Annotated in this window: 34 protein-coding genes and 1 pseudogene (1 of these 35 only partly in view); 3 read left to right on the forward strand and 32 right to left on the reverse strand. The window is 40.2% G+C overall.

From position 1 onward, the window contains the following. Nucleotides 1-2,001: the 3' portion of a coiled-coil domain-containing protein gene (locus H6G14_RS16335; RefSeq protein ID WP_190568403.1), read on the forward strand. Its footprint begins 54 nt before the window's first position; only the last 2,001 of its 2,055 coding nucleotides appear in the window; its start codon lies off the left edge, out of view; it ends in the stop codon at nucleotides 1,999-2,001. Nucleotides 2,002-2,263: 262 nt separating this feature from the next. Here H6G14_RS16335 and H6G14_RS16340 read toward each other — a convergent pair whose 3' ends face one another. The 17 genes from H6G14_RS16340 to H6G14_RS16420 all read right to left on the reverse strand — a co-directional run bounded on the left by H6G14_RS16340 (nucleotide 2,264) and on the right by H6G14_RS16420 (nucleotide 30,062). Further along, nucleotides 2,264-4,750: a glucan 1,4-alpha-glucosidase gene (locus H6G14_RS16340; RefSeq protein ID WP_190568404.1), complete on the reverse strand. Its 2,487-nt coding sequence runs from the start codon at nucleotides 4,748-4,750 to the stop codon at nucleotides 2,264-2,266. Nucleotides 4,751-4,892: 142 nt separating this feature from the next. Continuing rightward, entirely contained in the window at nucleotides 4,893-5,921 is a 1,029-nt protein-coding gene (locus H6G14_RS16345) for an L-dopachrome tautomerase-related protein (protein WP_190568405.1), read from the reverse strand. A gap of 219 nt (nucleotides 5,922-6,140) precedes the next feature. Then, the gene (locus H6G14_RS16350; RefSeq protein ID WP_190568406.1) at nucleotides 6,141-7,550 is read right to left on the reverse strand and encodes a Dyp-type peroxidase; all 1,410 of its coding nucleotides are present in this window, start codon (nucleotides 7,548-7,550) and stop codon (nucleotides 6,141-6,143) included. A 60-nt stretch (nucleotides 7,551-7,610) separates the two neighbouring features. Then, nucleotides 7,611-9,566 (reverse strand): galactose oxidase early set domain-containing protein, encoded by a 1,956-nt coding sequence (locus tag H6G14_RS16355; RefSeq protein ID WP_190568407.1) that lies wholly within the window; start codon nucleotides 9,564-9,566, stop codon nucleotides 7,611-7,613. Between the two features lie 6 nt (nucleotides 9,567-9,572). Beyond that, nucleotides 9,573-10,577, reverse strand: coding sequence for a sugar phosphate isomerase/epimerase family protein (locus H6G14_RS16360; RefSeq protein ID WP_190568408.1), 1,005 nt, complete (start codon nucleotides 10,575-10,577; stop codon nucleotides 9,573-9,575). Nucleotides 10,578-10,605: 28 nt separating this feature from the next. Continuing rightward, nucleotides 10,606-10,995: a DUF4904 domain-containing protein gene (locus H6G14_RS16365; RefSeq protein WP_190568409.1), complete on the reverse strand. Its 390-nt coding sequence runs from the start codon at nucleotides 10,993-10,995 to the stop codon at nucleotides 10,606-10,608. Nucleotides 10,996-11,032: 37 nt separating this feature from the next. Continuing rightward, nucleotides 11,033-11,422, reverse strand: a complete 390-nt coding sequence (locus tag H6G14_RS16370) for a YybH family protein (RefSeq protein ID WP_190568410.1) — start codon at nucleotides 11,420-11,422, stop codon at nucleotides 11,033-11,035. A 451-nt stretch (nucleotides 11,423-11,873) separates the two neighbouring features. After that, nucleotides 11,874-12,989: a myo-inosose-2 dehydratase gene (gene iolE / locus H6G14_RS16375; RefSeq protein ID WP_190568411.1), complete on the reverse strand. Its 1,116-nt coding sequence runs from the start codon at nucleotides 12,987-12,989 to the stop codon at nucleotides 11,874-11,876. Nucleotides 12,990-13,243: 254 nt separating this feature from the next. Then, a complete protein-coding gene (locus tag H6G14_RS16380) occupies nucleotides 13,244-13,912 on the reverse strand; it encodes a pentapeptide repeat-containing protein (RefSeq protein WP_190568412.1) in 669 nt (222 codons plus the stop codon). 95 nt (nucleotides 13,913-14,007) lie between these two features. Beyond that, nucleotides 14,008-14,484 carry a hypothetical protein gene (locus tag H6G14_RS16385; RefSeq protein WP_190568413.1) on the reverse strand — a complete coding sequence of 159 codons (477 nt, stop codon included), beginning with the start codon at nucleotides 14,482-14,484 and terminating at the stop codon, nucleotides 14,008-14,010. Between the two features lie 46 nt (nucleotides 14,485-14,530). Continuing rightward, complete coding sequence (locus H6G14_RS16390) at nucleotides 14,531-15,631, reverse strand: ferritin-like domain-containing protein (protein WP_190568414.1); 1,101 nt, start codon at nucleotides 15,629-15,631, stop codon at nucleotides 14,531-14,533. A gap of 164 nt (nucleotides 15,632-15,795) precedes the next feature. Next, nucleotides 15,796-17,640, reverse strand: coding sequence for a GMC family oxidoreductase (locus tag H6G14_RS16395; RefSeq protein ID WP_190568415.1), 1,845 nt, complete (start codon nucleotides 17,638-17,640; stop codon nucleotides 15,796-15,798). Nucleotides 17,641-18,551: 911 nt separating this feature from the next. Then, nucleotides 18,552-19,328 (reverse strand): DUF928 domain-containing protein, encoded by a 777-nt coding sequence (locus H6G14_RS16400; protein WP_190568416.1) that lies wholly within the window; start codon nucleotides 19,326-19,328, stop codon nucleotides 18,552-18,554. Nucleotides 19,329-19,351: 23 nt separating this feature from the next. Then, nucleotides 19,352-22,495, reverse strand: coding sequence for a TIR domain-containing protein (locus H6G14_RS16405; protein ID WP_190568417.1), 3,144 nt, complete (start codon nucleotides 22,493-22,495; stop codon nucleotides 19,352-19,354). A gap of 292 nt (nucleotides 22,496-22,787) precedes the next feature. Beyond that, nucleotides 22,788-25,595, reverse strand: a complete 2,808-nt coding sequence (locus tag H6G14_RS16410) for a CHAT domain-containing protein (RefSeq protein ID WP_242053458.1) — start codon at nucleotides 25,593-25,595, stop codon at nucleotides 22,788-22,790. 211 nt (nucleotides 25,596-25,806) lie between these two features. After that, nucleotides 25,807-27,636 carry a ShlB/FhaC/HecB family hemolysin secretion/activation protein gene (locus H6G14_RS16415; protein WP_190568418.1) on the reverse strand — a complete coding sequence of 610 codons (1,830 nt, stop codon included), beginning with the start codon at nucleotides 27,634-27,636 and terminating at the stop codon, nucleotides 25,807-25,809. Next, nucleotides 27,633-30,062 (reverse strand): two-partner secretion domain-containing protein, encoded by a 2,430-nt coding sequence (locus H6G14_RS16420; RefSeq protein WP_190568419.1) that lies wholly within the window; start codon nucleotides 30,060-30,062, stop codon nucleotides 27,633-27,635. Before H6G14_RS16420 ends, H6G14_RS16415 begins: the two co-directional genes overlap by 4 nt. A 383-nt stretch (nucleotides 30,063-30,445) precedes the next feature. On the opposite strand from H6G14_RS16420, the gene H6G14_RS16425 reads away from it, so the two are divergent. Continuing rightward, entirely contained in the window at nucleotides 30,446-31,186 is a 741-nt protein-coding gene (locus tag H6G14_RS16425) for a hypothetical protein (RefSeq protein WP_190568420.1), read from the forward strand. Nucleotides 31,187-31,195: 9 nt separating this feature from the next. After that, entirely contained in the window at nucleotides 31,196-31,780 is a 585-nt protein-coding gene (locus H6G14_RS16430; RefSeq protein WP_190568421.1) for a DUF4231 domain-containing protein, read from the forward strand. Between the two features lie 579 nt (nucleotides 31,781-32,359). On the opposite strand, the gene cas2 is transcribed toward H6G14_RS16430, so the two are convergent. From cas2 to cas3, 15 genes and pseudogenes are all read right to left on the reverse strand, one after another. Further along, nucleotides 32,360-32,632 carry a CRISPR-associated endonuclease Cas2 gene (gene cas2, locus H6G14_RS16435; protein ID WP_190568422.1) on the reverse strand — a complete coding sequence of 91 codons (273 nt, stop codon included), beginning with the start codon at nucleotides 32,630-32,632 and terminating at the stop codon, nucleotides 32,360-32,362. 64 nt (nucleotides 32,633-32,696) lie between these two features. Beyond that, nucleotides 32,697-33,698, reverse strand: a complete 1,002-nt coding sequence (cas1d, locus tag H6G14_RS16440; protein WP_190568423.1) for a type I-D CRISPR-associated endonuclease Cas1d — start codon at nucleotides 33,696-33,698, stop codon at nucleotides 32,697-32,699. Between the two features lie 153 nt (nucleotides 33,699-33,851). Beyond that, nucleotides 33,852-34,442, reverse strand: coding sequence for a CRISPR-associated protein Cas4 (cas4, locus tag H6G14_RS16445; protein ID WP_190568424.1), 591 nt, complete (start codon nucleotides 34,440-34,442; stop codon nucleotides 33,852-33,854). Nucleotides 34,443-34,504: 62 nt separating this feature from the next. Further along, entirely contained in the window at nucleotides 34,505-35,350 is an 846-nt protein-coding gene (cas6, locus tag H6G14_RS16450; protein ID WP_190568425.1) for a CRISPR-associated endoribonuclease Cas6, read from the reverse strand. Nucleotides 35,351-35,382: 32 nt separating this feature from the next. Further along, a complete protein-coding gene (locus H6G14_RS16455; protein ID WP_011320854.1) occupies nucleotides 35,383-35,994 on the reverse strand; it encodes a 2OG-Fe(II) oxygenase in 612 nt (203 codons plus the stop codon). 95 nt (nucleotides 35,995-36,089) lie between these two features. After that, nucleotides 36,090-36,797, reverse strand: a complete 708-nt coding sequence (cas5d, locus tag H6G14_RS16460) for a type I-D CRISPR-associated protein Cas5/Csc1 (protein WP_190568426.1) — start codon at nucleotides 36,795-36,797, stop codon at nucleotides 36,090-36,092. Then, nucleotides 36,797-37,813: a type I-D CRISPR-associated protein Cas7/Csc2 gene (gene cas7d / locus H6G14_RS16465; protein ID WP_190568427.1), complete on the reverse strand. Its 1,017-nt coding sequence runs from the start codon at nucleotides 37,811-37,813 to the stop codon at nucleotides 36,797-36,799. Before cas7d ends, cas5d begins: the two co-directional genes overlap by 1 nt. A gap of 46 nt (nucleotides 37,814-37,859) precedes the next feature. Continuing rightward, nucleotides 37,860-41,213, reverse strand: a complete 3,354-nt coding sequence (cas10d, locus tag H6G14_RS16470; protein WP_190568435.1) for a type I-D CRISPR-associated protein Cas10d/Csc3 — start codon at nucleotides 41,211-41,213, stop codon at nucleotides 37,860-37,862. A gap of 43 nt (nucleotides 41,214-41,256) precedes the next feature. Continuing rightward, on the reverse strand, nucleotides 41,257-41,484 hold the full coding sequence (gene hepT / locus H6G14_RS33630) for a type VII toxin-antitoxin system HepT family RNase toxin (RefSeq protein ID WP_338421198.1): 228 nt from the start codon (nucleotides 41,482-41,484) through the stop codon (nucleotides 41,257-41,259). 6 nt (nucleotides 41,485-41,490) lie between these two features. Then, the gene (locus H6G14_RS33635; protein WP_242053459.1) at nucleotides 41,491-41,649 is read right to left on the reverse strand and encodes a hypothetical protein; all 159 of its coding nucleotides are present in this window, start codon (nucleotides 41,647-41,649) and stop codon (nucleotides 41,491-41,493) included. Further along, entirely contained in the window at nucleotides 41,646-42,098 is a 453-nt protein-coding gene (gene mntA, locus H6G14_RS16480; RefSeq protein ID WP_190568428.1) for a type VII toxin-antitoxin system MntA family adenylyltransferase antitoxin, read from the reverse strand. The genes H6G14_RS33635 and mntA overlap by 4 nt, the downstream gene beginning before the upstream one ends. 58 nt (nucleotides 42,099-42,156) lie before the next feature. Next, a complete protein-coding gene (locus H6G14_RS16485) occupies nucleotides 42,157-43,176 on the reverse strand; it encodes a PDDEXK nuclease domain-containing protein (RefSeq protein WP_190568429.1) in 1,020 nt (339 codons plus the stop codon). Between the two features lie 24 nt (nucleotides 43,177-43,200). Further along, nucleotides 43,201-43,413, reverse strand: coding sequence for a DUF433 domain-containing protein (locus tag H6G14_RS16490; protein ID WP_190568430.1), 213 nt, complete (start codon nucleotides 43,411-43,413; stop codon nucleotides 43,201-43,203). Between the two features lie 33 nt (nucleotides 43,414-43,446). After that, complete coding sequence (locus H6G14_RS16495; protein ID WP_190568431.1) at nucleotides 43,447-43,698, reverse strand: hypothetical protein; 252 nt, start codon at nucleotides 43,696-43,698, stop codon at nucleotides 43,447-43,449. Between the two features lie 226 nt (nucleotides 43,699-43,924). Continuing rightward, nucleotides 43,925-45,859, reverse strand: a pseudogene (gene cas3, locus H6G14_RS16500) (type I-D CRISPR-associated helicase Cas3'); the annotation flags it as partial. Nucleotides 45,860-45,965: the final 106 nt, after the last annotated feature.

A 45,965-nucleotide genomic window follows, 5' to 3' on the forward strand; every position in this document is an offset into this window, starting at 1 on the left:
GATGAAATGGACGGTGTATCCCGATCGCCACAAGTCGGTGACACCCAAGCATTCGGTGTCCCGGCTCCTGGTTCTGCTAATACGGTGAGGCAACGACTAGATTATAATACCGAAGAATTACCTATAAATCAGCAATCAAAAGTAACTAATTTTACGAAGAAAAATTTTGTTAAGTTGCCTCGCTGGATGCAGGGTTGGGTGGGTTGGGCTTTATTGTTAACGCTCCTTCCTGGTGGTATCGGGTTTCTGGCAATGGCGATGCTCCTGAAGTTGCCATCCGCGCCTAACTGTCCGGCGATTTTTTGGCCTTTGGCAAGTGCTTCTGTACGGATACATTGCGCTCAGTTGGCAGCTTCTAAACAAACAGTTGATGATTTGCTGCAAGCGATCGCTTTAGTCAAGCAACTACCACAGGATCACCCATTGCGGGGCGAAGCTGACAGGTTTTTAGAAGAGTGGTCGCGGGATGTTTTAGAATTGGCAGACGAGAGTTTTCAGGCAGGGAATTTAGAACAGGCGATCGCTACAGCCAAAAAAATACCCGAAGACCTGACTGCTTATAAGTTGGTAGATGAACAAATCACCAAGTGGCAAACGATTTGGAGTAAAGCCCAGGGCATATACGCAGATGCAGAAGAAGAACTGCGGCAACAGCGCTGGCAATCGGCGTTTATGGTGGCTTCTCAATTACTGCGTGTAGATAATAAATACTGGGCCAGTGCCAAATACGACGAACTCAACGACATTATCACCTCATCCAAGGAGGATGTGGACAAGTTAGACAAAGCCCAAAGATTGGCTAATAGTAAAGAGGTAGATAATTTACTAGAAGCAATTAAACTGGCGGAGTCGATTGAGCAGAAAAGTTACTTGTATCGCAAAGCCCAAGAATCAATTCCGGCCTTTGGACGCAAGATGCTAGAGTTGGCACAGGCAAAGATGGACGCACGGGATGCAGATACAGCTTTAGAAATTGCGAGGCAAATTCCTGAAAGTACTGGATTGCAAACGGAAGTTGAAGATTTTATTGCTTTGGGTGATGCTCGAAGGAATGCTTGGTTGGGTAATATTGCAGGTTTGGAAACGGCAATTAGTCAGGCGCAACAAATTAATGCGTCTCGACCAAACTATGATCAAGCTCAACAGTTAATTAGCCGTTGGCAGTTGGAAATTGAAGATGTTGCCCGTCTAGAAAAGGCACAGGGATTAGCTAATCAAGGTACAATCAATGACTTAGTAGCGGCGATCGCTGAAGCACAGATGATTCCTGGTAGTAATCCTCGTGGTTCCGAAGCGAGACAAAATATCAACCGTTGGCAGTCGCAAGTTGAAACTATTGAAGATAGACCATATTTGGATCGGGCTGAACAAATTGCCTTGTTAGACGATGTTAACTCTTTGCAGGCGGCGATCGCGGAAGCTGGTCAAATTCGTCAAGGTCGGGCTTTGTATCCAGAAGCACGTAGAAGAATTAGAACTTGGGTAAGCAAGGTACAGCGCATTCAAGACCAACCTTATTTAGATCAAGCGCGGGAGTTTGCGGCGCGGGGTGATTTGTCGGCGGCGATTAATGCAGCTCAAACCATAGCATCCTCCGGACGGGCGCTTTCTGGGGAAGCACAAACCGCGATTGATGATTGGCGATCGCAAATTCGCGCCAGAGATAACTGGAACCGCGCCAGGGAAGTGGCGGCTGCTGGTACTTCACCAGCTCTAGCGGAAGCAATACGCATAGCTAATCAGGTATCCAATAATAGTATTTTGCGGATGGATGCAAATATAGCTATTGATCAATGGGGTCAGCAAATACTAGATATTGCTCGTTCTGATGGTAGTTCTGATATGTCTAAGGCGATCGAAACTGCTCGGTTGATTCCACGCAGTAGTTCTGCTTATAGTGCGGCGCAGGAACAAATTAAAATTTGGCAGCAATTTCTCAATCCTGCACCTCAGCCTCAGCCTGAGCAATTTGAGCCTTCAACTATTATTAATGGGCAGTAGTTTGGATTTGAGCTATTCTGCTTTTAAGTTGCACAATTCATCGTCAGGGCTGTTAACTGTTGATCGTTGACAGTTGACAGTTATGAGAATTTTGCTTTTATCCCTGATAGGGATTGATGTTAACTTACGCTGAATGTCACGTGTGTAAACAAAGTGAAACTCTTAGTGTAAAGGGGTGTAGGGGCTTTCAAGGGTAGGTTTTTTGTATTGAACTCCTACACCCTTACACCCTTACACCCCTACACCCTTACATCCCTACATCTTAAGGATTTGCGCTGATCTTAGTGCCATTCGGATGAGAGCTTGATGCACTAAGAGATTCCGAAGATTGGTATCTCGCCTGAACAATGGGGTAGGAATCCCAAACATTCTTATCAGTCAATGATTTGACTAACTTGATATATTCGGCGTGCGCCCAAGCTAAAGGTGTGGCGCTATTCGTTCCTTCTCCAGTGATGTAGTTATGAGCCTTATTCTCGCCCACACCATCCCAAACTTGTTCAGGAAGCATTAGACTTTCGTTAGCAAAATATTCCATTGCTCGTACATAAGTATCACGTAGTTTAGCAACCTCTTGATCGCTAATAGTGCCTCCATTTTTGGCTTTAGCTAACTCAAGTTCATAATGACCACGTTCACCAGTGAAGAATGGCCAAATCCTGCCTCTGCGGAGTTTTTTCTGGCCATCGTCAATATCCCGAAAGTTACTACCATCGTTGATTTGTTCACCATAGCCATCATTGCCATAGCGTCGGAATCCTGGATACTTTTTACTGTCAAAAGGTATGTCGTACCTCACCCTTAAATCTTCTGAGAGGCTGATATTATCCAAGGCGCAAACACTGGCAGCAATGTGAGCATCATCTCCTTTTCTGACTCCATAACGCACCAATTCCAAGAAACCACCATCTAAAATATGGCGTTCATCCGCTTCCAGCAAACTATTGTTGTCATGGATGCGACTTCCATCGTTAGGATCTGCATTAGGGGTAACTCTCAGGAGATATTCACTGGAGCTACTACAGTTCTTAATATCTCCAGTCGTGGTAAACATAAATTTATCCACATTCTTTTGATATTCATCTGCTTTACTGAAATAAAATTTTGCTGCAAGAGGATCATTAGCTGCATTTTCAGCAATATCACCTGCCGCAACTAACCCAGTAATAATCGCAGCCGTTGTAGAGGGGGAATATCCTGATTGTTCTTCCCATCGTTCTTGATGAGTGCTAGGTGGGTTGATCTTGCGGTTGTTTGCTTGATCAGAGGTATGTATATTGACATTACCGCCATTAGCCAGAAATTCTGCGGCAGGTTTCAACATCGTGCGATATTGCTCTGTGATTTCACCATCCGACAACACTCCAGCTTTCCACAATTTCCAACCCAACATAATGGGCATAGCAGTTTGATCTAACTGCACTCCCAGCCATTCCAAGGTTCCATCAACGTGAGTTTTTTGTAAAAACCAGCCTGTAGCCCCAGCATTACCTGGTGTATCTGATTTTACTTGTACTTTAGGGAGGTATTTAAAGGCCGTTAGGGGAGTTTCTTTATCTCCTAAAGCTAACAAAGCCATAGCTGCTTGATAAAAGTCTCTCGGCCAAACTGCTCGATAGCCTGTGGCAAAGGTATCTGCATTCACAGTATCTCCCCAAGGAACGGATAAAGAAGCAATTAAAGCCCCAGGATTTTCTTTATCTTCCATACTTTTGAGGGTGAAAGCACTGGCATAAAGCTGTTTACCCTTGTCACCAGTGTTGGCAATCATAGCAGGCAGATTTTTAAGACTCGCTATATAGTCTTCCCAACCTACGGCGCTGCCTTTGCCGTTGTATTTTGCTAACAGACTTTCGTACCCTTCTTTTAAAGAAGCATCAGCTTGTTCGGTTGCTTCTTGATAGGTGCTGCCAAAGCCTACAGCAATGTTAAAGGTGGAAGTTTGTCCTTTACTGAGGGTAGGCAGTTGGCCTATCATAGCTACACTTCCCGGCTTGCTCTGATCAGTGTAGTCATAAGTCCAGTCCATCACCCCATTGTCTTTTAAATCTTGATAGCCATCACTACGAGCTACGTATCCGGCTGAGGTTTTCACAAAAGGCAATGAACTCTTCAAACTTAGATAAACAATTTCCCCTTCCCTAGCATTGAGACTATCGCTTTTAACAAAAGCTACATCTTCTTTACCTGTATTATTCATGTGAGGATTGATGAGAACGTAGGGGGTAACGTTATCCTCTTTGGCAGTAAAGATCACTTTTGTAAACAAAGTTTGGTGATCAGGATCGGTAAAGATGTGCTTTTCAATAGTGTATTTGCCTTCTTTATCGGTATTGATCACACGATAGGCTGGAGAAAGAGGCCTTCCATCTTTATCTTTATCTAGATAGTCCACCTTACTGGTGGTAGAAACCTTCTCTTCATCAAAAAAACCGTTTCCTGTGACTAAGAATTGTAAGTCATTGATCTGGGCGCGATCTATTTCCCCATAGGCGGTTTCTGTCACAATACCTTGAGCAATTGAAAACCAAACCTTGGAGATGGCATTTGTAGGAGCGCGATCGCTATACTTACCATCCACATACTGTTCATAGGATGTTCCAATGCCTTGCTTTCCAGCATAAGACCAAACAGAGGAAACACCCGGTGCGCCTGGTGCAATACCACCACCGACTGCCCAAGCAGCGTTTGTTCCTAAGAACAAAAGCGAGCAAAGAGCAACTAAGTTAGCTAATAACCAACGTTTCATATGGATGAATTGTTTTTCTAAGTGAGTAAAATTGAGCTTGGTATTAATGGACTTCCAGAAAGTAAGTGATGCAATTTTGAGAGTGAAGATCATTATGAGATTCTTTCTCTCTTGGTTCTTTTACTCATCAAGTAGAAGTCGCTTAACGCCCCACAATACCGGCAGCCAGAGGCTTCAGACGGAAAATATAGTAGGGGGGAGCAGAAATATTCTCCCCAGCATTGAGAGGCGCGGAATGGTGCAGTTGATTACAGTCGAAATACAAATAACCATCTGAACCGAAGTTGAAGGAGTCTGTCCAAGACAACTTCTCGTCAGTAACCAGCAATTTATAAGAGCGATCTGCTGATGTAATCACCCCGACCGCACTATGAGCTAAGTCACCTACATAGATGTTGTGATCTTTGTCAATGGAAATGCCATCACAAATTGGCTTTTCACTGTATCGTTCAATTTTGCTACCCAGTTCAGCATCAGTTAATTGAAGATTGCTCAAGTCTGCACTCTTGATCCGATACATACTAGTACTGTGCATCGGACTTAAGTATAGCCATTCGTTTTCTGCATCTAGAACAATACCATTGACACCCAAATGAGGACGAATTACAGTCCCATCAGGCTGACCAATTTGCACTGGTACTCCATCAATGACTAAATCAATATCTTCTGGTGCTATACCTGGGTAGCCTTGCAAAACACGAGCAGCTAAACCTGTCTGCAAATCTACTCTAATCAGAGCCGCTTTGTCATCTGGTGCTGGATCGGAAATATAAACAAAATTATGAATCAAATCCACCGCCAAATCATTCACAAAGGAATCACTAAGGGTTATGGGTGGTGGTAAGTAAATCACCCGTGATAATTGATTATTTCGAGTATCCCATGCTACTAGCTTAGGGACTGACTTACTTTGATTGCCATTATCTAACATCCAAACGATTCCATTGCCATCAGACTTGATACCCAGTACGGTATCGAAAGTAATGATTGGGTTCCCAGACTGAGGAGGAAAGGGGATTAAACCATCCTCAGTTAATTCTGCTACCTGCATTTCAGGTTGATAAAATTGATGCAAACTGAGAAAAAGCCTACCATCTGGTGTCAGAGTGATATTACCAGGGGCTAAGGACAATTTTGCTACTACCTCTAGGCGATCGCCTAAATTTTCCATGACAAAAATGTTTGATTGACACAGCAAGAAAATAGCAACTTGAGCAGATGCGATCGCAGAAGTAGGGTTTTACCTGTAATCCCGTAGATCACATAGGACGAAATGCACATTTCGGGATATCTGCATTCAAATCATCCAGGTGCATTTCGCATAAAAATGCCCCCTATTTGCTTGTGAACAGCCATAACAGATAGAATTTCTTCCATAGAATAGCCTCATCTATGCCAAGGTTTTCAAAAAACTGATACTAGGGGCGAAAAAATACTCGCCACCTTTCATATTTATCCAAAGTTGAAAATTGTATTCTTCTGTTTCTGGTTCACCCCATTTTTTAGGCCATTTCTGAGTTCCCTGTGGTTGACCAATTAATGGATCTGGGCCAGTATTCACCTGGACGAAATTCTGAGGATTAGCCCATCTTGATTGCATAAAATTAAACTGATTTTCAATGTTGGATTGAAAGCAAAGGAATAGTAATCCTGAACCTGAAACTGGTTCTTTATTAGGATTATTTTCGCCATAACTCACGGCTCGACGAGTAATTCTATGACCTCTTTCTTCCTTAAATGCTTCATCAAAGTGACCATCAGTAGTTATTAATCTAGCTGTATCCCCACGAGGATTAGTCTTGCGTGTATGAGCATGAAACGGACACTTAGTTGCGGCTAAATCATGATCATAATTGAAGTTATTAGTAGGTGTAACTGCATAAGTCGGTATATCTGAAAGAGTTACTGGAGTACCATCAGAGAAACGACCTACAATTAAAGCTCCAGCTAAATCTTCCTGAATTTTTAATTCTTTAGCTAAGTTGCGCTGATCTTCGCGGAATGCTTTCACATTCTGTTCGAGTTTTCGGTAGACCAAATAACTGCCATAGCTATCTTTTGTATTCCCGTTAGGATCTTCGACTAAAATGCTATCCAGAGGAGCTTTTGGGTCCCATTTATCAAAATCACAGTTGTTTACCCTCTCCTTCACAACGTCCCGTTTCATAAACAACGGTTGACTTACACCATCCACAAAGCCAAAGTGTTCGATAATTTGTCCGGCCTTATTTCTGAGGATAAATCCATCTTCTCGGTGAACAATTTCCGCTATTTGACGCAGTTCTTGCGTCATTTGATTGACAATTTGTAATAAGTCTATAATGTCATCATCTGCAAGCAAAATTAAGGCATGAATTTCACTTTGAAATCCTAAATCCCAAGTTTCAATTTTAGGATCACCCAAAGAGCTTCTAATTTCTTCGTTTTTCATACCCATTCTAAATGGTTTATCTCCGGGTATTTGAAACGGCTCAATTTCTAAATATTCATATCCATGACGAGACAAGAAAAAGTTACCAAATACTTCTCCTGGTATGCCTTTTTGTCTATATTTAAAGGCTTCATCTGACTGTTTTTTTGCAGAAGTTATATAAGTTTGAGCAAAATTCTGAATCCACTGCTTAACGACTTCCACTCGCTCAGGCTTGAATTGTAAAAATAGATGAACACTATGATCTCGTCCATGTCCTTTGAGAATGTTGCCTTGTAAATCATTCAGCAAATTTCGGTATTTACCTGGATTTTCTGAATCAATGCCATCTTCTGGTAAGTGTTGCAAATCTTTTTCAGTTAGTGCCATGAATTAATTCCTCGGTTTGCAAGTTGCCAATTATGCTCATGTCAAAGTAACAACATAGGATTAAGCTGCAAGCTTGACTATCTTTGCCAGAGAAGGCTTGCCTACGTTGTTGAGGTAAAACATCATGTAATATCCAGGAGGATAAAGGTTTTTATTTTCTGGAGTTTTAAAGCTGATGGAAGACTCATCTCCTAAAACAACATTTTCTATGGGCAATTGTGCTAAACGTTGTCCATAATCAAAAGAGTGAGTTACTGCCCCCAGTTTTACCAGGACTAGAGAGCCATCTTGAGTCGCATTCTTGACAGATATCGTATTAGATTGACTGTATCCCAGATTACTAGGAGCTTTAACAATTTTAGGGCGAGAACCAGGCTTGAAAAGATAGGGAGGACTGAATACTTCCCCTTGCCAAATTTCCGCAGGCACAAAGGGTTCTTCGTCGCCTTTGGCAAGATAGCTCTGAGGGTTTTGATAATATTCTTCTAGATTAAATTCCTTCTTCTGCCCAGATTTATCTCTCAGATCGGCTAATTTATAATAGGTTTTGGCATCTTGCAATACATCAACATGAACAGTGCCATCTTCATCTCTTAAGGCTCGGTTAGCATTACCACCGATCGCTAAAACACGAGCATCGGGTAATAATAATGCACCGTTATGATACAGCCTGGGGAGTTTTGCTGGATTCATCCGTTTGGTTTGATAACCCCCAGGAGCATCCTGAGCAGCAGTCATCAACAAAGGCTCATAGACAGGTTTGTATTCTGGATATTCGCCACCATTAACAACTAATATTTCCTGAGTTGGTAAAATTACAGATTGGAGATTAGCTCTGGGCTTATCCAAAAAGTTTGGCACGATTTCCCACTTGCCGTTCTTTTCACCACTTTTTGCCGGAGATAGCCAACGCTGTAAACTAGTAGCAACTCTTGATCCTGGTGGGAAACCTTTGGTAGTATTATTTAATCGCCCAAAGTTAATGCTGTTAGTGCCGATAATTCCACCAAGGAGTAAGACATCTTCTGAGTTAGGAACTTGTAGGGCTGTTCCATAAGCTTTAGAGCTTTCCCCCCTATCTGGGCCTACTTCAAAGCTGACAGATAATGCCCCCTCTGCATTCTCTTTGACAGACATTAAATAGCTTTTTTTACTACTATGTGGGACTAAAACCCCAGCAATACCCGCCTCATCTCCGGTGATCAAAAGTCTACCATCCGCAGTAGGAAAAACACGAGGATAGAGGTCTATACTATCGTAGCTATCTACATCTTTGAGTTTGGTGTTGAAAGGACTATTTTTGACAGTTGTGAGGTCGATGTACTGGAGCTTTTCTGTTTTCGGATCGTAGATTTCTAAAGTGGGATTAATCTGATTTGGAGCATCAACTTTTAGTCCTGAAAATATCACAACTTTACCATCAGCAAGGGAAATCAAACTGGGATACCACCGTCCTTGTTTGAGTGGTTTTAGAGCCGACCACGTTCCGGTTTTCCAGTTATACAGGTTGATTTGTCTATTACCTGTAAATGCGCCTCCTGGGTAATAGCGTCCAGTTCCACTGACAAAAAGAATGTTACCGTTGGATAGTTGCAGATGTCCGGTGCAGAATAAGTCATTGGTTTCCCCAGCCTGGATAGATGGTGGGGAGGGAATGCGCTCAAATTTTCCAGTTACAGGGTCAAGAAGACCTGTATTATTGATGACATCATAATTTCTGACATCAACTCCCTCAACCAGATCGACGTTCTCTTGTTCTTTTACTTGAGTGGTGCGAAAACTACTACCATTAACGACTAAAACTTTTCCATTGGGTAGCAGTATCGTATGCACAGACTGCATTCTGTCTTCTGGAGGGGGCATAGGTAGAGTTTCCCAAGCCCCCATTTCTTCTTTTGTCCCAATTATGGGGCTGGCGATCGCCTGTTCCCAACCGCAGAGACTAATAACGAAAGCCAGGATAAAGATGATAAAAATTGAGACTATTGTCAGACGTTTTGATTTGGAGACTATCATAGTCAACTATTTAGAGCCAATTTTCTTTAATTCTTTCCGAGTTACCTTGATGGCCTCATCAGCAATATCGTAAGCATTGGGGTATTGATTTGGAGGATCTTCATCAGGTATCCAAAACTTACGTCGAGTCAAACGCAGTGAGTTAGCAAAAGCAGGGATAGCATTGAAAATCTCTACGGCGATCGGGCCGTCATAAACTTTGACAATGGGTGTTAAAAAAGATTTCCAAGGAAGCCAACTGGTATGAAGAGCGCCCCGGTCTGGAGGAGAGACTTGGACGTAATGTAGTCTTCCTTGTTGAGCAAGATACTCCACTTGTGTTTTAAATATCTCTGGCCCCTCGCCATCCAAAATTTCGTGGGCGCTATCAATGACTACTCCCACTTGTTTACTGGTAACGCCTTTGAGAAACTCGATTAATTGAGATAATTTGTTGGGGCCTGGTGTTTCCCAATGGGTGATCGGTTCAATGGCTAATTTAACTTTTTTTGTCTCTGCGTATTCGCCTAACTTATTCAGCACAGGTTGGGCGTTAGCATAACGAACTTTGAGATGTTCCTGAAGTGCATCACTCCAGATAGGCTCGTTGAAGTCTGTTGTCGGAAAAACACCATAAGGGATGACAATTGGCCCCATCATAATTTCACCCCCTAAGGCGGCAGTGATATCAACCCGTGACTTCAGATACTCTAGAGCTTCTTGTCGCTGTTCTGGATAGTTAGAAGAAGGATCGAAGGTGCGGGTAGCTCCCACGTTAGTGGAAATTTTTACATTTTCTAACCCTTCAGTGTCTAAAAAATGGCGCAGATTCGTGTAATTTTCTAAATCTTGGGCGTAATTTCCAGGAAGTCCGGGAGCAATAGGAAACTCAAACCCACTATAACCAAATTTCTGTAGCTTTTTGATATGAGCTACCACAATTCTCCGATAATCTAAGTCATCGGGTCGCAAATTAGTGGTAAACATGAAAAAGCTGATGTAAATATCAGATGTTGCAGGCAATTTACTCATTTCGTTATTTTTTTTAAATTGGTATTACTTAGTAGTCCTTACCCGTCAGCCATTGAATCAAAGCATCGGGATTTTCCATCACGGCTTTTGGATCGAACATCGGCCAAACATAGACAATACCTTCTTCGTCAAGACGAAAGAAGTTGTGTAGAGTGTATAGAGTTCCTTTTGTTGTCCTCATCTGCCATACACCACTTGCTCTTGGGTATTCAACAGTGGTTGACATGATGTTCACTTCTGCCACACGAGTCGTCACACCTTTTAAAAAAGGAATAACTTCTTCAGTTCCTTTGAAAGTATTACCACTAATAGGACTCAGAAACTCAAGGTTGCAAGAGAATTGTACTTGTGAAAAATCACCAGTTTCAAAAGACAGAAAGTATTTTTTGAGTATGTCATGATATTTTTCTGTATCCATGTTGTTAGGTTCCAAAAAGTGGAATTATACAAAATTATCAAGGTTTTACATTCCAAATTTGACGAGCAATTTTCCAGCGATCGCCATCTTTTTGCATCAACCATAAAGCTCGATATTTGATTTGTGTTGATGGACTACCATCTTTTGGACGAATGGTAGCTAAAGAAATCCCGATGACATAACCAGAATCGCCTTTGACTTCGATTTCCTCAGCCGTGAAGATCGGATCAATATCTTTATCAGCAATGCTTCCAGCAAAGCCTTCTAAAATATCCGGTATACCGCAGCGATCAATTCCATTAGGTGGCATCCACAAAGCATCTTCTGTATACATATCGGCATAGGCAGATAAATCTCCTGATCGGACATTATCGGGATAGACTTCTTCAAATATGCGTCTGATTTGATCTTGATCATGCAGTTTCATTTGTTTTCTCCTGTTAATAAAGCTGTAACTTTTTCACTTTTATCTAATAACTGAACTAGTTCCATCATTCCTTGATCTTCATGATCTCAAATATAACGGTGTAGAATAAATGGGCGAGTAAAATCCGTATACGTCATAATCAAATTAACTGTAGGGTGCGTCAGCCCTAATAATTTTGTACACATTAAAAGATTTTCTACATCTGATTCAACCTATCTAGTGTTCCAGTTGCGTAAGTCCTGATTTGAATCAACTATGAATAATTAACAAATGTGCAAGTTTAAAAATTGGTAAAGCTGTCCCATATTTAACATCCTGAATAGGAATACTATTACACAATGATTTGATGTAATTTAAGTATGCAAATTAGATATAGAACAGCTTCCCAAATATGGTTAGCATACCGAGGTTGCTATGGATTGTTACAAATTTACGTAGCAGTTGAAATCGGTTATAAATCGGTCACTTGGCGTAAATAATTACGAGCCATTAAAGCATATGTTAAAGGATTGGCTTTGTTTGGATCTTGTTCTGCCTCCACCATCAGCCATCCTTCATATTTAGCTTTAGCAAGTTCTTGTAAAATGGGCTGAAAATCAATTGCACCATCTGCATCTCCTGGAACCGTAAATATCCCTGCTCTGATGGAATCTAGAAAGCTACGACCAGTTTTTTTCGATTCATCTAAAATTTGTTGACGGATATTTTTTAGATGAACGTGTTTGATCCGATTAGCATACTTTTTAGTGACGGCTAGAGGATCAACATCTGCATAGTACAAATGACCAGTATCGAGAAGCAGCTTAACATTTTCGGCATCAGTGCCTTGCATCAAACGGTCAATATCCGCAAAGTCTTCTACTCCCGTACCAATGTGGGGGTGATAAACCAACTGCATACCGTTTTCTTTTGCCAATGAACCCAGTTTATTTAGCCCCTTAAATAAATCTGCCCATTGCGCGTCGGTAAAACGAGGTCTGTTAACTAGAGGGTCTACACATTTCTTTTGATGAACAGCACCGCCAAGTTCAGCAACAACAATATTTTTGCCTTTCATTTCCTTCATGAAAGCCACTTGTTTGTCGAATTCTTTAAGGGTTTCATCTTCCTTTCCCTCGGTGAATAAAGTGCCTACCCAAGGTTCAGAAATTTTCAAATCACGAAGTTTTAACTCTTTTTTTAAATCCTTTATTTTTTTCGGAAATTTAGGTGACATTTGCGAACCTTTGAAGCCAGATAGTGCCATTTCACTTAAAATCTGCTCGTAAGGGATAGGAGGATTAAGATCAATAGTCAGGTCATCACTATTACTCCAACCAGTAGGAGTAATGCCCAAATCGACTTTTTTGGGGTCAAATGTTGGGTTTAAGAGTGTAGGTTTAGATGAAGGAGAAACCAGAGATACTAGAACTGAATTGTTTCCACTGGGAGCAGCCGTAGCGGGAAGTGTTAAGCTATTTATCCCCACAAAGATAAAGACAAATGATAGGGCAAATAAACGGCTAATTTTTTTAATTTTGAACAAAATAGATGATTTATTTGTCTTCCGTTCATTCTTTGTCAACATGACTTAGTGATTCCTAATCTTTAGTTAGATGATGAAATTAGAACTCTCAAATAATTAACAATGAGTCAAATATATATAAAACTCATCGCTAAACATGGGAGTAGACTTAAAGCGGTGTGAACATTTTCTCGAAATTTAAAGTGTCAGCACCGCTTCAAGTGAAGAACTGAAGAATGAATTGATATATCTTTGCGAAGATGAGTATTCAAATATTCTCAGGACTCATCATCAAGATTATCGTTCAGATTCAGTTTTTACTGAATAGCTCCAAACTTAGAGACACTTCCGTTATAAGTAGTCCCGTCAGGCATCAGAGAATTGGACAGATCGGCTCCAGAGAATTTAGCTCCTTTAAGAATTGCAGATGATAATCTCGTATTTCTCATGTAACTACTAGAAAAATCTGCATTCGATAAATTTGCTCTAGAAAGAACTGCTCCTTTGAGCTTGGTATTTTTCCCCAAAGCATTAGACAAATCTGCATCAATGATAACTGCCTCTGTTAAATCTGCATCACCTAAATTAGCGTTTAATAATGTTGTCTTATCCAGCAGGGCGTTATACAAATCTGCCTGAGAAAGATTAGCCCCCGTTAGGTTGGCACTAGAGAAAGTGGTTCCCATCAAGATAGCTCCTGATAGATTAGCTCCTGATAGATTAGCTCCGTTTAGCTTTGCATCATTGAGTAGGGTATTGGAGAGATTTGCATTGGAAAGATTTGCCCCGCTAAGTGCGCTGCCATATAAATCTTTATTCGATAGATCGGCTCCCGATAGATCGCAATTAACACAGGCATTTGTTGCCAGTAACTTAGTCTGATCTGAAGCAACAAAGGCGTTAGCGGGTGAGATAAAGATCGTTAAGCTAAAGAAAATTGAGAGGGCAATAGTAGAGATTCTAGAAAACCAGGATGAAATACTCATGTTTGTTCTTGAGAATAGAAAATGTTGCAATTTTTTCAGAACCAAAGACGGTTTTTTTGGCAGTTGTGTGAGTTAAACTCTACGCAAAAGAGATGTTAGCTTTTAGTAAGGCTAACTAAAGGAGGTTCACTCCAAGTTGCGTATCCCTGGCCTTTCGCGCCTGGTGGGTTAACACCGATCGCCTGCCATAAAAGTCCTTCTGGATAGGCCTGGGCGCTGATAACAAAGGTTCCATCTTTTTCTTTGGTACCAAATGTGTCCCGCCAGGATTGTGGTAGTGCATACCACGTAGCTATGTACCAAACTTTAATGATATTGCGGGCGATGGGTCCAAATTTTTCCGATGCCAATATCTGTGTAATAGATTCGTGGTTTTTCTCTTTCTTTTCCAGCTTCAATTTATGAAAAGTCGTTAACAGTTCTGCAAATATATCTCCACCAATGATGTCCCGAATGGTTTCAAAATAGAGAGTAGCCATGCCTGTTCCCTGCAATTGAAACTTGGAAAAACCTGTCAGAACCACTGAAATATTAAGGAAATACTCCTTAAATTCAGGTGCATTAATATCCATCAATTATTTACCTCCGCAAAAATTTTAAATCCCGACTCAAAGTTAGTTAACGCTTATCTAACTTAAAAATAGGAGCCGCATTCACCCCTGGATTTCCAGGAATAGGATTACGCATTAAACTGTTAGCTTGTTCTTTGAGGCGGAACATTCCCCCAACTGCTGGAATTAACTGCTCAGGATGCCCATCAAAAGCGTATTCAATTTTGGTTAAGAAATCTCTATAGGCAGAGTGAAACTCTAAGGCTGCTGTACGTACTTCTGATCCCTCTGGATAATCACTCAGTTTGGCATTATCCTTAATGGGATAAACTTCATTCCAATCTACGTTAAAGGATTTGCCTGTAGGCTCATTGGGCTGATCGGATTTTGTCGGATCATCTTTGTCGATCACATAATATTTTTCTAATAGGATTTGCTGAAAACGATAGTCATGGGCTAGTTCTCGTTCTGCATCATAGATTGTTCCACTTCTTGACCCTTCACCCTGCTCTTGAATTACTTTTAAAGCTCGCATGGCCGAACGCAGGTCGGTCACTGGGATGATATCTCCACCACCGTTATAGTAATATTCAGGGGTGATTTGTCGCCGAGGATCGCCGCAAAATAGATCGGGACCTTTTTCTTTATAGAGTGCGTTGAGACCACGAATGATCTCTGCATAAAATAAGCCAATGCTATAGAAAGTTTTGGTCGGATCACAGCCTACAACTTCTAGCAAATATTCTTGTAAGCTTCGAGACTCAACTAATGGATCACCTTCTTCAACATCCTTAGAACGTTCAATCTTCCGAAAGGTTTCTATGGTCTTTTTGGAGAACTTGGTTAAACCTACTTTAAAGTCTGTAGATCCTGTAGGTAAATAACTCGGATATGTGGGAATAAAGTTAGGTGCTGTCAAGACTGGTGATGCAAACGAGCCTCCCACCGCATTATAAACATTAGCGACGAGAGTTAGGTGCAACATTTCTTCTACAGCAACCTCCCGGATAATATGAAAAGCCTCTAAATTTTTTCCGGGTTTAATAGAGTAAAGCGCTGTCATGTAAGGGGGGATGGTTGCGTGTTCTATCTTCATTGCTTGGATGAGATAGTACTTCAATTGTTCAACCGTTGTAATCAACTTTAAGCTATCGGCGGCTATAGTCATAGTTTTATTTGCGAGGTTTTTGCGACTTCGTAAAGGGTACTAGGGAGTGTCATCAAGTAGCTAGAGAACTCTATTTATATTTAAGTTTCAATTCTGATGAATTTTTGGATTCAAAGTGTTGAAGCTTTTATCTGATAGAGCGTTATTTTTATTGATGACAAGTTTTAGCGAGCTTGCAAATTAGCAGCTGGCAAATTATAAGAATTAAATTCTTGCAGTATATGCTCGGCAGTTCTAAAACTTAATGCAGCAATGGTTAAGGTTGTATTAGAACTACCAATGGTTGGCATACTTCCTGCGCCGACCAGGAAAAGATTCTTATGATCCCAGGAACGCAGATAACTATCAACAACTGAATTCGACGGCGTTGTTCCCATGATATGAGTTCCCGAAAAGTGGTTTCCACCTTTGTATACGTAACCTTCACCCTCGAACTCAAAATAGGCGGGGTCTTGAGGATCGTAGTGAGTATAATCTTCCGCACCTAAACGCTCGAAGATGACACGGGAGACTTTTCTGGTGTAAGCAAGGGTTCGACGACTGTAGTCGGGTAGGTTGAAATTAATGATGGGACGATAGTTACCTAGTTTATCTTTGTGTCTGGGATCGATAGTGACTCGGTTACCGTACTCAGGGAGTAATTCACACATGAAAGCCAACAGCAGTTGTCGGGAAATCCGACTAATCAATGTCTGACGCAGTTCTTGTCCATATTTGTTTTTGTTATCGATCGCGTCTTCTACTTCACTCTTAGGTGATCCGGTAGCCCATCCCCAACCATCATTGTGAATGTCTACGGCGAAGGCGGACTGTTTTCTGCGAAAATCGCCTTTACGGAATGTTCCAATTCCTGATGTTACAAGAGGCCCTCGCATAGTGCCGGTGACTTCAGGCATCAAAGCCCAAGCTAAGGTGAAGGGGTGATCCATTAAGTATCGCCCTATCAATCCACTGGTGTTAGGCAATTCAGAGCCGAGCAATAGCCGAGCGTTTTCAACTGCATTAGTCGCTAAGACAAATACGGTTCCTTTAGCGGTTCCTGTGGTGTAATCGCTAGAGTTGGGTTTTTTATAGTTTTTGTAGTGAACGGCAGTGATGCGACCATTTTGGCGATCGTATTCCAGCTTATAAGCTACTGCTTGGTAGAGTACATGAACTCTGCCTGTTTCAAAGGCTTTACCTAAAGTTCTGCGAGCATCATATTTTGCTTGAACAGGACAGATAGGAACACAGTTGGCATTCCCTTGACAACGTTCTCCATATTGAACAGGATGGACAGTAGTAACTCCGTCTGGGACAAAGAGGTTACCTTGATCGTATTTAGGGTTGGGTACTCCATTACGAGCTTGAGGAAACGTAGCAAAGCTGATTGTGTGAGTTTTGCCATAAAGTTCAACCTTGGTGCCATTGACTTTCTCAATAACTTTTTGATCCAAGTAAGAGGGGGGGAGCTTTTCCATCGGGAAAACATAGTCTTGGGGAAATTCAAGGCCTAGTTCTCTTTGCTCATCTACATCTCCACAAACACCCATTTCATGCTCGGCTTTGCGGTAGTAAGGCTCAAGGTCTTGATAGCTAATCGGCCAATCAAGACCTTGACCGTAGGTACTAGATAGCTTGAAATCTTCCGGTAACATCCGTGGAGTTTTTGCTTCCCAGTGCATGGTTGTTCCGCCCAGAACTCTGGTATAGGAACCCGCCAGAGGCATGGGGCCCTTCTCTATAAAATAGTCGTTGTAATCAGTGGGGCTGGGAACGTTAGAGTTAGCGGGATAGGGGGAGTTAGGATTTTTATCTACCGCTTTGTAGAAGGTATCAACATAACTTTGAAAGCCTGCAAGAGTTAAATCCTTGTGTACTGTAGCTTCAATGATTAAAACCCTCTTGCCTTGTTGACTCAATTCTTTGGCAACAATGGCTCCAGCTACTCCTGTTCCAACTATGACAGCATCATAAACAGTTTTAGATACTGTCTCAGAATCAACATTGACCAATTGACTGAGGCTCATAGATTATTCCTTAAAAGTTGGTCTTTGACATGATTATCTTTGGCAACATCTCCAGATATGAAATGAGAGGAGTTTTGCTTCAGCCACGTCTTTATTGAAGGTTCCACTACTGATTTAAGGGAGTCAACACTAACGGAATTTTTTCTAGTTTGCTAGCAATTTCTTCCAGAAAAGTCCGCAATGTTTACCTGTTATCGAGTCTAGTAACACACTAATGAGCTAATTCCGATTCCAGTAAATTAGGAGACAATCACCTTTAGTCAGAATGAAAACCTTTTGAGCAATCGATTTCTGAGTTTACAGATGAATATTGCTTCTGATTTACAGAATTTTTAAGTTATACCAATTCTCCAAAATCAAGTAACACATCCAAACCTTAAAACCCAGACCAAATCTGAATTTCTTAATTTTGAATTTTGAATTTTGAATTTTGAATTGGTATTATGTCGTTGAGAAACAACACCATATTATCATCACCATAAAAACTTGTCCGTCAATCAGTAATTTTACGTAAAATGTGTGGAATACACGGATTATTAAGGTTTTTTTGGACTGCTTTACCTATGGTGTGGCGTAGCCCATCGCTCACAGGCAATACTTCCTGTCATCGTGTTTCTGGGTTTTTCGGGACTAGATGACTTAATAAATTTCTGCTATGCACCGTAAAAGTGATACAGGGTTACCGAAATATTTCTTTACAGTTTTCGCAACTTATTTGGCAAATTGATCTTGCGTGAATTTGATTTTTAGAAAGAATATCAATGGATGATACTGATGAGTTTATATGTTAAATAATATTTAATTATAAAGCTGTATTTATAAGTAGTAACTTAATTTGAGGATTGGCGAATAAGACAGTGCGATCGCCTGTAGGTCATCGCTAGGAAATTTGTGTTATATCAACAATAAAATTATATTCTTGAAGGCTGTTGCAATTTAAGTTCATAAATAGGAGAAGTGGCAAATTCTTCAAGTTCAAATAATGCTAATAAACGATACCATTCTTGCTGATGAGTAGCGTGATTTTTAGCGATTTTACTAACAGTTTCATACCAAATGTTGTTTTCCGCATAAAGAACGTACTGTGGTTGATGTCCTGTTTTCTTGATTGGCCGTACAATCTGAGGAATTGCTGCAACTCGTTTAATCCAACCATCTACACTAATATTTGTGTTAAGTCCCTGCTCATTCACACAAGTAATGTTGAGGTACCAACGATATCTTTGTCCAATCAATAGTGGTTTTTCGGTAGAAGGAAGAGTAATACTGACGATACCTTTTGTTTCTGGTAAAGAGAATGGTAGAGGCTTGGTCAAAACAGACTTTTTCTGTTCATTTAATAACCTAAACTTGGCTGGAAGTGACTGGGAAGATCCACCAAAAGGTAAATAGAATAAGAACTGAGGATGAGCCTGAGTAGTCAAGCCTTCATTGCTCTGGGGAACTAATGCAATTAGGGTATTTTTATCTATTTGAGAGCATTGCGATCGCGTCGCCCCTCCTCGTGAACGTCCAGAAGCATTCCCCTCTGGTCGGGAATTGCTAAACAGCCGACCAATACGCTCCACAAAATTCTGTGCTTGGGCTGGCTCAACAAAAATGGGTGACAGAGAACTAAAACAAAAAACTGTTGTCAAGGTGCTGACGAAAACCGTTTGCCGCCTGGGCGATAATTGTTTACGGATCATTTTTTTATCTCCTGTTTGTTAGGTTAATTTTTACGGAGATTGTTGGTTAGATATAATACGCCTGCCCCAGTACCCAGTAATGCTAAAAACGGTGGCTTAAAAGGTATCCAACCACTCTGGTAAACTAAAATTACTGAACAGATGATGTACAGACAGGCGATAGAGCCAACTACCGCTATACCTATATAGAGAGTGCGGTTAAATCGCCAACAGACAATACCCCCAACTAAAGCCCAGCCAAACATCCAGAGTGTTTCATAACCAAGAGGCCACCACCAGATGAGTTGGCGATTGTCTAAAGTAGCGCTAATGATCTGACTGATCATTTGCCCATGCAATGTTACGCCGGCAACATCACCATAGACTGTACTCCAGTAATCAGCTTGTCTGGTTTGCCTATCAGTAAAGCCAATGAGTACAATCTTGTTTCTAATTTTTTCAGCAGGAACCTGATTGTTTAAAACTTCTAAAACATTCTTTCTAGGGGCAAAATTATAGGGAACACCTCCAGAAAGACGATATTTGAGCATTGTTTGATAACCTTGAAGCTGGTTGTTCATATCTTGATAGCCACCTCCTTTTCCCAGCAATTGGGGAATCAGGGTTTTACCAAATTGCATATTCTGCACATATTCTTTGCTCTTGACATCGAAAGGAGAAATGTACTTTTGACCTTGGGCTTCTAGATAGCGGCGAGCAATTACTAGACTAAAGGCTTCCCTTGTATTGCAATATTTAGGGTCTGGACTTTGCATCAAGTATTGTCTACGCACAAAACGACCACCTTTAGCGTCATCATCAATTAAGTCACTAAACCCTACTCGCGCTAAAGGCACTTCTGGCGGATTTTTAAAGCCACGAATCTTTTCACCACGATCGCTTACATAACTGTTTTTACAGACCGCAATAAAGTTTGTAGCTTGCTGCAACTGCTCTTTTAGACTACCTTCGGCGGGAAAATCACGCACAAAATCCAATCCAATGACACTGGGTTGGGACTGGGAAAGAATTTTGAGTACATCGTCTACAGCCTGATCAGGAATTGAACCTCTACCACCTGCATACTTTTCGTTTAAAGTTTCAATACTTTGAGGATCAACATCGACCATTAAAAATCGTTCATCTTGTGGTTCATCACGACGTAACGACATCATCCGGTCATAAACTGCTAGTTCTAATGGCTGAGTGAATCCGAGTAACCTAGCAGTGAAAACTATTGTTGTCACGGCCAAACTAGTCAACAAGACACTACGCAGCTTAATTTTGCGATAGGGGAGAGCTTGACTGGCGGCAAGATAATTTATTTGTAAAGTAGTGGGGGCTGGTTGTTTATTATCAGCTTGCTTCAGCCATTCCTCAGAGGCTAGCAAATCTTTGCCCCGGAGTAAGAAGCTATCGTCACGGTTGTGATCTTCCCACTCCTTTGCTCTTAGAAAAATCCGAGTGTGCGATCGCACATATTCTGGATCTGAATCTAATGTTCTCGTTAGTTCGCCGAATTTAGTCAGAAAGTCGGTGTCATGTTGGCTAAAATCAATCCACTGCACCTTTGCTAAACTAGGATGAAGGGTTGCTTCCCTTATGTCCCGATACAAAACAGTAACAATTCGCTTATTTAAACTCATCGCGTATTCTACTTCAGTCGCGCAGTAGGGAGAACTGATAGATTTAGGCGAAATAATAAATAAGAAATTGTTGGCGCTTTCTATTCCTCGGTAAATCTCTTGCTCAAAATTCGTACCAGAGGCGATACTTTCCTGATCAAACCATGTAGTCTTGTTTTGAATTTGCAGGGTATCGTTAAGCTTACGGGCAAAGTCAGAGTCAGCACGAGAGTAAGAAATAAATACATCCAGCGCCGCTTCTGGGGGTTGCTTGAGGCTTTCAGTGATGAATTCTGTTTGTAAAGGTATGGGTGGATGTTGTGTGTTTTGTTGAGCTATCTTTAACCAGGCTTCAGCATTACGCAGATTGTGATTCCGCAACAAAATACTAGGATTACGTTTCTGTCGTTCCCACTTGAGAGCTTTGGCTAGTAAGATTTTATGCTGCTCGTAGTAAGCCGCATCTCGACGCAGCACATTAATGAGCCTATCAGTATCGGCAGATTCTTTCCCCTCTTCTTCTTGATCTGTAAAGTCGATGAACTGCAAGATACGTAATTCCACAGGAATCTGCTCTAGATCCACAGGTTCAATTAACAGGGGAATAATCCGCTTTTTGAGAGAAAAAGCATAAGTTAGTTCCATCTGACAGTATTCTGATTCCAAGGCGGCTGGCGATAAGAGAAAAACTACATTATCTGCTTCCTCAATACCTCGATTAATCGACTCAATAAAATCTGCCCCAGATTGAATATCTGTTTTGTTAGTCCAAACTGTAAAGCTTTCTCGCATCAAGATTTTGGCAATTTTTTCCATAAACATCCTCTCTTTCTCTGAGTAGGAGAGGAACACCTGAGTCATCAGGTTGTTAGCATTCTTGATACTCTGACAAATAAAAGCGCAGTGTAAATCCGTTGGTTCACAGGGCGGTTGCTCATCTCTAAATCTAATTTTTAGCCAATTTTCAGCTTGTTCTCGTTCTTCACCAATTAACAGGTACTGTAATTGTTGTTGTTTTTGCTCCCATTCCAGGGCTTTGGCTAAAAAATAGGTGTGTTGATGTACATAATCCTGATGGCGGCGAAATAACTCCAGCAGTCCCGCCAATGATTTCTCAAAATCATCTATACCTTCGCGGAAGTATACCCAGTTAATCTTGCTAATAGCTGGGTGCATATTGATAAAACTGGAATGTAACCCCTTGGCTTTATATTGTTCCCACTCACTAGCGTCACGTCCAGGGTTACGTTGCTGCCAAGTTTCTTGAGTAATTTGCTCTACGTGGAGCAAGGGAATAATGCGTTTATTCCGACGGAGTGCTAAATCTATCTCTTTACCACAATAGGGAGAGTTGATTGAGTGAGGCGCAATGATAAAAAGAAAATTGTCTGATTTCTCAATTCCGTCGTCTATTTGATTTTGGAAATCCACACCTAAAGGAATATCATTTTGGTCAAACCAAATTTCTAGTCCTGCTTCTACAAATCGCTGATGCAGCTTAGTTGCAAAAGCTTTGCTATCTGCTCTTCCATAAGAAATAAATGCACTTTTAAATTTATTCATATTAAGTATTAATGCTAATTTTCAGAAAATGAATCACTTCAAAATTCAAAATAAATTATGGGAAATTAATGGTGTGCTAGGGTGCGTCAGTGGGATATGACCTAGCTATACTCATAAATTATTCATACTGACGCACCCTACATTTTGGATAATTTTTTATCTGGAAGTCCCTAATAGCGATCGCTCGTGTCACCAACCCTCAAGTAATATATGTTGAAGAGATAAAGTATACTTAAACAATAGTAATCATACTTAAAGAAAACGGCAAGAATATAAATTTTAGAGATTAGCATCAAAGCCAACTACCAATTAAGACATAGGGGGCCCAATAACGAGGATGATCGTATTTCGGGTTTTTAAGTAGAGATTCCTGTGCTAAACGCAGTGCTTCGGCTCTGCTGATGTTGGGTTTCCCTAAATGTTGGTAAAATTCTTTAATGAATGGAACGCTGGCTTCATCGTCTAGATCCCACAAACTAGCGATCGCACTACTAGCACCAGCTTGGACTGTAGTTCCTGCAATCCCCATGACTGCTTGGTCGTTTCCCGTAGCGGTCTGACAAGCACTAAGAATCAGTAGCTCAATTTTGTGATTACTGTTTTGCTGTTGGTTAATAAACAATTGATCAAAATCATCTATCTTCAACTTTCCATCTGCTGTTACCACAAAAGTATTTTCTCTATCAGCACTAAATAGACCGTGGGTTGCTAAGTGGATGACATCAAAATTAGAGGTGTTCAGTTTTTGGTTAAAGTTTTTGGTGGTAAATTCTTTGTCAGCAATCCAATTCACCGCTATTCCTGTATTCTTGATTTCCTTCACTTCCTGGTTAACATTTGCTAATTCAGAAAAGCCGGAAAATTCTGGTTTATTTGGTGGTTCAGTTAAACTGGCGGCTAAAACTTTCATTTTTGACCTATCTAAGGGCTTTGGTTCACGGACTTGTAACCCCAACGCTAAGGAGACAGAATATTTTTCTACTAAATATTGCTGGCCATCGTAAAGGCTAGCCATCGGAATTTTACGTAAAAAGCCATCCAAGACAAAAACCAAGTTCTTAATTTTGCTGTCCTTTAGCTCTTTTTCTATTGGTTGAATCAGCCAGCTATAAACTTGTTGACCATCCTCTTGCACTTCTTCATAACTACCCACTTCTTGCAAATTTTGATACAGTCGCTTGACAACCTCTTCAATTTTCTCTTTGGGCTTGCTAGCATAATGATCAAGTTTTTCATTAGGTCGCTTGAGGATAACCTCTACACGATCATCCAAAATAATTGCATAGATGACTGCGGATGTTTGGTCTTTGGAGTTAATCACCTGATCAAGTTCCAATTGAGTATCTTGACAAGCTTGCTGCAAATAGTTTTGCAATTTTGCCACTTGTAATGCTTCAATCACTTTGCGCGCTTGTATTAGGTTATCCTGACTCGGTGCTGAGGATTGGAGTAACAAATCTACTAAACGGCGATATACAGGCTCTACAGTTTCCCGGAAAGAAAACTGCACATTTTTGTTTATGGCAATTAAATCAGTGCGGATGTTCTGTAGAGTATTAAATGCTTCTGTATAGGCGGCGATGGCTTCCTGTATATCACATTGGCGTTTACCTTGACAGAGAACCCGCCCCAGTTGCCATTGCCAACGATAAGCAATATCTGATGCCTGAATCGACTGGGACAAATTCAGCGCCTTTCTGGTCAAATCTTGGGCTATAGACCATTGGTGAGATAGTTCATACAAGTGTCCCAGATTACCTAAAACAAAAGACTCGGCTCGCACATCTTGTAATTGTTCCGCCTGCTGACGTGCCATAGCCAAGATTTTACCAATTGTTTCGGGACTGGGGTTAGGGAATTTTTTTGTTAATTCCAGAAGGCTTTGAGCTAAATTTACCTGAGCGTAAATAGCAGAACGCCCCACAGGTAAGTTAGCAATTTGACTTTGAATTTCGGGATATAATGCTTGAGCTTTTGACCATTGTTCCAAATCAATCAACAGCCGTAACTGATTCAATTGAGACGAGATTTTTGTAGTTGCAGTAGTTGATAAAACCGATGCTTGCTGGTAATAATCGAGAGCGGTCTTTTTTTGCTGTATGTTGTTACCGGGAAGATCAGTGAGATTACCTAAACTCAGGTAAGCTGATGCAATGGCTTCTGGTGATTGCAGTTTTTGAGCAATCTTCAGGCTAGTTTGTAAATTTGTTTCTGCTTGTTTAAGATCACCTGCAAGTATAAGAGCCTCACCCAAGTTACGGAAACTAGCAGCCTTAGCTAGAGAGTCTGGTTGTTTGGCTACAGATGTTGTCAAATTCTGGAGAAGAGTAATTTCTCGGCGATAGAGTCCCAAAGTCTGCAAAGCCTGGGCTTGATTAACTTGGGCGAGGGTAGCTTTATTGGTGTCTTTTAATTGTTGATAGAGGGATGCCGATTTTTCCCAAGCAGACAAAGCAACTTCCGCCTTACCCTGGGCTAGTTCCAAATTACCTTTGACATCCCAAACTTGCGCCCAAATTGACAGGCGTTGTGGTGAATTGGGACTTGTCTGTAAAATAGCGATCGCCTTTTCAATTGTCTGAGTTGCTTCACCAATGCGGCCTAGTTGGTGCAAATTCAGCGCCAAATTACTCAGAATTACCGCCTGTGACACCGTATCACCACTTGTTTGGTAAGTCGGCAAAACTTTTTGTAATAGCTCCACTGCTTCTGCAAATCGCCCTGCTGTATAAAGACTTTTGGCTTCTGCTTCTTGAGGGACAGAAGCAACTACCTGACTTTTCACGTTATGTGGAAAAGCTAACGCGAAACCTAACCCCCTAACCCCCTTCCCTAGTAGGGAAGGGGGAAAATTTAAAGCCTCTCTCCTTGCAGGGGAGAGGTTTGGAGAGGGGTTTTCCAGATCCCGTGAAAAGTCAGAAGCCACCACAGATGCAGTCAACCCTAGACTTCCCCTATCACGATCCACCACAGGCGAAACAAATATACAAAGTAAAGCCATTACAAAAGCCAAAATTCCATACCTGAATTTCCGGCGTTGTTTCCCAAAAAATTTTTTAAATCCTAACATCACTCCCCAATCCTCATCTCTCATGTTCATTTTTAGGCACAATTCAAAAGAAAAATCTTGGTTATCTCACAAGGTAGGTAGAAACCCCAACGCCACTTGCTTTATGCCGGGGAACCCGTCCACCGCAGTGGCTCCCCCTTGTGGGTGGCTGTCTTTAATTTTGAATTTTGAATTTTGAATTTTGAATTGATTCATGCAACGCCTCTTTTACCTTTTTACTTTTTACTTTCTTGTCCTCACACTAAAAAGGCCTATAGATAATAGAGAAATACAAACCGTTTTCTTGCCATGTTTCTTTCCTCTGAGAATCAATAGATGTCAGAGGAATACCCCAATCTAAACGCGCAGTGAAATTATTACCCTGTCGCCACAGCAAACCCATACCCGTACTGACTAGAGTATTAATATCAGCATTTGCGTCGTTATAATTCCAGCCTGTACCAACATCCACAAAAGGCGTAATTTGCAAGACTCCTTGAGGAACGCGGAGAATCGGTAGGCGAATTTCGGCGGTTGCTTGCACACCATTATCTGTTAACAACTGATCCTGACGGTATCCGCGCACACTTGTTTGTCCACCGATACCAAACTGTTCCAACCCCAACAAGTTTCTATCTGCTAACTGCATATCAGCTTGTAGCAGTAGTAAAGTATCAGGTGCTAACTGGCGCAACCATTGAGCTTGTCCACGCCAACTAAAAAAACGGCTATCTGGTTCATCGTTATTGATTGTGGCATCTAAAATACCCAACCCGAAACTAAATTGCGATCGCGCTGCTATGACTTGCTGGCTACTGCGTTGAGTCCATTCCTGAAAAAATCGAATAGCTGAAACCTTTGTGTTTCCTTCGTCATCAGCACCAACCGCTAGAGGAAATGGCCCGATATTTTGCAAACCTAAAAATGTTTGACTTCTTTGGTGGCTGGCGGTAATTCCTAGAATAAATTCTTGGCTGGGAGTTTGCAGCAGGGGTTGACGGAAGGTTAATTCGTAGTAACTGGACTGGGATGTAATATCTAAGGAGTTAAAAGGACTTTCTATAACGTTACTGTGAGTATTGCCATAGCTAAAAATCAGCTTACCGTTGCGCGGGTTAACTGGTAGACTATAGCTCACATCAAAGCCATTGCTACCATCAGTGTTGGTATAGCCGATATTTAAACCATCTCCCAGCCCTAACAAATTGGCTTCGTTAACATGAATGCGCCGCCGAAAACTTCCCACACTGGGGCTACGTTGGTTATCCAGCGCTAGTTGAGTGCTAAAAGAATCGGCTTCAGTAACTTTAACTTCTAAAATATTTGTACCCGGACGGATGCCGGCTTGTAAATCTGTAGATATGCTTTTAATTAGAGGATCGAGTTGTAATAGTTGCAGTCCGGTGAGTAGGCGATCGCGTGATAGTGGTTTACCCGCAGCAATCGCCAGGCGATCGCTTATATAGCTGGGGTTGAGGCGGCGCGTACCTGTGACATTGATTTTTTCTAAACTTCCTTCTACCACCTGCATCACTACTACCCCTGCTTTCACAGTTTGCGGGGGAAGAATCACCCCAGAGGTGACATAGCCTTTATCTATATATAATTTCGTCAACTCTGAACGAATCTTGAGTAAATCATTAAAGGTAATGGGGCGTTTGAGATAACCAGCCGTGAGATTTGCCAGTTCTTGGGTGCTAAAAACCGTGTTACCTACAAACTCAAACTGCTCTACTATCAATGTTTCCGCTAATGTCTGCGGACTAACATCTGGCTGATTTGGTGACTGTGGTGTAGTGGGTAAGAGTTGTTCTGGAGGCGGTAAAGCTGGTAGCGGTTCTGGTTCCGGTAGTGGTTGTGCTGAAGGCGGCTTCACCTCATTGGGAATTACTTGAGCCACCAACCGTTGTGGATAAAAGCTGAGAATTAACCCCGTGAGCAAGAGTAATATATGAGAGCAATTTGTCAACAGAATCCGATGAAGAGATTTTGTCAGATTGTCACACCTGACAAGGTTTTGAGCTTGCTTTGTGAGTGGATCTGAATAGTATGGAAATGCGTTAGGCGATCGCCTATCCAGTAAGCGGTTCATTCTCTGACATTCCCTTGAATAAGACCACAGACTTTACTAGATAATCCCGAAGAATGTATTGGAGTTGCGACTACTGGTTGAGTAGTCAAAACAACATCTCCATTGGCATTGTGAACCATCCCCACTGCTTCTACCAGGGAGTTGGAAGTATTTGAAGATAATTGTTTTAAATCCACCTCTTTGATAGTTATATTTTCAGAATTGTTACTAGAATTTATAGTATTATTTACTACCCATTCCGGCAACCTAATTCCAGGCTTGAGGATATCATCAGGACTGGGCGGTAGTCCCCCGCGTCCAGTAATCACAAATTCACTCTGCTCCTTAGCAACCCTATTATTAGCCGAGCCACAGCTTTGAGCAATTAATCTAGAAGGGTCTACTAGCTCTATCGGCAATTCAACTAGCCCCTGACTAGGGTCAATGCTCAGGGTTTCAATCGCTACCTCCCCATCTTCACCCACATCAGAACTGGCGCTGATATCACTGCTACCATTGTTTTCAATTCTCTTCAGTTGTTCTGGCTTCAACTTTCCCCGATTTTCAAATCCTAGAGTACGGTTAGCCCTAATGTTAATATTGCCACCATCACCACCAAAAGCATTGGCAACGATATCATTATCTTCTGATGGTACTGCGACGATAAATCCACCCTTAGCATTAATCCTGATGCTACCTCCATTACCACCCAATCCTTCTGCACCTGCTGTAGTGGAAATTTTACTCTGGCGGCGAAGCCACAAATTTAGTGTTGTGATGTTGATATTGCCACCATCTCCCTTACCTGGACTCTGAGCTTCTATTGTTCCTTTGTCAGCAGTCAAAAAATCAGTTGTAATTGTAATATTTCCACCCTTACCTGTTGCTGCGTTCCTAAGACTACTGGAAATTTGACTATTTTCTAATAAAATAGAATCAGAAGCTGTAATAGTCACATCACCAGCATTCCCTGTACCAGATGTGGAAGTATCTAATTTAGACTCATTCTTGAGAACTAGTGAGCCTGCGGAAATATTAATGTCACCTCCATTACCATCTTGGTCTGAAGAAAAAATATCAGCTAATATTGATGATTTATCTAAACTTACTAAGCCTTGTGATTTAATATTGACAGTGCCACCATTTGCCGTACTGTTATTATCATTCCGGCTAATATTTATACTGCCTTTGCCACTTAAGATGTAACTATCTTTAATCACAACTTCTTCAACGCTGTAAATATTTATATTACCTGTATTACCTCCGGCTGATACATTATCTACGCTCAGACGAGAATTATCAATATTAACCCTTTCAGGCGTAATTTTATTACTATCACTAATGCCAATAAATATCCGTCCCATATTTCCATTACTAGATAGCGTACTACCATCGAGAATGGATATTTGGTCACTAGCGTTAATTATGATATCTCCTGCAAGCCCCGAACCAGAGTTATTAGTATTTATTTCAGAACGACCATTAATATTAACTCTTTTAGGCGTATTTTTATGATTACCAGCACCAATAAATATTCGTCCAAAGTTGCCCTGACTAGATATCTTGCTGCCGTTGAGAATGAATATTTGGTCACTAGCGTTAATTCTGATATCTCCTGCATCCCCTGAACCAGAATTATTGGTATTTAAATTAGATCTATTTAAATAAACAGAACCTCCAGTAGAATCAATAGTAATATCTCCGGAAATTCTACTAGGACTTGTAGATATAATTGACCCATTTATATCAATAGTTCCTTGTTGACTATTCAGGAAAACATCATCACCCGCTTCAAGTCTTCCCCGTAAATCCAAACTTCCCGCACTCAGTGTCAAATCTTCTCCTGTGACCAAATTCCCTTGATTAATAATGCTTGCCGGTTGCTGTAAACCATACTGCACACCCACCGATACACTCATTGTTAACAGTGGTGGTGCTTGGGGATTAGTGGCACTAAATTCATTACCGCCAGGAAACTGAAAACTATTGGCTGTGGTAGCAAACAAAGAACCTTGAATATCTAACTGGGCATTTGTCCCAAAAATAATGCCATTGGGATTGAGCAGAAATAGATTAGCTGTACCATTTACGCCCAAAGTACCCAAAATATGGGAAGCGTTACTCCCTGTTACTCGACTAAAAATATCTGCAATGCCTGTAGGGCTGGCAAAATATACTCTTTGTCCGTTGTTGACATTAAATTCTGTAAAACTGTGAAACAGGCTGCTTCCTCGTTGAACACCACCTTCAATTAAGTCAGCCCCAGCTTCTTTAATGTTGACACCAGTCGTAACACGTGAGCTTTGATTACCCAAAGTCGTATCCGGTGTAATTTGTGCCGAGCTAATATCACTAGTCAATATTGATGCTACAGATATTGAGATGATGGTTCCTTTTGCTAGGAGCAATTCAGCCTGAGACTGAGCAAAGTTCCTGCTGTTATTCACTATGGAATTGAAGTTATGTTACTTAAAGACTGGGCATAAGTTGTTACCAATTAAAAGCGATACACTACACTTTGTCAAGAATTTACATAGTGATTTTTTTAGATTAATGTATAGTTTTTTGTAATCGATTTTTTATATATGCTTCTGGAATAGCACTAGCTAATGATTGGTTAATAAATATAAATCCATTATCAGCAGTAGTTACAAGAATTTTTACTATAGCTCTACTCATTCTCTGAAAAATTGGTTATTTTTGCTATGTAACTGAATTTAAGGTCAATTTAAATACATTAAGTTATAAAGGTTATGAATTACAGATTGAACGTTAAATAGAGAATTACTACGTAAAATACTTAAATTGTTGCAACTTCTACTGCGAATAAATGGTTAATTTTTTCAGGCTAACTTTAAGCTCCAAGCAAGCAGCAGCAGCAGTTACGGTATCTGAAGCCGCAGAGTTACCGGAGGCGCTAGAGCAATTAGGGCTAAGTAATTCCCGTCCCGTTTTAGTCATTGTAGGTGGTGCTAGTCAGATTAGCGAAGCCGACTTTTTACGTATCCAAAGCCTATTTGTGAAAGTTCTAGCGCCAATTGCCCAAAGCTTGGGGGCTTATGTAGTAGATGGTGGAACGGATGCGGGAGTGATGCGATTGATGGGTAATGCTCGTAACCAAATCAATGGCCAGTTCCCGTTAATTGGTGTAGCACCCACAGCAAAAGTCATTCTACCCAATCAAACCATTGTTTTAAGTGATGATGCCACACCTCTGGAGCAGCATCATACTCATTTTGTGCTAATTCCCGGCAGTAAATGGGGTGATGAATCTCCCTGGATAGTAAAGGTAGCGACTCTCTTAGCTAACGGCTTACCTTCAATTACCGTCTTAATTAATGGTGGTGAAATTAGCTTTATTGATGCCTTAAATAGTGTGATTGCTGGACGGTTAGTGATAGTGATTGCTGGTAGTGGGAGAACGGCAGATAAAATTGCTTCTGCTTTGCATGGAGATGCTACTGATGAACGAGCTAAAGCATTAGCCGCATCTGGTCATATACAAACAATTGACTTAGAAGCAGCACCAGAAGAATTAATCAATATGATGACAAACTTACTTTTAAATTAGGAGTGAATTATGGCTAATAAAGATGACTATCAAGAATTTCTTAAGGAAAAGTTTACTAGTTTAATTGAATCATTAAATCTCTCAGAATTACAAACACAATTTTTGTTTTCGCGCTGGTTAGACCAAATGTTGTGGATGGAAGCACAAGCAGGTAAATCACGGAATCGATATTACAGATTACGATTGATTACAATTATTGGTGGTGTGGTTCTCCCCGCTTTGGTAAGTCTCAATATTAACAGTTCTGAGGTGCGGGAAATTTTTGTTTGGGCTACTTTTTCTCTTAGCCAAGTTGTAGCAATTAGCGCAGCAGTTGAGGAATTTTTCCACTATGGAGAACGCTGGCGACACTATCGCCGCACGGCTGAATCTTTGAAAACTCAAGGTTGGCAATTCTTTCAATTAACTGGGCCTTATGTGAATTATGAAACTCACGATAAAGCATTTAGTAACTTCGCCAACCAAGTGGAAGAAATTATTCAGCGAGATGTAGAAGTTTATGCTACTCAGGTTGTGCAAGAGAAGAAACAGCAAGAAAATGGTAATGATGACAAACAAGATAATATGAAAGAGAACAAAGAGAGCAAGGTATAGCTGTTGATTTTTGACAGGCTTGAAAGCTTTGGTAGGGATTTGTATTAATAGAAATTAGCGTAACCTAAGGAGCAAATCCCCACTCTATTATTTCAATCCCTGATATAGATTTTCTTATCATGGTGAAGTACAAATGGCAATAATTAAACGCAGATAGACACAGATATTGACGAAGGCTTCCCGCAGGGTACGCGGATAAATTTTGACCTCAGCAGACTAAGAAACGCTATAGGAATTTGTATTAATAGAAACTACAATCGTAAATAGTTAGTCTTGCTTGCTCGAAGTTTCAATCCCTAATAGGGATTTGTGTTAATAGAAACCGCCCAGGTATGGAAAGCTTGCTGTATTTGGTTTTCAAGGTGCTGTTTCGTCAATCTCAGTTTAAGGTAGCTTTTCGGAAGCTGAGTTGTCAAGAGTGAAATGGAGAAAATTAATGGAAAAGTATTTATAGTGAGGGTTTGGGGTGTTTGCGTCAACCTCAATTGTGGTGTTGGAGACTTCAAAAGCTTGATTGGTAAGGGTTTGGGACGATAAATTTCAGTGTGTTTGCCCAATACCTATAGGTTGACGCAAGAGTTAAGCAAAAAATACGGTGGTGTCTATTGGTACTTCGCCGCCGATACGCTCAACTTTTCCTTGACAGCAAGCACAGAGGTGATAAAAACGGATGCTGTCTTGGTCTGGTTTGATGAGCTTGGCTAGACGCGATCGCAGTTTAGCATACTGAGTGGGTGTCAGGTCGCATTCAAAAACGGAATACTGCATCCACTGTCCGTAAGATTTGAGAATCTTGTGAATTTTAGTACGGCGTTTATCTTCTGGTACATCGTAGGAAATTACTAAATACATGAATCAATTCAAAATACCCTGCGGGAAGCTAAAGCTACAAAATTCAAAATTCAAAATTTATCAACTACCTCATGACCAAAGGAGGATATTTGTCTAATTCTCCCAGGAGGTATTTAGCGAGGAGTCTAGCTTGGATTTCAAAAGTTTCTTGATAGGTATACTTTTTCTGCATAACAGGATGCTTGAATTGGCTTTGTTTCTTTTCTTGATATAATCTCAAGAAAATATGTAACCCTTCTTTAGTCAGTGAAACGGCGTTGCTTATAGGTTCAGTAATAAAGTCTTTTGGTGAAAGCATCCGGCGATTAATTGCTGTGAGAACAACAGCATCGACTATTAAGGGTCGAAATTCTTCCATTAAGTCTAATGCTAGAGAAGGTCTACCATATCGCTCTGTATGTAGGTATCCTAAATAGGAGTCGAAACCGACGATATTTAATGCTCCTTGAATATCGTGACGTAGTAAGGAATATCCTAAACTTAAGAGTGAATTTACTGGGTCTATAGGTGGACGACGTTTGCGGGTATAAAAGCTGAAATTATCAACTCGGATTAGTTGATTAAAACAGCCAAAATAGGCAGCACTACCAGCACCTTCTAAACCCCTGATTGTATTAATTGAATTGGCTTTGTCGATGGAGGCGATCGCATGGGATAATTGATTGATATTACTATTTAAATCAACCTCATATCTGCGCTGGGCTTCTAGTAAAGTATGGCGGTAATTTTTCAGTTTACCTCTAACAAAACCTTGGGTAACACGAATTGCTTGGTCTGACTCTCCAGCAGCTTTCCATTGAGCAGCACGGACGAAAATATTTTTACCCATTTCTGGCTCTAAACTAGCAAGATATTTACCGTTATTGGTGAGAAATGTGAGGGGAATTTTCTTGTCAATGAGTTCAAAAATAGCCGCAGGAGAAATACTAGCCCTTCCCATCACAACTAACCCATCAACTTTAATTAAAGGTACGTCTAAAATTACCTTTTTTTCAAATTTAACATTCAGACGTTCATCAATTTTGCTAATAAATGAATCATCCTGTGTAATATAAACTGTTCCCATGATTTCACCTACAGTAGATATGTTAAACTATTAGCCAAACAATAAAAATCGCGGACATTTCAACAAAATACATTCTTAATTAACTCGTAAAAAACTCTTGGCGAACCTTTACGATAATCTCAGCGACCCTCTGCGTTTAAAATTTAACTTCAATTAACTAGCTTCTTGATAAGTTCTTACTCTATCAATAGCCTTAGGTAAACATTGCAAATTCAGACTGCATCCTTGACAGCGTTTGCTATAATTTGGTATGGGCATTATACCTGTAGTGAGTAAATTTGTGACTGCTTGAATTGTAGCGATCGCACTTTTTCTTAACTCTTGATTTATCTCTACTAATTGTCGTTGATGAGAGTGGGCATAATAAATATATCCAGTTGTAATATTTTGCCCTGTCATCTCTTCTAAACATAAAGCTTGAGCGCAGACTTGCAATTCATCATTATCCCATTCGCCTTTACGTCCGCGCTTATATTCCACAGGATAAAATTGACCATCGGCGGATTCAATTAAGTCTGATTTACAAATCAGTTTATACTGCTCTGATTTCAACCAAATTGCTCGAATTTGCCAAGTTTCTTCTCGCTGATTTTCGCTGGTAGTGTGGACGCGATCGTGTAAAGTTGTACCTTCGATGGTGTATTGATTATCAATAAATTCGCCCGCACAAAACATCCGCCAACAGCGATGAGAACAATAGGCATATTGATTTAATGCCGCAATGGGAATATAGTCGTAATTCATAATTAGTAATGGATTGAATGTAGGAGATATCGGCGAACACTGAGCAAAGTCGAAGTGTGAATTTAATAATCTAAACTCCTTGCCATACCCATACCCATTGTAGTTTTCCGCCCCACACCTGCATATAAGGCGAAGTCAGATAAAGCATTGATTTGCTTAATTTGTATAGGTTCAATTTCCCCTAATAACCGATAAGTAACCTCCCCTAAAATCCCGATAAATTTGCTGCGAGAATCTGCTAAAATTTCTGTGTGAATGTTAATAAAAGAAGGGAAAATTGACTCAATGGCAAGTTGAGAAAATTCAATACCACTGTATTTATGCCATCTTCCTAAGAGGGAGTTGAAGACACATTCTCTCGTGGGGAGGGTTGTATCGAACTTTCCTTGACGGAAAGCGGTAGGAGTGGAGAAGGTGAGACGAATTGTTGTATTGCGATCGCTCGCTTGCTCATACAATTGAGTATAGGTAATAGCATTTGCCCAAGGTTGGGTAGATTGGGGTGTACCTTGAATGCTGGTAATATACAAGTTAGCCGGGCCGAGATGCCAAGGATGGTTAGGGTTAAGATTGAGCCATAGTTGCGTTAATTGGCTAAATAAGGTGTCATCAAGTAAAGATATGCGCCACCAACAAGGCGTTCCGGCGGGGATGGCTTGCTGATGAAAGTATTGCAATGATTGGCTATTAGGGATTTTCGATTTATATCTACCCCGTTCCTCTCCCTGAATTTGCAAGGGGGAAAGGGTGAAGGCTTTATCGGTGGTAGAGTCGTGCAAGCGATCGCCTAATGTGCTATCAACAGAACTAACAAGGGTGAGAAATAAGGCGTGTAAATGTCTACCGGTGAGATATTGCGGGGGAATAGGAGATTGGGGAAGCAGGTTTAAAACTAAGCTATGGGGCATAATAATTCAAAATTCAAAATTCAAAATTAAGCCTACTTACGTTTTTTAGTGGTAGATTGAGCCACTCTGGATTCAATGGTAAATTCTGGGATATCTGCGAGTTCTTCCTCACTTAAACTGTACTGTTCACAAACCAAACTCAAACGATTTCCTGGCGTTTTCACAGCGTTAACAGAGTGGGTTAAATCACCTTGAAAGTAAAGTAAGGTGTTCATTTGTGGTTTAATTTGCCCTAGTTGACGTTTGTGGGATTTGAGTACCAGTTCTCCCCCGTCCATATTTTCCGGTACACGCACATATAGGACGCTGACAAACATCGGTGGTTCTATGGTTTTGCAGTAGGAACGCAGAGAACGATCTATATGTGGATCAACGCGGGAACCTTCTTTGAGGAGTAAGGGGTTGAGGTAAAAAGCATTACAATTGGCATGGAGAGCCAAGTCTAGATAGGGTTTGAAGTAGGGGAATTTTTGTTCTACTGTGGAGATGTGCGATCGCCTAAACACCACAGAAAAGCCTTTTGTTCCCACAAAATCGCGGTTAAGGTTGTTGACTGCAAAGTAAGGACAAGCGTGGATTTCTCCCCACAAGTTGTTCAGGTAGTCGCCAGGGAAGGCGTTTGCTTGTTGTTGATAGTGTTTCACAGGTGTAGGAGAATGGGAGGGGCGATCGTTAAATTAGCGTATCTAAAATTTTACCCCTCTTTCTCTCTGCGCCTGGTGCGTGAGCAAAAATCAAACTAACCACGAAAACGATATTCCATACAAGCCGGAATCTTCAAATTTTTCACATCATCAAAATAGTAATATTGCCCTCGCATTTGCACATTTTGAATTAAACTAACTGGAGGCATATTAACCACATCGTAGCTAATCACTTGATGGGTAAACATCACATCCAACGGATTCAAAGGATGATTACAAGTAAAGACACCTTCAGTATTTTTTGGTTTTGGTAACTGTTCAACTGTCACCTCAGCCTTACTCATCCATTTACCCAAACGAATCCACTTTGGTAATTTGAGTTCTTTTTGGGAAATAACAAAAAACTCAAATTCACTTTCTGGTGCTATTTCTTTAGCTCTCCCAAAACTAGGGATATTCTTCTGGGTTTTCTCCATCTCCACATGGTAATTATTGTTAGCATACTTCCATGTATTGAGAATGGCAGAATGACTAATCGCTAATGCTGGAGTCACGTAAATACCCTGTTCATTTAGCGGCGTTAAATGCTCCTCGTATTTTGGTACTTGTTCAGGACAGAAATAGCGATAGGAATGTTCTTCAGGCACGGTAGTAGAATAGATTTCACTATCAACTAAACCCAGTGCATAACAGAGAGCGTAATTGTGAATTATTGGCTCTGTTTCATATAATCTCCCGATTTCACGCGTGGCATAATAAAGGCTGTCATGTAGCTCTAATTGACAACGGTAAATCAATACCATCACTCTTTCCCCGCTTTCGCCGCAGTTTTCTTTTTACTAATATGTTTGCTAGCGTAAGCTTTAGCTTCTGCATCAGCTTTTTGCAAAATGCTTTTAATTCCTGTCTCGCTAGTAGTGAGGTTCTTCACTTCTTTTAATAGAGGTTCAAAAGCATCACCAATAAAGTCAGTGTGGACAATAAATTCTTCGGACATCAGAGTTTCAATGGCATTTTTAGCAGCATTAATTACTTCATCTTCATCTAAAGGATCAGGCGATTTTAAAGAATTATTAGCCTGCATCTGGTCATATATGGCTTGAGTCCAGCGTAAATTACTAGTAATTTCTCCATCAGCAAATACAACCCCAATTAACTCGTTTCTCACCCTACCTGTACGGGTTGTTTGCGCTCCATAATGGCGCGTCCGCAAGATGTTATTAAACACGTAAAGGAAGCTAGCTTCTGTGGGATCTTTTAGGGTGACGATACTAGGAAAGAAAACTTGGGGTCTGATGTGGTCTTGTTGATTAATTCGACTAGTAACTTCACCCGGTTTTGAACCATTTTCACCCTTAGAAGCCATTGTCCCATTTTCAAAGGGAGCGTTCAGGGTAAAGGTTTCGTGAGATTCATCGAACGCAGTAATTGAAAATGCTGTGTCTACTACAACTTTTGATTTTTCTGAACCAGAATCACCAATCGCAAAACCGTAAATAATACAGTCAGGATTATCCATTGCAAAGTTGACGTTATATTCGCATTCTTCCGGTTTAACCAATTCATATTTACGTAATAATTCCCGTCCTACTAAACGTTCTGGTGTGGATTGTTTGCGTTTGAACATTGACAAACGGCTAATTGTTGTCTTATCTTTAACCCCGGCTCTAACTCTGGCTTTATTTAATTCGCCATCTGTCTGAAATAAAGGGTAAGATTCGGTGATACGAATTGTAAGAAAATGGGCGTATTTACCCATTGGTTTGTAAGGAATTTCTGCTTGAAATAGTTGGGAATCAACAGTTTTGAGCAATGCCATAATTAATCTCCAAATAATTTAGTAATTGTTGAGGTTAGATAGCTAATTAATCATCATCAGATTCGGTAGGCTTATTGTCTTTTCCTGCGTTTTCTTTGTCATCTTCTAGACGATAAAGAAACTCACAAGTGTCTCTAATTAAATTGAGTTGACGACCTGCTAAACGTGCGCGATCGCCTGCAAATGCTTTCTCAAATACTTCAATGACAAAATACTTGGCAAAATCCAAAACAGCTTGTCTTTCTTCTTCCCGTTTACTCATTACCCAGCGTCCCTCGGCCGTGGAAGCATGAACCCGATCCATGAGTTTAAAAACTTCTGCTGCTACCCCTACAACTAAGGTTTCACCATGAAATACACTTGACTCAGCTTTGAGGATAGTTTCCGCCGCAATATCAATGGGTTTTAAAACAGCATTAGATTTAGGATTATAACGCTTATTCGCTCGATAAAAACGGCGATAAAGCTCTGTTAAATTCTTCGGATGATTCAGACTCGATTCTGATTTCACAGTCAATGTTTTTGTATCCATATCATACTGCACATAAGGGTCAAAACAAGGATAAAAATGATAAGCATAAAGCCTAATTTTCTCGATGCGTGCTGTTTCCATTCCTTGGTTACGCACCCAACGATTGAGGTAAGAAAAAACGTACAAAGGACTAGTTTCAAAATCCTTTGCTAGTTCCGTAAATCTCCCCCAGTTGGCATCATAACCAGATTTGCCTTGTCTAGCATTCACATCCAGGTGAATTGCATAGGCGGCGGTAAGCACATTGAGAGGTGCGGGGTATTGAATGCCATTGTCATCCCAACCTTCCAGGATATAATCTAGACGAAAGCGATCGCGTCTGACTAATGCACGGAAAGCATGAGGCGCACTATCCAGAAATACGCTTTCTTCAAACTCAGCACCATCATTAAACGGTGGAATTGGTGATTCGGACACCACAGTTTTAACATCTAAAATCATCGGGAAAGCAAACGCCAACCAACTAGGCATTATCCAAGATTCGGTATCGGTGCTATCTCGTCCTGGCGGTAATGCCATGAAGTAAAATGTTAAAGGTTGGTCATCAGGATAAGACAGTTTAAATGTCCGGTCTTTTTCCCGTTCTAAGTTTTCATCAATTAAGAAAGCATCGACACTTTGGTAATTTTCTCGTTCTAAGTTCGCCTGTAAATCTTTGCTGATAAAGTGGTTACGGACGCTAGTATCAAAACGAGTTTGAGCAATACCGTTGTATGCTTTCTGTAAAAACTTGTTGGTTTCTGGTGTGAAATAATAAGTCGGATAAAAATAGAGATAGCGATATTTCCCATCTTCAAATCGTTTACCCACTGCTTGAGTTTGATTCATTAAAATTTGCCTTAACATCATCTCCACACCTGCAATACTAGAGATGTTTCGCTTGGCGTTAGAGCCTCCTAACATTTGCTTATTTGTATAAACTTGAGGAGTAAATAAAACTGCCGATTCCATCTGTTCTGTCACTGTATAAGCAGAATGAGAGATTGAGCAGATTAATTGTTTTCCCCGTCCTGGTTTTTTGGCAGCATTATAGTTATTTAACTCTGCTAAAAATGTATCAACTTGAGTTTTAGCTGATGCTTCTTGATTCGTGTTAGATAACATCACAACTCGTGATACCCACAGCCTTAAATCCTCCCAACCATCAGGTAATTCGTACTGTGCAATGATGGGTGAAATTAAGCCTGTGAGATATTGAATCACTTGCTGACAAGTTTCACGAATACTCTCAATCCCAGGATGATGTTCTAAATATTTAGCTGCGAGATAATACCATTCATAGGGTACACCTCCCGTATTACCTTTTAATTTGTTTTCTTTCAGGCTTTCATTGATGCGCTGAATTTCTCGAATTTGGGGTAAGTATCCTGTCAAGTTCCAAAATTCTGCAACTTTGTGCGTTAACTCTAAAGTTGGTACTTCTGGCAGATTTTTATTTTTCTTGCGAATATCCGCAATCCGGTTTACAGTTTCATCCCAGATTTTGCGACTAACTAAATCACCAAACTCTGCTATTTGGTCAATGCGGATATCATCATCAAATTTAAAGTCATAGTCAGCAGCTAAAACACCTTGTTGCTGGAATTTAATTAAATTCTCACTGCGACTTTTAGCAACTGAGTCTTTATTAGGGTTTAAGATGCGTAAAGTTGCATCTAAAGCTACCTGCATCAAGCCAGGAGAATCAAAAAATAAGTTGTAATATTCAGCATATTTCATGCCTTTCCCATCTCTACCAAAACCCGTTTGTCTCAGGCGCAGTTGTCCTGCACAAAGTGATTTAATATTATCAACTACCCGGTTTGGTAAATCTTGCGGTGAAATAGGAGGTGCATGACGTTCAGCCAAATAAATTACACCAGTAGGCAAATATAGCAAAGGTTCATAGTAAGTATGCTCATCTGTATTCAGACCGGTATGAGCCTGAATTAAAGCATTGTTAACTACATTAGTTAAAACCCCTCTATTTTCAGCAATGCTGTGATAGGTAAATTTTAATTGTCCATCACTTAAAAAGTGGATAACTTCTTTGAGTTTGGGGTGTTCTGCGTCTTGGGGATGTTTAACAATTGAGGCAAGAGAATCAGCTAACAAAGTTAAACCTGATAATTGTCGCAGAGTGCGATCGCGCAATACTGGATTCAACCCAAACTTTGAAAAATTCCAGTTAGTATCCCACCTACTTTGTGCATTATAAGCCATGCACAATAAATCATCAATATATTCTTGATAAGCCTCTGGATTCTCTGGATCAATAAATTTATCTAGCCCTAATTGGCGAACTTTTATATCAATAATTGGACGATGTTCTGCTAACGGCAATTTCCGGCAATCATTCGGCACATCAGGGAACTTTTCAAAGTCATGTAAAATAAATCCAGCAATCACTAATCGCCGTTCTCTTTCTTTCACAACTCGCCGGACTGTAGTATCAAGCTGCTGTAAACGTCTCTCAATTAAATTAGCTGGGAATAACCCATTTAATAAATGTGTATTCAACGATTGATCAGCAGCGTTATCTCGTCTAACTTTAGTTTTTCCTTCGGCTTCCCGTTGCTGGTCAATTGCATCAAAATACTTACCACCCTTAGCAGTGACACCAATCGCTATGCGTAAGAGATTTGGTAAAACATACTCAGCAAAGTCTGCCATTACTCGATCATCAGGATTTTGTGCCTGAATTGCTTCGCGTAGTAGTTTCAGGCTGAGTAATTCACCTGGAGTTTCGATAGTACGGCTACCATCACTATCCAATCCAAAATCACCTGATAACCAATCATCATCTGCTGCGTCAACATTGACATTATTTTCTGTTTCTAATAGCGATAATTGTTGAAATTCATCTGAAGTTTTATTTTTTTTATCCATCATTTTGACTCAATAATATTAAATAAGAATTAACTTGTCGCACCTAAAGCGGATATTGTTGCAATGCCAAACTAATAGATTTAAAAACTTCCTGCGGATCAATCTCGTCATATTCATGCACCAGATGATTTCTTAACCCTGATGATGGTGCTATTTGTCTGGCTAATTCTGGAGTAATTACCCCATATTTACCAAGGCTAATAAAAGAATTAAAGTTAGTTTCTGACTTTCCTGGATTCAGCTTTGATAATATGTGGTCGTTGATATCTATTGCTGCCTAAGTCATTAATTGCAGCAGTCTTTCTACAACAAGTTGTTGACGAAAATCATTTAAAAATTCATCAAGGCTAGTAGAGCGAAACTCTTCTAAAGTATTGTAGTATTTGGTGATCAGCTTTAATCGAACCAAAACTATCTTAGTATCTATATTACTCATACTCCCCACTTACTTAGTTCTATTTCAAGTTTTCGGTGTTGTTCTTGACGGAATTTTTTCAGTTCTGATTCAGACTTTAATGAAGTTAATCTAAATTGTTCAAATTCTCCAGGATATTTCTCAAACAGCATTATTCCATCACGAGCAACAAAATGAGCAATTAACCAAGAGCATTTATTAAGTTCTACAACATCAATTTGATCAGAATTAATTTTGAATAATTCGCCAATAACTATAGGTAATTCAAACCACAAAAAAGCATTATCTTTTACATAAGCCTCACGTTGTTTTTGATCACACAAAACGGCAAAGTCCCAGTCACTCTTAGCATTGGTGTTACCAGTAGCTCTAGAACCAAACAGAACTAACATTTTTACATAAGGAATTTTTTCTGGTATTTGTAAGGAAAGTTCTAGCAAATCTGCAATTTTTGGTGTATTGTTTTGCATCTGATGATTCTCCTTTCGGAACAATAATCTTCAAAATTTAGTTGCTCACTCTATAATTCTATTCAAATCCTTCCAGTAATTTGGCAACTTGCTCTGGAGCAGGTAGTTGATTTTGTAAATCTTGAGGCAATGTGGAAAATACTTTATAAGTCGCCACACCAATTGGTTTATTGGATTCTCTCAGTGCATATTCAACAATAGTTTTATTCTTAGATTTACACAGAATAATCCCAATTGATAAATTTTCATCCGGTAGTCGAGATAAATCATCCAACGCTGCCAAATAAAACTGCATTTTTCCTACATACTCAGGCAAAAATTCTCCAGTTTTCAACTCAACAGCAACTAAACATTTTAATTGACGATGATAAAGCAATAAATCAATAAAAAATTCCTGATCGCCAATTTCTAAGCGATACTGACTACCAACAAAAGTAAATCTTCCCCCCATTTCTTGCAGGAATGGTTCAACTCTGGCTAAAATTGCTTGCTCTAATTGCCGTTCGCTGTGTTCATCGGCTAATTCTAAAAAATCAAAAGTATATTCATCTTTAACAGCTAGTTTTAATTGGTTACGAATTTCTGCTGGCACAGTTTGGTTAAAATTCGTTTGAGTTAGGAGAGTTTTTTCATAGGTTTGATTTTCGATTTGGTGAATCAAAACATTCTTTGTCCAGCCAAATTTACGAGTCATTTTGATATAAAACTCTCGTTCTAGGTCATCTTTGCACTTCTCTAAAATGACTATATTGTGAGTCCATCCAATTTCTGCCACCAATGGTGGCAGAATTTCTTTTGAGTGATAAGTCAGATAAAAATCTCGCATTCTCCAAATATTACGAGCAGAAAATCCGCTAATACCAGGAAAATCTGTTTGTAAATCTTTTGCTAACTGTTCCACCACAGATTTACCCCAGTCTGCTTCCTGCTGTTGGGTAACAATCATCTTTCCAATATCCCAGTAAAGGGCAATTAGTTCTTTATTTACTGCCTTCAGTGCTTCATATTGGGCAGAACGAATGCGCTGTTTGACTTCCATTAGTAAATTTTTGTATTCGTCTGGAATTGGTTTACTCATGGCGGTAAATGCTCAACTTATTCATCACGAATTGATTGAGGGTGCATAGATTAAACAGGCTTGGATATCTTCTTTTTCTAACCAGGGATAAGCTTCTAGTAAGGTTTCGATAGTGTCTCCCGCCGCCAGCATTTCTAAAATATGTTCAACCGCTAGGCGACGACCACGAATAATTGGTTTACCGCCAAATATTTGCGGGTTCACTGTGATTCGTTCTAATAGTTGTTGTTCGTTCATATGACTTATCCTGTGTACACTGCAAACAGCGTTCTAATCTGGTGGGTAATGAAAATCTACAAGATTCTGTAAATTTTCATTTCGACAAACTTGGTGTCCGTAATTTGTCTCTAAAAGGCTCAGGCGATGCTCAATATCAGCTATCTGATGGTCTTGAATATTATTGTGCTGTTGTACTAGATTCACTTGACTGGATAAAGGAATAGACACCGAGACACAAATTTGGTTGTCCCCTGCATTTATTGCCAGGGTAATTTGATTAGGGTTATTGTTTTGGTTCAGCATAGTGAGTTATCTTACGACGATGACTCACATGGTAAGGCATTTATTAAGTCATGACAAGCTCAAAATCTATTAAATGATCAAGTAACTATACTCATTGATAGTCGCTGGTGACTCTGGTATATTCTCCTAATGGAGGGTAAAAACTCTATAAAATATAGAGTAAAATACCTATTAGGGATTGAAACATGACCTAATATTTGCGGTCTAAAACCCTCCTAGAATATTTTTAAACAACCCATATCTCATCTCCTTTGCTTTTAAAGGTGTAGGCTAAGGTATCAAGCAACAATGCAGAATGACCAAAAGCTATAGAATAGGGTGCTGTCGTGTCATGAACACTGTTGCGATCGCTAATTGGGTAAATCTGAAAGTGCATCGGTAGCCTTAGCCGCATCCGCACTTCCGCCACAGGACGGCGCAGCACATAACAGACTAAACCTTCCTTCTTAAGTCGTTTGTTAATTGCACCAATCCATTGATTGTCAGGTTGCCAAATTTCCACACCCGTTAAAACCTGAACTTTCCAAGCATCTGCAATTGGCTGCAAGTCGCCAGAGTAGGTAAATTTCCAATTCAGCCGTTCCTCGCGGTAGGAACGCAACTTCATAAATGCTAGACAGTGAGCAAATCTACCTTTAGCTATGGGTTGTCCGGTATGTGCTGCGGTTTCCTTAAGTGTCCGTGCAAATGCCGCTTCAGTCCACACTTCAATTTCTAAATTACCTAAAATTCCAGGTAAATCGTAGGTTTTAAATCTGTCTACTTCGTTTTCTTCGGTTAAATCATACAAACCACATTGCAAAGGACTCGAACCGCGAAAACTAGCAGCATCATCTGCAATGGGATTTCCTGATTTACCTGATAGTGCTTGCCAATCTTTTGCCCATCCTGCAACACGTCCAGCTACAGATTTTAAACTGGTGTCAAATACTTCTTCACAGGCTTTTAGAAACTGTTCTCGGCTTTGGGCATACTGTTCTTTAATAGTGCGATCGCCTAATTGCCAACACAAGTAAAATGACTGTACTGCACCCCAACGTTTATAATAGCCACGAAAATCATTGATTTGGCGATATTTATCAGCAATTATATTATGAAAAGTGGGGCGATCGCAAATATTATTTACCGTTAAAGGTGGTTTATCTCCCTGAAATAAGCGTTCTACCAGAAAGTTAGGTACTAATGCAAAAGCTGTAAAAGTTTGAAACTTAATTTTTGCACCATATTTTTCATAGTCGTCATGTCTACCTAAACGTCCCAAGCGTTGAATAAAGTTACCAGCATCAGATGATTCAAAAATCAAGAAATTGATTTTAAAATCAACACCTACATCAATTGTGCTAGTTCCCAAAACCAAATCAGCCGCCAAACTGCGCTCTTTTTCTCCCTTTCCTGATAACCCTGTATTTTCTCCTACCTTTAATCCGTAAGGCTGTAAAATTTCTTGGAAAAATGGAGTCAACCGTTTTACTGCTGCAATTGAGTTGAGAATAATTGCGCCTTTACTTCCTGGATATTGCTGAAACTGCTCTAAAATCAAATTACTATTTTCCTTGAGCCAAACTTCCGATGCTTTGAAACTTGGTTCTAAAGGAATAAAGTTCAATGATATTGTCCGCGCAACTTGTCGCCACCCTTGGGTTTTAAGTTGCTGTTCTAATTCTGGATTGTCAGGAAATTGATATTTATTTTGTTCAATTGGGTTGATTTCTAGACAGCGAAATCCTGCTAGTTTTAGCCTATCAATTAAATTACTATCTGGTGTGGCAGAAAGAAATAGAAACTTCTTCCGGCGGTTTGTACAGCGAATTAATAACATCGTGTTAATTACACTAGCTATTTGTGGTGCTGCAAAAACATGAAATTCATCAAAAATGAATAAGTCAAAATCCTTGTCTATTTTTCCCCATAGTTTATCGGGACTATCACTACGAATTATGTAAGCCCCTCTATGTAAATAATGGAAAATATCTGGGTTTGTTAATAACGCTTCTCTTTGGCTAGTGAGAGTACCAATTGCTTGACCTTTTTTTAATCCCTCATTTTCTGCATAAACTTCCAAATCAGCCCCACTCAATCTAACTACACGGGGTTGATTTTCCGGTTGAAATATTTCTACATATCCTTGGATTTGCGTTTCTTGATCGCGGGCTAATTCATCAGGGCGAACGCATCTTAATTGCTAATAAGAATTGGGAAGCAAATTCAAACATCTAGAATAAAGCCAATTGTCTTAGATAAATAGTGAATGTAAGTCAAAGGATAAA

This window comes from Nostoc parmelioides FACHB-3921 (genome assembly GCF_014696625.1).
Taxonomy (GTDB): Bacteria; Cyanobacteriota; Cyanobacteriia; order Cyanobacteriales; family Nostocaceae; genus Trichormus; species Trichormus parmelioides.

Bases quoted from the DNA above. Each gene is read 5' to 3' on its own strand.
- H6G14_RS16340 (WP_190568404.1), bottom strand. From the start codon at position 4,750: ATGAAACGTTGGTTATTAGCTAACTTAGTTGCTCTTTGCTCGCTTTTG.
- H6G14_RS16345 (WP_190568405.1), bottom strand. From the start codon at position 5,921: ATGGAAAATTTAGGCGATCGCCTAGAGGTAGTAGCAAAATTGTCCTTA.
- H6G14_RS16350 (WP_190568406.1), bottom strand. From the start codon at position 7,550: ATGGCACTAACTGAAAAAGATTTGCAACACTTACCAGAAGATGGCATT.
- H6G14_RS16355 (WP_190568407.1), bottom strand. From the start codon at position 9,566: ATGATAGTCTCCAAATCAAAACGTCTGACAATAGTCTCAATTTTTATC.
- H6G14_RS16360 (WP_190568408.1), bottom strand. From the start codon at position 10,577: ATGAGTAAATTGCCTGCAACATCTGATATTTACATCAGCTTTTTCATG.
- H6G14_RS16365 (WP_190568409.1), bottom strand. From the start codon at position 10,995: ATGGATACAGAAAAATATCATGACATACTCAAAAAATACTTTCTGTCT.
- H6G14_RS16370 (WP_190568410.1), bottom strand. From the start codon at position 11,422: ATGAAACTGCATGATCAAGATCAAATCAGACGCATATTTGAAGAAGTC.
- iolE (WP_190568411.1), bottom strand. From the start codon at position 12,989: ATGTTGACAAAGAATGAACGGAAGACAAATAAATCATCTATTTTGTTC.
- H6G14_RS16380 (WP_190568412.1), bottom strand. From the start codon at position 13,912: ATGAGTATTTCATCCTGGTTTTCTAGAATCTCTACTATTGCCCTCTCA.
- H6G14_RS16385 (WP_190568413.1), bottom strand. From the start codon at position 14,484: ATGGATATTAATGCACCTGAATTTAAGGAGTATTTCCTTAATATTTCA.
- H6G14_RS16390 (WP_190568414.1), bottom strand. From the start codon at position 15,631: ATGACTATAGCCGCCGATAGCTTAAAGTTGATTACAACGGTTGAACAA.
- H6G14_RS16395 (WP_190568415.1), bottom strand. From the start codon at position 17,640: ATGAGCCTCAGTCAATTGGTCAATGTTGATTCTGAGACAGTATCTAAA.
- H6G14_RS16400 (WP_190568416.1), bottom strand. From the start codon at position 19,328: ATGATCCGTAAACAATTATCGCCCAGGCGGCAAACGGTTTTCGTCAGC.
- H6G14_RS16405 (WP_190568417.1), bottom strand. From the start codon at position 22,495: ATGAATAAATTTAAAAGTGCATTTATTTCTTATGGAAGAGCAGATAGC.
- H6G14_RS16410 (WP_242053458.1), bottom strand. From the start codon at position 25,595: ATGAACATGAGAGATGAGGATTGGGGAGTGATGTTAGGATTTAAAAAA.
- H6G14_RS16415 (WP_190568418.1), bottom strand. From the start codon at position 27,636: ATGAACCGCTTACTGGATAGGCGATCGCCTAACGCATTTCCATACTAT.
- H6G14_RS16425 (WP_190568420.1), top strand. From the start codon at position 30,446: ATGGTTAATTTTTTCAGGCTAACTTTAAGCTCCAAGCAAGCAGCAGCA.
- H6G14_RS16430 (WP_190568421.1), top strand. From the start codon at position 31,196: ATGGCTAATAAAGATGACTATCAAGAATTTCTTAAGGAAAAGTTTACT.
- cas2 (WP_190568422.1), bottom strand. From the start codon at position 32,632: ATGTATTTAGTAATTTCCTACGATGTACCAGAAGATAAACGCCGTACT.
- cas1d (WP_190568423.1), bottom strand. From the start codon at position 33,698: ATGGGAACAGTTTATATTACACAGGATGATTCATTTATTAGCAAAATT.
- cas4 (WP_190568424.1), bottom strand. From the start codon at position 34,442: ATGAATTACGACTATATTCCCATTGCGGCATTAAATCAATATGCCTAT.
- cas6 (WP_190568425.1), bottom strand. From the start codon at position 35,350: ATGCCCCATAGCTTAGTTTTAAACCTGCTTCCCCAATCTCCTATTCCC.
- cas5d (WP_190568426.1), bottom strand. From the start codon at position 36,797: ATGGTATTGATTTACCGTTGTCAATTAGAGCTACATGACAGCCTTTAT.
- cas7d (WP_190568427.1), bottom strand. From the start codon at position 37,813: ATGGCATTGCTCAAAACTGTTGATTCCCAACTATTTCAAGCAGAAATT.
- cas10d (WP_190568435.1), bottom strand. From the start codon at position 41,213: ATGGATAAAAAAAATAAAACTTCAGATGAATTTCAACAATTATCGCTA.
- H6G14_RS33635 (WP_242053459.1), bottom strand. From the start codon at position 41,649: ATGAGTAATATAGATACTAAGATAGTTTTGGTTCGATTAAAGCTGATC.
- mntA (WP_190568428.1), bottom strand. From the start codon at position 42,098: ATGCAAAACAATACACCAAAAATTGCAGATTTGCTAGAACTTTCCTTA.
- H6G14_RS16485 (WP_190568429.1), bottom strand. From the start codon at position 43,176: ATGAGTAAACCAATTCCAGACGAATACAAAAATTTACTAATGGAAGTC.
- H6G14_RS16490 (WP_190568430.1), bottom strand. From the start codon at position 43,413: ATGAACGAACAACAACTATTAGAACGAATCACAGTGAACCCGCAAATA.
- H6G14_RS16495 (WP_190568431.1), bottom strand. From the start codon at position 43,698: ATGCTGAACCAAAACAATAACCCTAATCAAATTACCCTGGCAATAAAT.